This window comes from Aeromonas sp. QDB18 (assembly GCF_027705325.1).
Taxonomy (GTDB): domain Bacteria; phylum Pseudomonadota; class Gammaproteobacteria; order Enterobacterales; family Aeromonadaceae; genus Aeromonas; species Aeromonas caviae.
Map to the genome: position 1 here is coordinate 1 of NZ_JAPDBQ010000002.1, position 57,130 is coordinate 57,130.

The following is a 57,130-nucleotide window of genomic DNA, read 5'->3' on the forward strand; positions in this document are numbered from 1 at the left end:
GAGCGGCCAAAGGGATCAGACTGTAAATCTGACGGCTCTGCCTTCGAAGGTTCGAATCCTTCTCCCTCCACCATCTTTCAGAGAACCCGGCCTTGTGCCGGGTTTTCGCTTTTCTGGCTTCCACAAATCCCCTTCTTCTACAAAAAAACGGGAGGCCAAGCCTCCCGTCAATATATACACGCTCTCACCCCGAACCTGCTGGCGACAGCTGTCATCAGCAGGTCGGGCAGAGGGGGATAAACGTCTCCCCAGGCATCTGTCTTGTCATCCGCGCCCCTTACAGGGTGAAGCGATAGAAGATATCCACCGCCTGGGCCACCCCGCTCATGGCCTGCAGATAGAGCCTTGGCATCAGCTCGTAGCGCAGCTTGAATTCAGCGATGGGGCTGAACACCCCGACCCCGTACTGGAACTGCAAGCCGGGCAGCAGGTAGGCCGACAGGGTCACCTGGGTGTCATCGCCACTGCCTGCGGTATCGAGGGCCACGTCGCTCATGCCGAGGGATTCCCCGATGCTGGAGACCACGCCGCTCGCCTGGCTCACGGCCCCCGCCACCAGCAGGCCGTTGAAGCCGCCATCCTCGCCGCTGGTCTGCAATCCCTTGCCCCGCAACAGATAGGAGAGCTGTTCGGACTGCGCCATCTGCGGCTCGGAATAGACGGTGATCTTCGGCTTGGCGGCCGGCCCCGTCACCCGCACCCCGACGGTCACGTTGTCCTCGATGGTGTCCGGATCCCGATAGGTCTCGATGTTGAGATAGGGCTGATCGATGGGGCCGGAGAAGAGGATCCGCCCCTCCTTGATGATGAGGTTCTGGCCATAGGCCTTGAAGCGCCCGTCCCTGAGCTCCAGTTGCCCGTTGCCCGAGAGCGGCTTGGAGGGATCCTGGCGAATGTTGAGGGCCCCTCCCACCTTGGTCTTGAGTCCCATGGCTTCAAGGCGGACGTCGTCCCCGAGCCGGATGGCGAGCCTGATCTCCATGGGCAGCGGTGCCGCCTTGGGGACCGGCGGCAGATCGTCGTAGATGACGGTGACGTCATCGGAGACCGCTACCGCGCTGTCTGGCAGGCTCTTGACCAGGATGCGCGACCAGGGGATGTCCACCTGACCGGTCACCCTGGTCTCCTCCCCGAGAGAGATGGCGATGTCAGGTGTCACCCTGACCCGGCCCATGCCCGGGTACTGGGCTTCCAGCTCCTTGCCCTGAATGGTGAGGCTGCCGGTCACCGGCTGCTGTGCCCAGCTCAGCCAGCCCCCCAGCACCAGGGGGCCCTTGCCCACCATCATGGAGCCGTCGAGTTCGGCCCGGTTGCCTTCTATCTTGAGGCGGGTCACCAGCTTGGAGAGGGTCACCATGTCGGAGTGGGTCTGAACCTCCCCCTCCTTCAGGTTCAGCTCGCCATACAGCAGGGGGGCAGCCAGGGTACCGTCGAAGCGGGCATCCGCCGAGATGACCCCTTGCAGGGAGCGCACTTCGGGAATGAGGGGCGCAAAGGTCGCCAGCTTCAGATCGTCAAACCTGAGTTGACCGCCGAGGTTGCCGCGGCCAGCGGGATCCCGGATCAGCAGATCGGTGTCGATGTTGCCTATCTGCTCGGAGGCGAAATCGACCCGGATGGCGGCCTGCTGGCGCTCGAAATCGATCCCGAGCTCGAGGCGCTGGTAGTCGGTCTTGAGTTCGTCGGCGACGAAGGTCCCAGGCGTGGTACGCACGGTGGCGTGCAGGGTCGGCTGGTTGCCGCGCCAGCTGGCGCGCCCGTCGGCCGACAGCACCGCCTGCCAGCGGAAATTGTCCGGCAACCAGGGGCGCAGCCGCTTGAGATCAAATTCGTTCAGGGCAAATTCCAGATTGCCCTGGGACTGGGCTATCCGGCTCCCCTTGACGCAGAGACTGGCCTTCTGGGACGCGAGGCAGAGATCCCCCATGGTCAGCTGCTGTTTCGGCAGATCCAGGTCCAGAGACCAGGGGGCGGCCAGCGCCCAGCGCTTGAGGGGGGTCTTGAGCTTCATCTCGGCAAGGGTGCCACGCCAGCGGTCACCGCGCAGGCTGCCATTCAGGCTGAGGTCTGCCGCCAGCGGATCCCCCTTCATGGTCAAGGTGAGCCCGTGGCGCTCGAGATCGCCGCTCAGGTTCAGGGCGATTTGCGAGAGCTTGGTCTCCCCCTGCGCCAGGCTCGCCACCGTCACCGCCACCTCACCGGCGGGCTTCACCCCGACCAGGGCGTTGGCCTTGATGACGGTCTCCTTGAGGACGGTGCCCGCGTAGGCGAGTCGGCCCGACACCAGGTCGGCATTCACGCGCGGCGCCTGCTGGTTGCCGGTGACGCGCACCTGGCCCTTGATGTCCCCTCCCAGACCCGGGTAGATGCCCCCAAGCTTGGGCGCATCCAGATCCGCATCCAGCTTCCAGGCCTGGGTCGTGAGCGAGCCTTTGGCCTGCAGCCGGTTGGGGCCGCTTTGCAGCGCCAGGGCCGGGATGGTCCACTCCATCTTGTCGTTGCCGCTGAGCCTGCCCTGCAAGGCCAGGGGATACTGGTTGAGCTTGCCATCCACCTTGAGCTCGGGCAGGGCAAGCTGCCAGTGGCCCGCCTCATCCAGATCGAAGCGGCTGGTGATCTTGCCCGCCAGTGCCCCCTTGATCTCGGGCACCAGCTCCGCCGGGTTGATCCCCTTGAATTCGGTCGTCCCCTGCCACTGGACCCCCTTGCTCCAGGCCAGCTTGCCGTCGAGCTTGAGCTCCCCCTTGAGGGCCCCCAGCAGCAGCTCGATACGGCTCAGCTGGTTGAGATCCCCCTTGCCCGAGAGCGCCACCTTGAAGGGGGGCACATCGGTCCCCTTGCCGGCGGTGTTGAACGCAAACTGGTAACCGGAGAGCTTGCCCTTGGCGCTCAGGGTGCCCTTGTCCAGCCGATAGCTGGGCTCATCCTTGGCGGGCTTGTGCAGGGGCCAGGAGAGGCTCTTCCAGTCCAGCGCCAGATCGAAGGGCAGATCCGGGTCGAGGGCCGCAAGGGATCCTTTGAGATTGGCGCCCACCGGCCCCTTGGCCTTGAGTGCCAGCCCAAGCTTGCCCACAGAACCGTCCAGGACGAGATTGACCTGCTCCCCCTTGAGCTCCCCGTCCAGCAGCCCTTGACGCGCCTTGGCATCCAGAGTCAGGGCGAGGGGGTAATCCTCGTGCAGGCGCACCTGACCACTCAAGGCCAGATCCGCCATGGCATGGCGCAAGGAGAGCTCCCGGATGTCGATGCGCTCCTCCTCGGCGGTGGCCGACAGCAACAGGTTGTCTAGCCCCTCCACCAGCTCACCTTGCTGATAACGGAACGCCGTGGCTTTCAGCCCCTCCAGCTGGATGGGGAAAGGCAGTCGCACCGCCGGCAGCACCATGGGCTCGGGCTTGCTTGCGGCCTGCGTCTTGTCACCGGGGACAGCCTTGCGCTCGCCGGCCGCCAGGGTGGCGCTTTTCTCATCCGCCGGTTTGGCGCCCTTGTCACTGGCCGCCTCCACCGGGGACGGTGCTACCACCACGTTCAGGCCATCGAGCACGGGGCCGCGCACGATGAGCCCGGCGCGATCCAGGGCGGCGCCAATGTCCAGATCCTTGAGGGTGATCGTCACGCCGGGCACCGCCACATCGAGATCGGCAACCTTGAGGCTGTCAACCTGGATTTTGAGCGGCAACGGATGCCAGACGAAGGGCTCCGACGGCTCTTCCGGCACCGGCTCGGACTCCGCCACCCGGACCACGGGGCGAGTCACCGCCAGAGTCTTGATCCAGAGCTTGCCCTGCAGGAGATTACCCAGATCCCAGTCCAGCACGGCCCGCTCCACGGTGACATCCACCAGCTCGTCCTGCCAGCCAACCCCTTCGAAGGTCCAGCCATACCCGAGTTGCCCCGCCACCAGCTCCCCCTTGAGGGAGGGCAGCGCGGCTCTGGCCTGTTGCCACAACCACTTGTTGCCCTGATGGGTGAAGCCCAGCAGGCTGACGCCGATGAGCAGCAGGAAGAAGAGGCCCATGAGCCACAAGAAAATGCGTTTTACCCAGATCACGATGCAGACCCCTGCAAGGAAAGCAGCCGCAGCGGCCAGAAAAGAGAAAGAAGAGGATATGCGCCTGGTTGCCGGGTCATAGTTCCGGCCCCAGTGCGAAGTGCAGCCGCAGCGGCTTGTCCTCCTCGGAGATGCCCACCGCCAGATCGAGCCTGACCTGACCGATGGGGGTGACCCAGCGCACCCCGACCCCGGTGCCTATCTTCCAGGCCTCGCTGTAGTCGACGGTGGCGGTCCCGGCGTCCACGAACAGGGCACCGAGCCACTTCTCGCTGAAGCGGTAGTTGTACTCCAGGCTGCCGACGCTGGCGTAGCGTCCGCCGGTCAGCTTGCCATCGTCCCCCCGTGGCGAAATGGTCTCGTAACCGTAGCCCCGGACCGTCTGATCGCCGCCGGTGAAGAAGCGCAGGGAGGGGGGGACCAGGGAGAAATCATCCCCGACGATGGCCCCCTGTTCGGCCCGCATCAGGAAACGGTGATCTTCGCCCAGGGTGCGCAGCCACTTGCTGCGCCCCCACACCCGCATGAAGCTGATGTCGGACCCCCAGTAGGGGCTCGAGAACTCCATCGTCAGTTGCTGGCGATCCCCCCAATCCGGCACCAGACCGCCGCGCACCCGCAGCCGTGACCAGGAGACGCCGGGGATCAGCAGCAGGCTGTTCCCCTCGTCCTGACCCTGGACGTAGCGCTCGTTCTCCAGGCGCACAAAGACGTCTCTGTCCCAGCTCTCCGGTCGGCGTGTCCAGCGGTGCACCCCGAAGGTGGCCAGATCGGAGCGGGTGTCGTTGTTGTCGGTGTATTGATAGCCCGCCTGCAGGGAGTAGTAATCCCGCAGCGGGTTGCCCACCGGGATCTGGTAGTCGAAGCTGAGCTCCGCTTCTGGCGCCGAGACCTTGGCGGTGCTGGAGAGGCGGTGACCATAGCGGTTCACCCAGGGTTTCTCCCAAGTGGCACTCAGGCGCGGCCCCACGTCCGTGGCATAACCGATACCGGTCTCAATTTCGTGATCGACCCGGTTGGAGAGGGTCACCTGCACCGGCACCCGGTTGCCCTCGGCCTGGCTGATCAGGGGTTTGATGTCCACCTGCTTGAACAGCTTGGTGGAGGAGACATCCTGGGACATCTCCGCCAGACGGATCGCCAGATAGGGGTCGCCGCTCTTGATGTTGATGAGCGGGCGGATCAGGTGCAGTGCCTCCGGCGTCGCGTCATAGCGGATCTCGCCGAAATGGTAACGCGGGCCAGAGCGAAACAGGATGTAGATCTCCGCCTTGCCCTGTTCCGGGAAAACCTTGACCTGGCTCTTGCTGATCTTGGCGTCAAAATAGCCGCGGGCCAGCCCCAGACTGCCGAGATCCGCCTTGATGGATTCATATTTGCCGTGGTTGAGGGGATCTCCCTCCTTCAGGGGCAGCTTGTCCAGCAGCTCGCTGTACACCTCGTCGCTCCCCGCATCCCCTTCCAGCAGGATGTCGAGGCGCGAGATGATCACGGGTTCCCCCCGCTCAATCTCGATCACCACCTTGGCGGGCGTCTTCTTGTCGCGGTTCAGGGTGATCTTGGGCTGGTAGTAGCCATAGACCTGCAGCGCCTTCTGTACGCTCTCGGTGATCTTGGCGCGGGCGGGGCGGTACTGGCGTTCCTGATAGACGGGCAGGGCGTTGAGGTAGGCCTCGACGTTGTCTTTCTGCTCTCCCCTGACCCCCTTGATCTGGTAGGTCAACTTGGCCGCCATGGCGGGCATCGCCATCAGCCAGAGAGCGAGGGCGAGCAGCAAGAGACCGGGCCCGGGGCGACGGGATCGCCCGGATGAAGTGCTCCCGGTGAGAAAAGTAGGATAGCATCCTGTCAAACGTCATTTTCCCCGAATAACATGATTTAAAGATTGTGTTATTTAGTACGATACCGAGACTCATCCCGGGCGAGTGCCGCTCATCCTAGCATAATCGCGACGGCGAAATCCCACGCTCGGGGCCCCTTTGCGTGCCGCTCTGCCGCCCCCGGTGCGGGGATCGCTTCGGCCCAGCAAGGAGCCAGCCGGGTGTGAGGAGCCAAACTGCGCACAATCCGGGCAAGGGGCGAACAAAACGCCACCACCGACCCCGCCAAGCCGGATCTCCCCTGGCGGCCTTGGGCTGGCAGCAGGGTCCGGCTCGTCCGCGACAACCCTTGTCGGACACCCCGCATCCGGCGGGTTTCGTCAACCCGTCCCCCTCGACTTGCTCCGTGCCCTCTTCCCCGCCCTGCCTGCTATTGAACAGGAAAATAAGTTTAAATCAATCACTTGAATAGATGGCACTAAAGCTTCGTTCAATTCAATCGATTTATCCCGCTGCCCCTGCGCTCCTGCCTGTCCCACACTGATCCCAATCATCGCAGGAGAGACCCCATGCACCTACGTAGCGAACAACTGGCTGACTACATCGCCGACCGACTCGAGTTCATCACCTTCCTGGCCTGCTGCAGCGCCCTGCTGGCCTTGCTGACCGGCATGAACGGCCAGCAGGCCCTCGCCTTCACCGCGCTCAATCTGCCCTTTGGCCTGGCCCTGCTGCTGGGCATGGCCCTGCTCGCCCCCCTGCCTGCCCACTGGCGCCTGCCCGGCATAGTCCTGCTGCTGGTGAGCGCAGCCCTGGCCACCCTGCAGATGGGAGGCAACTGGCTCAACCCCCTGGCCATCTGGAGCCTCTATGCCCTGCTGGGGCTGGAGATCCTCTGGCAATCCCGGGCCAGGGTCCCCCTGGCCGCCGGCCCCCGGAGCCGGGTCTCGCGCCCGAGGGGCTGACGCGGAGGCGCAATTGCAGTAATCTTGCGCCCCCTTTCCCCTCGCCGAGGAGCATTCCGATGAAAAAAGCCTGTGCCCAGCACATCCTGGTCAAGACCGAGAAACAGTGTCTGGAAATCAAGGAGAAGCTCGCCAAGGGCGCCGATTTCAGCCAGATGGCCAAGCGTTTCTCCACCTGCCCTTCCGGCAAGCGTGGCGGCGATCTGGGAGAGTTCTCCAAGGGGGACATGGTCAAGTCCTTCGACGATGCCGTGTTCAAGGGGGAGTTGCTGACCGTGCTGGGGCCGGTGCGCACCAAGTTCGGCTTCCACCTCATCAAGGTGCTCTATCGCAGCTGATCCAGGGCGACGAGGCCATCGGTTCTCTGAGCCGCACGCCTGGGATTGATGATCATTTACTAACGTTATCAGGCAATTAAGTTTATCCTTCTGGGCATAGTTCCATCCTGACCCGTGGATCCCTCATATGCACAGCTCTTTGTGGTGGCCGCTGCTGACCTGGCTATTGCCCCTTTGCGGGGCCCTTGGCAGCCGCGCCCATCTCTGGCCCTGGTGGCTCGGCTTCATCCTCTGTCTCGCCAGCGCCCTCCTCAGCCTCGTGCTGCTGCTGCGCCTGCCCTGGCGCTATCGCCGCACCACCAACCTCTGGCCGGATATCTGGGGCATAACTCCCCTACTGTTGCCCCTGCTGTTTCTCGTCCAGGCGCTGCGCTCCCCCCTCACCAACGACGTCAGCACGGATCCCTACCATCCGCCACGGCTCCAGTGGGCCGAGCTGCTCAGAAGCCCGGAGGATCTCCCGGTCTCCCCCCCGCCCCTGCAACTATTTCCAGGCAACCCCGGTCCTCTCTATACCCGGGCATCCCCGGTCGAAGTGCTCGCGGAAGCCGAGGAACTGATGACGGAGCTGGGCTGGCAGGTTCGCCCGGGCAGCGAGGGTATCGATGCCGTCGTCACCACCGGCTGGTTCGGGTTTCAGGATGACGTGGCCCTGCGGGTCTTTGCCGGGCCCAAAGAGACCCGTATCGACATGCGCTCCGCCTCGCGCCAGGGGCGCAGCGATCTGGGGGTCAACCGGGCACGGATCATCGATTTCCTGAATCGGTTGAACGAGCGTCTGGGCGGGGCCTACAAGCCCAAGATGGAGAAGCTCAAAGAGGAACAAGATGCGCATTGAGGTCAAACCGGACCGGGCCTACGCCTGGTTCATCCGCCCCTTCTTCTGGCTGCAGAAACGCAACTACGGTCAGGTGCTGATCCCGGGCAAGTGCTGGGGGCGCTCCCCCAGGCTGTTCGCCGCGGTCGCCACCCTCTACGGCGTCATCAACCGCAAGCGCTCCCCCATCGACCCCGTGCTGCGCTCCCTGGTGACGGTGCGGGTCTCCCAGCTCAACTGGTGTCGTTTCTGTGTCGACATCAACGCCATGACCCTCGTCAAGCGGGCAGGCTCCAGCGACAAGGTGGAGGCGCTGGCCCGGTGGCGCGACAGCCCCTTGTTCGACGAGCGGGAGCGGGCCGTGCTGGACTATGCCGAGGCCATGACCGGGCTGGATGGCGTGAGCGACGAGCAGGCCGCCCGCCTCAAGCCCTGGTTCGATGACGACGCCCTGGTGGAGCTCACCGGCCTCATCGCCTTCCAGAACATGTCCGCCAAGTTCAATGCCGCTCTCGACATCGCTCCCCAGGGGTTCTGCCAGTTGCCGGTGCAACCCGAACGCCCCCTCGACAAGGGGCAGGGATGAACCGGGCACGCCTGCTGCTGTTGCTGGCGATGGGGGCCCTGGTCGGCACCTTCTTTGCCCTCGACCTTGACCACTATCTGAGCCTCACCCAGTTGCAGGTTCATCAGGAGCGCCTGGCCCTTTGAGTCGACCGCCATGTTGTCGCGGCCAGCCTGCTGTTTCTGGTGCTCTATGTGCTCACCACCGCCCTCTCCCTGCCGGGGGCGGCCCTGCTCACCCTGGCGGGCAGCGCCATCTTCGGCATCCTGTGGGGGCTCTTGCTGGTCTCCTTTGCCAGCTCCCTTGGCGCCACCCTGGCCTTTCTCAGCGCCCGCTTCCTGCTGCGGGACTGGGTCGAGACACGCTTTGGCGACAAGCTGGCGAGCGTTCAGGCCGGCATGCAAAAGGAGGGGGCCTTCTATTTGCTGAGCCTGCGCCTCATCCCCCTCTTCCCCTTCTTTCTGGTCAACCTGGTGATGGGGCTCACCCCCATCAGAGTCAGCACCTACTACTGGGTCAGCCAGCTCGGCATGCTGCCGGGCACCCTCGTCTACGTGCTGGCGGGGAGCGAGCTGGCTACCCTCACCAGCACAGGCAACCTCTTCTCCCCCGGCCTGCTGGCCGCCCTGACCCTGCTCGGCCTGATGCCCTGGCTGATGCGTGCCTTGCAGCGCCGTCTCGCCCTCTACCGGTTGCACGCCCCCTACCGCAAGCCTGCGCGCTTTGACTACAACCTGCTGGTGATAGGCGCCGGCGCCGGAGGTCTGGTCACCAGCTACATCGCCGCCGCGGTGAAAGCCAGAGTGGCCCTCATCGAGCAGCACAGGATGGGGGGGATTGCCTCCATACCGGCTGCGTCCCCTCCAAGGCGCTGATCCGAAGCGCCCGCTTCGCCTTTGAACAGCGCAAGGCCACAGAGCTTGGTTTTACCCCGAGCCAGAGCTGCGCCGACTTCGCCGCCGTGATGGCGCGGGTCGCCCGGGTCATCGAGGAGGTCGAACCCCACGACTCGGTGGCGCGCTATGAAGGACTCGGGGTGGAGTGCATCCAGGGGCGGGCGCGAGTCACCTCCCCCTGGGAGGTGGAGGTCAACGGCAAGCGCCTGACCAGCCGTCATATCGTGATCGCCACCGGCGCCCGCCCCCGGGTGCCCGCACTGCCGGGGCTGGACAGGGTTCCCTACCTCACCTCCGACACTATCTGGCTGCGACTGCGCGAGCCCCCCCGCCATCTGCTGGTGCTGGGAGGGGGCCCCATCGGCTGCGAGCTGGCCCAGAGCCTGGCCCTGCTCGGTATCCCCGTCACCCTGGTGGAGCAAGGCCCTCAGCTGCTGCCCCGGGAAGATAGGGACGTCGCCGGGGCCCTGGCCGCGCAGCTGGAGCACGACGGCGTCACCCTGCACCTCGGCTGGCAGGCTACCTCGGCCGGGTATATGGACGGTAAAGACACCAACCTGCCCATCCGGCTGCACCTGCGCCGGGGGGACGAGACTCTGGTGGTTGAGGGGGACCAGCTGCTGCTGGCCCTTGGCCGGGAGGCCAACGTGGGCGGTTTCGGGCTGGAGGCGCTGGGGGTTGAACTGGCCCCCAGCGGCACCCTGGCCATCGACGGCTTCCTCGCCACCAACTACCCCAGCATCCTGGCGGTGGGGGACGTTGCCGGCCCCTACCAGTTCACCCATTTTGCCGCCCATCAGGCCTGGTATGCCGCCATCAACGCCCTCTTTGGCCAGTTCAGGCGCTTTCGGGCAGACTACAGGGTCATGCCGGCGGCCACCTATACCAGTCCGGAGATAGCCAGAGTCGGCCTCAACCAGAAAGAGGCTCGGGCCCGAGGCATCCCCTTCGAGTCGACCCGCTTCGAGATGGCCGAGCTGGACAGAGCCATCGCCGACGGCGAGTCCGGGGGCTTTGTCGAGGTGCTGACGGTGCCGGGCCGTGACAGGATACTCGGGGCCACCATAGTGGGTGCTCACGCCGGCGAGCGGATCGCCGAGTTTGCCCTCGCCATGCGCCACCGCCTGGGACTTGGCAAGATCCTCGCCACCGTTCACCCCTATCCCACCCTGATGGAGGGGAACAAGTACGTGGCTGGCGCCTGGCGCCGTGCCCGCCAGCCCGGGCGCCTGCTGGCGCTGCTGGCCCGTTATCACCGCTGGCGCCGCGGCGCCTGACTCTGACGAGGCAACCATCATGTTCACAACCCGACTTCGCGCCCTGCTCCGTCCCCTGATGGCCGCTGTCCCCCTGCTGCTTGCCTCCCCGCTCCACGCCAATGACGCGCCGTGGCAGCAGACCCTGCTGGCCGCCAGGGGACAAACCGTCTACTTCAACGCCTGGGGGGGCAGCCCCGAGATCAACGCCTACCTGGTGTGGGCCAGGCAGGAGATCGCTCGCCAGTACCAGGTCGAGCTGGTGCAGGTGAAGGTGGATGACATCGCCCAGAGCGTGAGCCAGTTGCTGGCCGGCAGGCAGGCTGGCAAGACGTCGAACGGCCCCATCGACCTGCTCTGGGTCAACGGCGAGAACTTCAAGGCGCTCAAGGAGCAGGGGCTGCTGGGGGCCCCCTTTACCGACGAGCTGCCCAACATGGCCCTGGTGGACACCGCCCTGGCGGTGAGTGAAGACTTCACCGTGCTGGTCGAGGGGCTGGAGGCCCCCTGGGGCATAGGCCAGCTCAATCTGATGGTGGATGGCGACCAGGTAGACGTTCCTCCCACCTCGGCGGCCGCCCTGCTGGCTTGGGCCAAGGCTCACCCCGGCCGCTTCACCTACCCCAAGCCTCCCCAGTTTCACGGCTCGAGCTTTCTCAAGCAGATCCTGCTGGAGCTGACACCCGACCCCGCCCCCCTCTATCAAGAGGCGACCGATGCCGACTTCCTTCGCATCACCGCCCCTCTCTGGGCCTGGCTCGACCAGCTTCACCCCGCGCTCTGGCGAAAGGGCAGGCTCTTCCCCACCGGCGCCGCCGAGACCAGACAGTTGCTCGATGACGGCGAGCTGGCCATGGCCATCAGCTTCAACCCGGGGGAAGCCCAGAGTTCGGCGCAAAACGGCACCCTGCCCCCCACCGTCAAGGCCATCGTCATGGAAAAAGGGGCGCTCACCAACAGCCATTTCCTCGCCATTCCCTTCAATGCCTCCGCCCGGGCCGGGGCCAAGGTGGTGGTCAACTTCCTGCTGAGCCCCGCCGCCCAGGCGCGCAAGAGCGACCCCGCCTTCTGGGGGGATCCCAGCGTGCTGCGCCAGGAGGCGCTGCCTGGCCAGACCCGTCCGGCATTGCGCTTCAAGGGGGTGGCAGAGCCCCACCCCAGCTGGCAGACCCGGCTGGAAGCGGCCTGGGCCGAGCGCTACGGCCACTGATCCATCATGCAGGTGCGCGCCCCTCTTCTCCTCCTTTTGCCCTTTTTGATGCTGGGAGCCTTGCTGCTGGGGATCCCGCTCGCCGGGGGCCTGCTGTTGCTGGTCATCGAGGGGCTCACCCCCGCCAACCTCGCCCTCTTGCTCCCCCAGCCCGGACTCTGGCACTCCGCAGGGTTGAGCCTCTGGGTGGCGGGGACCTCCACTCTGGGGGCCCTGGCCGTCACCGCCCTGCTGCTCGCCCAGGGGGACGGGCGTCCCTGGATGCGCTGGCTGCGCCGCCTGCTCTCCCCCCTGCTGGCGCTTCCCCACGTCGCCTTTGCCATCGGCATCGCCTTTCTGCTCGCTCCCTCCGGCTGGCTGCTGCGCCTCGTCGCCCCCCTGCTTGACCTCACCCATCAGCCCCCGGACTGGCAAACCCTCAAGGATCCCTGGGGCCTTGGCCTCATCGTGGTGCTCATCCTCAAGGAGACCCCCTTCCTGCTGCTGATGGCGCTGGCGGCACTGGATCCCGCCAAGGTGGCGCGCCAGCAGTGGCTGGGGGCCAGCCTCGGCTTCAGTGCCCCCCGGATCTGGTGGCGCCTGCTGCTGCCCGCCCTCTGGCCCGCCCTGCGACTGCCCCTCTACGCGGTGGCCGCCTATGGTCTGGCGGTGGTGGATCTCGCCCTGCTGCTGGGGCCGGATGCCCCGCCGCCCCTGGCGGTGCGACTCTGGCTCTGGTATCAGGATGCCGACCCCGCCTGGCGCGGCGCCAGTGCCAGCGGCGCCCTCTTGCTGCTCGCCCTCAACCTGCTGCTGCTTGGCGCCCTCAGGCTGCTGGAGCGGACCCACCTCACCCTCGGCAAGGCACGCTGGCTGGATGGGCGACGCGCCCCCGCCTCGCCCTGGCCCGCACTCATTGCCCGCATCGGCGTGTGGGGGCTGCTCCTGACCAATCTGCTGGTGCTCGCCGCCCTGCTACTCTGGTCCCTGACCCGGCGCTGGTCCTTTCCCACCCTCTGGCCGAGCGAATGGAGCAGCCACCACTGGCTGGCTCTGCTGCCGAGCCTGGGCCCGCTGCTGTGGCAGAGTCTGTGGCTGGCCCTGCTCTGCGCCGCGCTCTCCCTGCTGCTGGCGGTGCTCTGCCTCGAGGCGTTGCCTGCGCGCCGCGCCACACGCACCCTCTGGCTTGTCTGCCTGCCCCTGCTGCTGCCCCAGGCCAGCCTGCTGTTTGGATTGCGCCTTCAGACCGACGAGCTGGGATTCACTGGCATAGGCCCTGGCTGGGTACTCTGGAGCCAGTTGATCTTCGTCTTTCCATACGTCTATCTCTGCCTGCACGGCCCCTATCGCCAGTTCGACGAGCGCCTCACCCGGGTGGCCCTCACGCTCGGGGCCAGCCCCTGGGGGGCCTGGTGGCGAGTCAAGGGTCCCCTGCTCGCCCGTCCCCTGCTGTTCGCCTTCGGTGTCGGGGCGGCGGTGAGCCTGGCCCAATACCTGCCGACCCTGCTGTTCGGCGGCGGGCGGGTCGTCACCATCACCACGGAGGCGGTGGCCATCGGCAGCGGCCTCAACCGGCGGCTGGCGGGGCTCTACGGCCTGCTGCAACTGCTGCTGCCCCTTTTCATCTATGCCCTGGCGCTCTGGCTGCCGCGGCGCATCAACCCCGCCCTGAGGCCCTGACCCGATGCTGCATACCTCCGCACTTACCCTCTTCCTCGACGGCGCCCCCCTGCTGACGCTCCCTCCCCTCAGGGTGGCCCCGGGCGAGGTGCTCACCCTGATGGGACCGAGCGGCTGTGGCAAGAGCTCCCTGCTGGCGGCCCTGGCAGGAGTGCTGCCACCCGGGGGGCCCATCCGGCTGACCGGGGACATCCTGCTCGGCGCACATCGCCTCACACCGCTGCCCCCCCAGGAGAGGGGGGTCGGCATCCTGTTTCAGGATGACCTGCTGTTTGCCCACCTGACGGTGGCCGACAATCTGATGTTCGGCATGCCGGCGCATCTCAAGGGGATGGCGGCAAGGCAGGCCCGGGCCCGCGAGGCGCTGGCCGAGGTCGGGCTGGAGGCTCAGGCGGACAAGCTGCCCGGGGCGCTCTCAGGTGGCCAAAAAGCCCGCGTCAGCCTGCTGCGTGCCCTGCTGGCCGAGCCCAGGGCATTGTTGTTGGACGAGCCCTTCTCCCGCCTCGACAAGCCGCTGCGGGCGGCATTCAGAACCCTGGTGTTCGAGCGCCTGCGCACGCAGGCCATCCCCGCGCTGCTGGTGACCCACGACGAAGAGGATGCGCCGGGCACCATCTTGCAGCTGATCCCCCCAGCCATCCCAGAAGAGGAGCACCACCTTGTTTGATCGCCACCTGATCCCGGTTATCCGCCGCCCCCTCGCCGCGCTCGCCCGCCCCCTGTGCCGGGCCGGGGTGAGCGCCAACCAGGTGAGCCTCGCCGGCTTTCTCATCGGCATGCTGGCGCTGCCGCTGCTGGCCTTTAGCTGCTATCAGTGGGCGTTGGCGGCGATTCTGCTCAACCGGCTGCTGGACGGGCTGGATGGCGCCGTGGCGCGGGAAACGGGCATCACCGACTGCGGCGGGTTTCTCGACATCACGCTGGATTTCATCTTCTACGCCGCCGTGGTGCTGGGCTTTGCCCTCGCCGACCCGGCCAACGCCCTGGCCGCCGCCACCCTGCTGTTCGCCTTCATGGGCACGGGATCGAGCTTTCTGGCCTTTGCCATCATGGCGGGCAAACGGGGCATCGAGAGCCCCGTCTACCACCACAAATCCCTCTACTATCTGGGCGGGCTCACCGAGGGGAGCGAAACCATCGCCCTCTTCGTGCTCATGTGCCTCTGGCCCGCCGCCTTCGTGCCACTGGCCTACGGTTTCGCCCTGCTCTGTGCCATCACGACCCTGACCCGGATCTGGAGCGGCTACCACACCCTGCACTGACGGGATCCCGGGGGGCGCGCCGGCACGGAGCACTTGCGCCTGCACGCCAATGTTTTACCATGACGGCACTCTTTTTCAGGCTCACGAGAACCCTATGCGTCGCCTTGTCTGTGTCCTCTCCCTGTTTCCCCTGATCTACGGCTGCAGCAGCACGCCGGCGCCCAAGCCCGTGGTCAAACCCCAACCCAACAGCGCCTTCATCAACCAGACGCCGCCGAGCAAACCCTTCTACGGACAGGTGAGCCAGCCCGGGGTCAGCAAGGGGGACTTCGCCAATCGTTCCAACGTGGACAACTTCGTGCAGCGGATGGTGCAAAAGCACGGCTTCGACGGCGCCGAGCTGCACCGGGTACTGGCCCAGGCCGAGCGTTATGACTGGATCATCAAGCTGATGGACGCCCAGGCCCCTACCACCAGACCGCCCACCGGTCCGACCGGCGCCTGGAACCGCTACCGCGCCAAGTTCATCACCCCGGACAACGTACAGAACGGCGTCAACTTCTGGCGTGAATACGAGAGTGAACTCAACCGGGCGCAGCAGATCTACGGGGTGCCACCCGAGATCATCGTCGGCATCATCGGGGTGGAGACCCGCTGGGGTCGGGTGATGGGCAAGACGCGCATTCTCGACGCCCTAGCGACCCTGGCATTTGACTACCCGCGCCGCGCCGACTTCTTCACCGGCGAGCTGGAAGCCTTCCTGGTGATGACCCGGGATGAGGGGATGGATCCCACCGAACCCAAGGGCTCCTATGCCGGGGCCATGGGCTACGGCCAGTTCATGCCGTCGAGTTTTCGCAACTACGCGGTGGACTTCAACGGCAACGGCCACACCAACCTGTGGGATCCGGTGGATGCCATCGGCAGCGTGGCCAACTACTTCAAGGCCCACGGCTGGGAGAAAGGGCAGCCGGTGGCAGTACGCGGCCAGGGACAGCTGCCGGGCTATGAGCACGGCTTCCAGACCCGCTACCCGGTAGCCACCCTGCGCGGTGCCGGGCTGGCTCCCACCGGCTCCCTTGGCAATCACAAGGAGGCGAGCCTGCTGCGTCTGGATGTCGGCACCGGTTACCAGTACTGGTACGGCTTGCCGAACTTCTACGCCATCACCCGCTACAACCACAGCACCCACTACGCCATGGCGGTATGGCAGCTTGGCCTTGCCGTCAGGGATGCCAGAGGCGGCTACTGAGTCAGCCTCAATGCCAACGAAAACGGGCCCGCAGGCCCGTTTTTTTTATTCGTTTTCCAGCAGCCAGCGTTTGAGCAGGGCGGCCAGCTGCTCCTGTTCGACCAGGCTCAATGGGGCCAGCAGGCGGCGCTCGTTCGCCACGTGCTGTTCCACCGCATGGTCAACCAGCTCCCGCCCCGGCTCCGTCAGGCAGACCAGCAGGCTGCGCCTGTCATCGGGGGAGGCTTCACGTCTTATCAGGCCACGCTGCTCCAGCTTGTCGAGCCGGGCCGTCATGGCCCCTGAACTCAGCATGGCGGACTGGTAGAGCGCGGTCGGGGTCAGCGGCTCACCGGCCCGACGCAGGGTCGCCAGGATATCGAAGTCAGACCCCAACAGACCGCACTCTTTGAGGGTCTCGCTCACTTCGCGCCCGGCGATCGCCGCCATGCGCGCCACCCGCCCCAGCACCCCCATGGGGGTGCAGTCGAGGTCCGGGCGCTGCCGGGCCCACTGGGCCAGCAGCTGATCTACATGATCACTCTCCATTCGGGCTCCATTATCTTTACATGAAGATACTTGATAATAAACTAACTCGCGGCTAATGTATCTTTACTTAAAGATACTTTGTTACGAGATAACCATGCTGCTGCTGATCGCCCTGCTCGCCCCCCTGCTCTGGGGCAGCACCTATGCCGTCGTCAGTCTCTACCTGACCGACTACTCCCCCTACTGGGTGGCCGTGTGGCGCGCCCTCCCCGCCGGGGTGCTGCTGCTGTTGCTCCATCCCCGCAGACCGCCTCTCGTCTGGAGCAGGCAGTTCCTGCTGGCATTTTGCAACATCACCGCCTTCTTCGCCCTGCTGTTCGTGGCGGCGTTTCGCCTGCCCGGCGCCGTGGCGGGTACGTTGGGAGCGACGCTGCCCCTCATCCTGATGGGGCTGGCCTGGCTGCAAGACGGTGTCAGACCGACGATCAAGTGGCTGTTGCTGGGGGTGATGGGGCTCGTCGGGGTGCTCTTGTTGCTCAATCCCTCTGCCAATCTAGATCCCGTCGGCGTGGCGTGCGCCCTGCTCGCCACCCTGCTCATCGGCCAGTCGAGCCGCTGGATGCAACGCTGGCCGGTGGACGATCTGCTGGCCCCTGCCCCGGGCTGACGCCACTCCCGGGCTTATCTGGCTGGTGATCCTCAATACGGCTCTGGCCTACTGGGCCTGGCTCTGGGGACTCAAACGCCATGGCCCGGAGGTGATGGGGATGCTGGCTCTCACCAATCCCATGGTGGCGGTCTCCTGCGGTGTGCTGATGGTGGGAGAAACCCTGGATGGCCGTCAGTGGCTCGGCATCGGCATCATCCTGCTCTCTCTCTTCCTGATGAAGCTGCCGGCCCGCTCTTTCCTCAAGCGCAGACAGAACCGCAAGGCCGCCACCGGCAGCGTCAACAACGGCTGATCCGCAGTCAACCCGACACAAAAAAAGAGGAGCCACCAGGGCTCCTCTTTCACATGGGTTGTTGCCGTGAGGGTCAGACCCCGGCTTTGGCCAGGGCGGCGGAGACGATCTGCTGGGCTTCCTGCTGGATGAGATCCAGGTGCGCCTCCCCCTTGAAGCTCTCCATGTAGATTTTGTAGATGGACTCGGTACCGGAGGGGCGCGCCGCGAACCAGCCATTCTCGGTCACCACTTTCAGGCCGCCGATGGCGGCATCGTTGCCCGGTGCCTTGGTCAGCTTGGCGAGGATGGACTCGCCAGCCAGGGTGGAGGCTTCCACCAGGGCCGGATCCAGCTTGGAGAGCACCGCCTTCTGGGCGCTGTTGGCCGGAGCATCGATGCGGCGGTAGCTGGAGCGGCCGAATCTGGCTTCGAGCGCATCGTAGTGGGCCTGGGGATCCTTGCCGGTCACCGCCAGGATCTCGGCCGCCAGCAGCGCCAGAATGAAGCCATCCTTGTCGGTGGTCCAGACGGTACCGTCCTTGCGCAGGAAGGAGGCACCCGCGCTCTCCTCGCCGCCAAAGCCGAACTCGCCGCTGTAGAGACCGTCCACGAACCACTTGAAGCCGACCGGCACCTCTTTGAGGGTGCGACCGATCTCGCCAGCCACCCGGTCGATCATGGAAGAGGAGACCAGCGTCTTGCCGACGGCCGCCCCCTTGGGCCAGCCGGTTCTGTGGGTGAACAGATACTGGATGGCCACCGCCAGATAGTGGTTCGGATTCATCAGGCCCGCCTTGGTGACGATGCCGTGACGATCGTAGTCAGGGTCATTGCCAAGGGCGATGTCGAACTTGTCTTTCAGGGCAATCAGGCTCGCCATGGCGAACGGGCTGGAACAGTCCATCCGGATCTTGCCGTCTTTGTCCAGGGTCATGAAGGAGAAGGTCGGGTCGACCTTGTAGTTCACCACCTCAATGTCCAGACCGTAGCGCCTGGCGATGACGTCCCAGTAGGCGACGCCGGAGCCACCCAGCGGATCCACGCCGATCTTGATGCCAGCCTGCTTGATGGCGGCCAGATCCAGCACGTTTTCGAGATCATCCACATAAGGGGTGACATAGTCGTGTTCCACCACGAACGGGCTCTTGAGGGCCTCGGCAAACGGCATCCGCTTCACGCCGGCCAGGCCCGCTTCCAGGATCGCGTTGGCGCGGTCTTCCACCCACTTGGTGATCTCGCCTTCGGCAGGACCGCCGTGGGGCGGGTTGTATTTGAAGCCACCGTCTTCCGGCGGGTTGTGGGACGGGGTGATCACCACGCCGTCCGCCTGCGCCACGGGTTTGCCTGCATTGTGACGCAGGATGGCATGGGAGATGACCGGGGTCGGCGTGAAGCCGAGGCCGGCCTGAATGCGGGTCTCGACACCGTTGGCCGCCAGCACTTCCACCGCGCTGGCAAAGGCGGATTCGGACAGGGCATGGGTATCCATGCCGACGAACAGCGGCCCCGTGATACCGGCCTGCTGGCGGTACTCCACCAGCGCCTGGGTCACCGCCAGAATGTGGGATTCGGTGAAGGCGCTGTGCAGGGCGCTGCCGCGGTGACCGGAGGTGCCGAAGGCGACCCGCTGCTCAGGGCGGCTCATGTCCGGCTTGTTGAGGTAGTAGGCGCTGACCAGACGGGGAATGTTGGTCAGATCGCAAAGACGAGCCGGCTGACCGGCGTGGGAATGCTGTGCCATGGCGTTTTCCTTGAGCTGAGCCTTGCCCGGCAAGGCCTGAAGTCATTGATGGGTTAAACGGCGCCGCACACCCGAGCCGTCAGATCCTCGTCATAACCCATGCTGTTCATGAGCTGGGCCACCATGTTCTGCTTGCGGCTGGTATTGGTATTGGTGATCACCCAGAACGGGGTCTCCGGTACCGGCTTGGGCTTGGTGGTGCTGCCACTGGCACGCAGCGCTTCCGGGTCACGGGAGAAGTAGACGCGCTTGCGCCCTTTTATCTCGGTCGCCTGGGTGAAGCCTTCCGGGTTGTCCCGATAGAGGGTGCTCAATACCAGCATGAAGCGGTTGATGGACTTTTCTTCTTTCTGAAGCTCGCCGGAATCCAGCAACGCCTCCAGCCCCAGGGCATCAGCCACGGGTTGCGGTTGCGTCGCAGGCGTGGCCGCCACGGTTGCCGTGCCGGCCTGGGCGGGTTGCTCCAGCAGGCGACGCAGGATATCGGACGCACTCTCGCCGATGTGCCGGGTCTGGCTCGCGATAAAGAAGTAGAGATCGTCATCAAGCTCGATGGTTTTCATAGGGATGCGCTGGACTCGTCGAAATTCGGATGCGGCGATTATACATAGGCAGACCCGGCAGCCCAAGCAAGGGGCGGACAGATGTGCATGAATCTCCTTGAGAATACGGCATAATGACGGGCCAAGTGTGTGATCCCCCGCACTGATAGCCGATCCCGGGGAGATATTTTTGAAAAAAAACCACAAAAAAAATCCCCCACCATTAATGAAACCCTTTTCTTTCAGTGTGTTAAAAATTATGGCGATAGAGCCCACGACCGATAAGGTGTCATTTTGCAACAATACCCACGATTAAACTTCAAGGAACAGGGCGAAGGCCCGACTGTCGTGCTGATCCATGGCCTCTTTGGCAGCCTGGACAACCTCGGCCTGCTGGCGCGCCCCCTCTGCGAACAATACCGGGTCATCAGCGTCGATCTGCGCAATCACGGTGCCTCCTTTCACTCGGACGAGATGAGCTACCCGGCTCAGGCGGCGGACATCCTGGCCCTGCTGGACCATCTTGGACTTGAACAGGTGGCCCTGGTGGGTCACTCCATGGGGGGCAAAGTCGCCATGCAGGTCGCCAAGCAGGCCCCTCACAAGGTCAGCAAGCTGGTAGTGGCGGACATCGCCCCGGTGGCCTATCCCCACGCCCGCCACAAGAACGTGTTTGCCGGGCTAAATGCCACGCTGGCCACGCCCCCCCAGAGCCGCAGCGAGGCGGAAGCCATGCTGGCCGAGCACATCGAGATCGCCGGGGTGCGCCAGTTCCTGCTCAAATCCTTCGCCAAAGGGGAGTCTGGATGGGGGTGGCGTTTCAACGTGCCGGCCCTTGAGCGCAACTACGCCAACATCATGGGCTGGCCCGACGATGAACGCCGCTTCGAAGGCGCGACACTCTTCATCAAGGGGGGCGACTCCGACTATATGCTGCCCGAATACACCGGGGCCGCGATGGCCCAGTTCCCGGCCGCCAAGGCACGCGTCATCGCTGGCACGGGTCACTGGCTGCACGCGGAAAAGCCGGTTTTGTTCAACAAACTGGTTGTGGATTTCCTGTCGACAGGCGGTTAACAGTTTCAAATCCTTTGTGATATAGTGCGCCCGTCTTAAGGAGTGCGCGCAATCCATGCTGAGTGAACACATCGATCTCATCGAGAGTCTGGGCCTGAAACTGTTCTTCGTGGCCATCTTCCTGCTGATTGGTCTGGCCATTCAGGACGTGCTCAAACGGGGCAATGTGCCCCGCTTCGGCCGCTTCATCGTCTGGCTGGTGCTGTTTCTGGGTTGCGCGGGTTTTGTCGCCAAGGGGCTGATCGAAATGGGCTGGGAAGGCTCAGGGATCGGCTAACTACTTTTCATCTGTGATGTATGGCCAAACAGCAAACTGATCGAACAACACTGGATCTGTTCGCAACTGAGAAGCGCCCCGGCAGGCCAAAGACCAATCCACTCCCCCGCGAGACCCAGCTCAAGATCAACAAGCGCAACCAGCTCAAGCGCGATCGTGAGAACGGGCTGAAACGGGTCGAGTTAAAGGTGGAAGCCGAGTTGCTGGAGCGCCTGAACCAACTTGCGCTGCAACAGAACGTCAGCCGAGCCGAGCTGATCCAATCTATCCTGAAGCAACAGATCGAGTCTGCTCATGCAGCAGGCATCGCAATCTGAACCGTCAAGCATCAACACCAGATACGGGTAACGAAACACTATGGCTAGTGTAGGTCTGTTTTTCGGCAGCGATACCGGTAATACCGAAGCTGTCGCCAAGATGATCCAGAAAGAACTGGGCAAACAACTGATTGAAGTCCGTGACATTGCCAAGAGCAGCAAGGCCGATATCGACAGCTTCGATCTGCTGATGTTCGGCATCCCGACTTGGTACTACGGCGAAGCCCAGGCCGATTGGGACGACTTCTTCCCCGAACTCGAAGAGATCGACTTCAACAACAAGCTGGTGGCCATCTTCGGATGCGGCGATCAGGAAGACTATGCCGAGTACTTCCTCGACGCCATGGGCACCCTGCGTGACATCGTCGAAGCCAAGGGCGCCATCATCATCGGCCACTGGCCGACCGCGAGCTACGAGTTCGAAGCCTCCAAGGCACTGGTGGATGACAAGCACTTCGTGGGCCTGGGCATCGACGAAGATCGCCAACCCGAGCTGACTGCAGAGCGCGTCAAGGGCTGGTGCAAACAGCTGCACGAAGAGATGTGCCTGGGCGAGCTGGAGTGATCTGATCTCCCTCCCTCTTCATGCAACAAGGGCCCCGACGGGGCCCTTGTTGCATCTGCAGCAGGCATTCAGCCCCCCCTGTGCTGGGGCTTGGATCTGACATAGAGGGTGCGCTTCACCTGGGCCACCAGCTCGCCCTGGCCATCCTGCACCTGCACCTCGAACTCGGGAAAGTGCTTCTCCCCCCCCTCGGTCGCCGCCACGATCGATGCCAGCTTGGCGTCGCTCAGGGTGAACTCCGCCACCAGTTTGCCCTTGCCCGGCTTGATGAAATTGATGCTGCCCGCCTTGTCCCACACGTAGTAGTGGTTCTTGAAATAGCCCATCAGCATCAACGGGTAGATGGGATCCGTCATGGCGAACATGCTGCCACCGAACTGGGTCCGGTTGGCATTCTTGTTCCACCAGCGGGACTTGAGAGTGACCCGGCAGAAGCGAAAATCGGGGCTCAGGGTTTCTATCTTGATGCCTGCACCCCAGAAGGGGGGCCAGGCGTTGAGGGCGCAGCGCACCCAGGCGGCATTGCCGAAAAGCCAATCCATGGATCTCATCCGACCAGACTATAAAGAAGTCACATAGTATCAACATTCTCTGGTCGAGCAAGCGGGCCTGAATATTCCCATAACGGGCTTGATGAGCTAAAGCCCTTGAATTGCTGGGTTTATTTTTAACTTGGCTACGACCTATAATGACAGGCCAAGCGAGTTCGTGGTTGCCATTACAGCGGCAGTCAATCAGAATAACCACACCTTCGAGAATGCGAATAAATAGAAATGGCAGACAACAACCAAGCGTTAAAAAAGGCCGGGCTCAAGATCACCTTGCCCCGTGTCAAGATCCTGGAAATCCTGCAACAGCCGGACTGCCAGCACACCAGTGCGGAAGATCTGTACAAACGGCTGATCGATCAGGGCGAGGAGATTGGTCTCGCTACCGTTTATCGCGTTCTCAACCAGTTTGATGATGCCGGTATCGTCACCCGTCACCATTTCGAAGGGGGCAAGTCGGTGTTCGAGCTCGCCACCCAGGAGCACCACGACCACCTGGTCTGCCTCGACTGCGGCAAGGTGATCGAGTTCTCCGACGAGGTGATCGAACAGCGCCAGCGCGACATCGCCAAGGCGCACAACATCCGCCTGACCAACCACAGCCTTTACCTGTATGGCCACTGCGCCAACGGTGACTGCAAGCACGACGATTGATTCGGCCTGGTCAGCACAATAAAAAAGCCAGCATGATGCTGGCTTTTTTGTGTCCGCAATCCGGACCAGAAGCGGCAGGGTCTCCCCTGCCCTCTTCATCAGGCCTCGACCTTGCCCCAGACGTCACGCAGGGCCACGGTGCGGTTGAACACCAGGCGCTCGGCGCTGGAGAGCTTGTTGTCGGCGCAGAAGTAACCTTCACGCTCGAACTGGTAGGCAAACTCCGGCTTGGCATCCTTCAGGGAAGCCTCCACCCGGGCCCCTTCAATGATCACCAGGGATTCCGGATTCAGGGCCGCTTCGAAGTCATCCTCGGCGCCCGGGTTCGGCACCTTGAACAGACGGTCGTAGAGACGCACTTCGGCCGGCAGGGAGTGAGTGGCGCTGACCCAGTGGATCACCCCTTTCACCTTGCGGCCGTCCGCCGGATCCTTGCCCAGGGTCTCGGGGTCGTAAGAGCAGTAGATGCAGGTGACCTTGCCGTCGGCATCCTTCTCGACCCGTTCGGCCTTGATGACGTAGGCGTTGCGCAGGCGCACTTCCTTGCCCAGCACCAGCCGCTTGAACTGCTTGTTGGCTTCCTCTTTGAAGTCCGCCTCGTCGATGAAGATTTCGCGGGAGAAATGCAGCTCACGGGTCCCCATCTCCGGCTTGTTCGGGTGCGCAGGCGCCGTCAGCACCTCGTCCGCCGCCAGGTTCTCGATCACCACCTTCACCGGGTGCAGCACGGCCATGGCGCGCGGGGCGTTCTCGTTGAGATCGTCGCGGATGCAGGCTTCCAGCATGCTCATCTCGACGATGTTGTCCTGCTTGGTCACACCGATGCGCTTGCAGAACTCGCGGATGGAGGCCGGGGTGTAACCACGGCGGCGCAGACCGGAGACGGTCAGCATGCGCGGATCATCCCAGCCGTTCACGTGCCCCTCGGTCACCAGCAGGTTCAGCTTGCGCTTGGACATGACGGTGTATTCGAGGTTCAGACGGGAGAACTCGTACTGACGGGGGTGACAGTCGATGCTGATGTTGTCCAGCACCCAGTCATACAGGCGACGGTTGTCCTGGAACTCCAGGGTACACAGGGAGTGGGTGATCCCCTCCAGGGCGTCCGAGATGCAGTGGGTGAAGTCATACATCGGGTAGATGCACCACTCGTCACCGGTCTGGTGGTGGTGGGCAAACTTGATGCGATAGATGACGGGATCGCGCATCACCATGAAGGGGGATGCCATGTCGATCTTGGCGCGCAGGCAGGCGGAGCCTTCGGCCATCTCACCGTTTTTCATCTTGGCGAACAGGGCAAGGTTCTCTTCCACGCTGCGATCGCGGAACGGGCTGTTCTTGCCAGGGGCGGTCAGGGTGCCGCGGTATTCGCGCATCTGCTCCGGGGAGAGCTCGTCCACATAGGCCAGTCCCTTCTCGATGAGCTCGATGGCATAGCCGTGCAGCTTGTGGAAATAGTCGGAGGAGTAGCAGATCTCGCCGCTCCACTGGAAGCCCAGCCACTGGACGTCCTGCTTGATGGACTCCACGAACTCGATGTCTTCCTTCGCCGGGTTGGTGTCATCGAAACGCAGGTTGCACTGACCCTGATAGTCGCGGGCGATGCCGAAGTTCAGGCAGATGGATTTGGCGTGGCCGATATGGAGATAACCGTTCGGCTCCGGCGGGAAACGGGTATGCACGCTGCTGTGCTTACCGCTGGCCAGATCTTCATCAATGATCTGACGAATAAAGTTAGTTGGGCTGTTCGCCTGACTCATGGCTCACCTCAAAAATGCGTCACTGGCGGACGTTGTGCCGGCTGGCACCCTCATACCCCCGCCGTCAAGCCGGGTATGATCCCTCATTACGCGCCCTGCCTCAACCTGAATTTGGCCAATTCGGGTCATTGGCGCACCAAAAACGGCGAAACGGGAGAAATTGCAGAGATCCTGGTCAAAAAAAGCCCCGCACGGGGCGCAATGCTGTTCAGATAAGCACATTTTTGACTAATTATTCATAAATGCGACTTGAGTTGGGGGAGCAAGGCTGTTTCCAGTCGATGTTCCTTCAGCCTTTATCCAGCGTGGCTTGCAATAGAAAGAGGGAGGCATCATGCCTCCCTCATTTTTTAGCCCTGATACTACGTGGACTGGAACTCAAATTCTCTTAAGTGAACAGCATTGCCGCACGGGGCGGGGTCTCAAGTGATGAAAAACAGACAAAACACACACAACAAAGGTTCACACGCAGAGTCAACCTTTCCCAAACCCGATGGCCATCGACCTTGGGAAAGGCGGGTCTTGCGACCCACCTTGCGTTATGGATTGAAGGCTAGCTATCAGTTCAGCTCGGTGACGCGGCTGGTGCGCTTGCCATCGAAGCTGGTGGTACGCAGGTAGACCTTGCCATCCACGGTCGGCTTGGCGGCAGCGTCGTAGGCGCTCCAGCTCTTGCCATCCAGGCTGTACTGGATGGGCAGACCCGGCAGATCCACATTCGCTTCCAGCACACCGTTCACCACCTTGGCGCCCGGTACGGAGAGGCGGTATTCCACCCCGGCCTGGTCCAGTTTGGGCAGCACACGCTGACCCAACACGTTGGCAAACTGGTTCCACTCCTTGTTCAGGGTGGCCTTGTTCACGTGCTTGGTGGTGCCGGAGAACTCGCGACCCTTCACGTAATCGAGCTCGAAGCCGCCCTTGTGCCAGGCGCGCTCGGCCACGGAGAAGATACGCGGATAGACCATGTACTCGTACTGGGCATCGGTGCGCACGGTTTCACTCCACTGCTGACCGGAGATCCCCTTGAACTTGACCGGATCCTGGTCACCCTTGGCCACGAAGGCGTTGCCGTCGCGGTCAACCGAGGTCTCGGCGTTCTGCGGCAGGTTTTCCGGGGCGAAGGCGAACACCTTGCGGGTGTCGTTGAAGCGGGTTGCCCAGTAGTAGCCGCGCTCAGCCGGGTGTACCTCGTTCGGGAAGTCGAAGTAGAGGTAATCCGGGTTGGAGAGCACCACGTCATAGCCCTTGTGCGCCCACTTCATCGCCTCGTTGAAACCACCCCAGTAGAGGGTTTCCCAGAAGTTGACCCGTGTCTTGTCGGTGGCGAAAACGCTGGCATCCGTGGCGTACTTCAGGCCATCTTCCCACGCCTGCAGGGTGGAGAAGCCGTGGCCCTTGACCATCTCGCTCACTTCCTTGGCAAAGTAGACCGGCAGCTCGGCCACATCCTTGATCTTGCCATCGTCGATCATCTTCTGGCACATGGGGGACTTGCCGAACGGCTTGTCCTGCTTGCTGGAGTCGACGTTGCCCTTCCAGGCCACCAGATCTTCTTTCTTGGTGACGGCCGGATCCTGGTAACCACCGCCCTGCATGATGTTCTTCGCCTCGTCACCACCGTAGTGCCAGGCGGTCAGCGGCTGGCCGGCGGCCTGGTGCATCTGGGCCACTTCGTCCATCACCTTGGCCACGAAGGTGGCGGCACCCGGCTGGCAGGGGTTGATGAAGGACATCTTGTCGTAGAACTGTACCGAGGTGACGTTGGAGGTATCGGCCGGGTCAGTCAGACGGAACTGATTGGCCTCGGCTTCTTTGCCCTCGCTCATCAGACGCTTGTAGCGTGCCTCCATGGAGACCACGGCGGCACGGGCGTGGGCCTGCATGTTGATCTCGGGGATCACTGTCACACCGCGGGCCTTGGCGTAACGCACCAGGTCGATGTAGTCCGCCTTGCTGTAGAAACCGGAGCCCTGGTTGTCGCTGGTGGGGCCGGAGCCGAGCTGCGGCATCAGGCACTTGGTTTCGGACTCGTCGTGGCAACGCTGGCTGCCGACGTCGGTCAGCTCCGGCAGGCCCGGGATCTCCAGACGCCAGCCTTCATCGTTGGTCAGCCCCAGGTGCAGCACGTTGAGCTTCATGGCGGACATCTGGTCAACCAGCTTCTTCATGGTCTCGGGGCTTCTGAAGTGACGGGCCACGTCGGTCTGCATGCCACGGTATTCAAAGCGCGGCGCATCCTCGACGCTCATCTGGCTCACCAGCTTGTCGTCAACCCCCAGCAGAGAGATCAGAGACTGGGCGCCCCAGAAGGCGCCGTCAACGTCGTGCCCCTGAATGACGGTGCCCTTCTTGCCGATGGTCATGTCGTAGCCTTCGGCCTGCTTGAGCTTGCTGCCGAGCTTGATGGTGACCGGGTAGCCGGTGTCGGAGAGGGTAACACCCAGCTTGGTCAGTTGCGCCTTCAGGGCCTCGGCGCGATCGCTTGGCAGGTCAAGGGCATTGAGCTTGATGGTGGAGAAGTCGACTTGCGGGCCGGCCTTGACCACCTGCTTCATCGGGCTCGGCAGGATGCGGTCGTCAATCTTGCCGGCAGGCAGCAGGGTGCTGGTCTGGTTCGCGGCGAAACGGGTCTCGCTGTTCATCAGGATGTTGTTGTCATCCTTGGTGCGCTTCCAGCCATCGGCAGGCATCGGCTTCTCGTAGGTGCTGGCATCGTCGATGTTGCTCATGCTGGCCAGCACTTTCGGCTCGGCCCCTTCACTGGCGACATACCAGTTCGGCATGATGTCAGATTCGAACAATACCCAGTATTCCACCACCAGGGGCACCTCGACCGTGGCGTCCTTGGCAAAGCCCTGGAACTTCTCGGTCGGCGTCAAACGATAGAGGTCGCCGGTCAGGTGGGTGATGGTGAACTGGTCGTTGTCCACCCGCTGGATGCGGCGGATGGAGGAGACATAGATGCTCCAGTCCTTGGAGGTGACGTCGGCACCGGTATTGGTCAGGTGCAGCTTGGCAACGCCGCAGCTTGCCCACTCGGAGCCCAGCGCCTGGCAGTCAAGACCGGCGCCGGCACCGTCATTGGTGACGACTTCGTACTTGACGACGAGGTTGCTGGCGAGGGCGTCGACCACCGCTTGCCTGGCAGCATCAGCTGCAAGTGCGGGACCGGCGAAAACGGTAGACATGGCAATGGCTAACAGAGAATGTTTCAAGTTCATAACTGCTGCTCTCATTTGAAGTAAAGGTTGGATTTTCTTGGCTTTTTTTATATGGGGCCCCGAGGCGGGGCCCTTAGTTATGTCAACAATGGACTTAGACTTGAGGTGAGCGAGTCGCTCGATTAACGCAGGGCTTTCATCTCACCGGCGATGATCTCGGCCAATGGGCCCAGAATCACCTGCAGGTTCTGCTCACCGAGCTTGACCACACCGGCCGCGCCCAGGGCTTTGAGCTTACGCTCGTCAACGATGCTGCGGTCTTTCAGGGTCAGACGCAGACGGGTGATGCAGGCGTCGATGGTCACCAGGTTGTCCTGACCACCCAGCACTTCCAGATACTGCTTGGCCAGCTCGGTGCGGTCGGTGGTTTGAGCCTGTACCGGCACGGCTTCGTCATCTTCACGACCCGGGGTTTTCAGGTTGAACTTGGCGATCACTGCGCGGAAGACCACGTAGTAGAGGCCGAAGAAGACCAGACCCTGTACCAGCAGCATGTACCACTGGGTCGCTAGCGGGTTGCGGCTGGAGAGCACCATATCCACCAGACCGGCGCTGAAGCCGAAACCGGCGATCCAGTGCATGGAGGCTGCGATGAACACGGAGATACCGGTCAGCAGGGCGTGGATGACGTACAGTACCGGCGCCACGAACATGAAAGAGAACTCGAGCGGCTCGGTCACCCCGGTGAAGAAGGCGGCAAAGGCGGCAGCGATCATGATGGACGCAACCTTCTCTTTGTTCTCTTTCTTCGCGCTGTGGTAGATGGCCAGTGCGGCACCCGGCAGACCGAACATCATGATGGGGAAGAAGCCGGCCTGGTACATGCCGGTCACGCCCACGACGGCCTTGCCGGCGTCGATGGAGGATTGGCCACCCAGGAAGTTCGGGATGTCGTTGATGCCGGCAACGTCGAACCAGAACACGGAGTTCAGGGCGTGGTGCAGACCGACCGGGATCAGCAGACGGTTGAAGAAGGCATAGATGCCGGCACCGGTGGAGCCCATGCTGACGATGGATTCACCGAAGCTCACCAGGCCACCGTAGATGACCGGCCAGACGGCCATCAGGATGAAGGAGACGACGATCATCACCACGGAGGTCACGATCGGCACCAGACGACGACCGGAGAAGAAAGCCAGCGCCTTGTGCAGCTCCACGCTGCTGAAGCGGTTGTACAGCTCGGCGGCGATGACACCACACAGGATGCCGACGAACTGGTTGCTGATCTTGGCAAAGGCTGCCGGCACCTGGTCGGCCGGGATACCCTTGATCTGGGCCACGGCGCCCGGGCTCAGCAGGGTGGTGACCACCAGGAAGCCGACCAGACCGGCCAGCGCGGCGGAACCGTCTTTATCCTTGGACATGCCGTAAGCGACGCCGACGGCGAACAGAATGGGCATACTGTCGATGATGGCGGCGCCCGCCTTGATCAGAAACGCAGCCAGAGGGCTTCCGCCACCCCAACCGTTCGGGTCAATCCAGTAGCCAATCCCCATCAGGATCGCGGCGGCAGGCAATACCGCTACCGGCACCATCAGGGCACGGCCGATCTTTTGCAAATAACCGAGAATGTTCACGGTTCCTCTCCTTAGTTGGTGTTTTTCTAGAAATTAAGTGCTTATCACGTTCGACGCATAAGCCATCAAGGCTTGATTGGCAGTCTATGTGTTTTATTTCGCTGCGCAAATTAATAAACCAGCTTTCGTGATCATTATCACTCAACAGAGATAAAGGTAGCCGATAGATGTGGCTTAGTTCGCAATCTTTATTTACGCTATAAAACAACTTGAATCCGTGTCTGGTCCCTTGCCGTCATTCCCTGTGCGGCAACCGTACTGAGGTATATAGAATGCGCCTGATCCCGTTGAAGTCTGCCAGCCAGGTGGGTCTCTGGTCTGCCCGTTACATCGTTGACCGCATCAATGCGTTCAAACCCACTGCCGAGCGCCCCTTCGTGCTGGGTCTGCCCACTGGCGGCACCCCGCTCAACACCTACAAGCGCCTGATTGAGCTGCATAAAGCCGGCGAGGTGAGCTTCCAGAACGTGGTCACCTTCAACATGGACGAGTACGTGGGGCTGCCCAAGGAACATCCGGAGAGCTACCACAGCTTCATGCACAACAACTTCTTCAATCACGTGGACATTCGCCCGGAAAACATCAACATCCTCAATGGCAACGCCGAGGATCTGGTGGCCGAGTGCCAGCGCTACGAAGACAAGATCAAGTCCTACGGCAAAATCCACCTGTTCATGGGCGGCGTCGGCAATGACGGCCACATCGCCTTCAACGAACCGGCCTCTTCCCTGGCTTCCCGTACCCGGGTCAAGACCCTGACCGAAGACACCCGCATCGCCAACTCCCGCTTCTTTGGCGGCGACATGGAGCAGGTGCCCAAGCTGGCCCTGACCGTGGGTGTCGGCACCCTGATGGACGCCGAAGAGATCCTGATCCTGGTGGTCGGTCACGCCAAGGCCCAGGCCCTGCAGGCCACCGTGGAGGGTAGCGTCAACCACATGTGGACCATCTCCACCCTGCAACTGCATCCGAAAGGGATTGTGGTGTGCGACGAACCTTCCACCATGGAGTTGAAGGTCAAGACGGTGCGCTACTTCCAGCAACTGGAAGCCGACAACATCAAACACCTCTGAGGAGCCCCCATGTACGCTCTGACTAATTGCACTCTCTACACCGGCAGCTGCGTGCTGACCGGTTATGGCGTGGTCATCGATGGCGACAAGATTGTCGCCATCTCCCGCCAGGCAGAACTGCCCGCCGGCATCGAGCAGATTGACCTCCAGGGCGCCAACCTCAGCGCCGGCTTCATCGACGTGCAGCTCAACGGCTGCGGTGGCGTCATGTTCAACGGTCACATCACCACGGACACCCTGGCCACCATGCAGGCGGCCAACCTGAAATCCGGGACCACCAGCTTCCTGCCGACCCTGATCACCAGCCCGGATGCGGACATGAAGCAGGCCGTCGCCGTCACCCGCGACTACATGGCCGCCCACCCCAACGAGGTGCTTGGCGTCCATCTGGAAGGGCCCTATACCAACCTCAAGCGCAAGGGGATCCACCCGGCCGAACAGATCCGCCAGCCCGCCGACGAGATGATCGACTTCTTCTGCGACAACGCGGACGCCATCGCCAAGATCACCCTGGCGCCGGAGCGCAACAAGCCCGAGCACATCCGCCGTCTGGTGGAAGCCGGCATCCTGGTCTCCGCCGGCCATACCGCCGCCAACTACGACCAGGCCATGGCGGGCTTTGACAACGGCATGCGCTTTGCCACCCACCTCTACAACGCCATGACTCCGACCCTGAACGGTCGCGAGCCCGGCGTGGTCGGTGCCATCTACGATCGCAAGGATGTCTATGCGGGCATCATCGTCGACGGCCACCACGTACACTGGGCCAACGTGCGCCTGGCGCACAGGATGCTGGGGGAGCGGCTGGTGCTGGTCACCGATGCCACCGCGGCGGCAGGTGCACCGGAAGGCTTTGAGAAATTTGATTTTTGCGGCGCAACCGTCTATTTCCGCGATGGTCAGTGCGTCGATGAGAATGGTACACTCGGCGGCTCCGCCCTCACCATGATCGAAGGGGTGGAAAATCTGGTCAAACAGGTCGGATTGCCGCTCGACGAAGCACTGAGAATGGCCACCCTTTACCCCGCTCGCGCCATTGGATGGGACTCGCGTCTCGGTAGTATCCAGGTCGGAAAAATTGCCAACCTCACCGTCTTTGATCAGGCCTTCGCGGTCTGCGGGACCGTGGTTAACGGACACTACACAACACAGTGACACTATGACTGGCGGACAAATAGCAAACGTAGATCTTATCAAGCAGGTAAACAGTGCGGTCGTCTATCGCCTCATTGACCTGCAGGGGCCCATCTCGCGGGTCAAAATTGCCGAGTTGAGTCAGCTGGCCCCGGCCAGCGTGACCAAGATAACCCGGCAACTGATCGAGCACGGTCTCATCAGGGAAACCTCGCCGCAAGCCTCCACTGGCGGGCGCCGCGCCATCTCCCTGACCACCATCAAGCATCGCTTCCAGTTTGTGTCCGCCAAGCTGGGTCGCGGCTACCTGCAGCTCTCCCTGTATGACCTCGACGGCAAGGAGCTCGATCAACACATCACCCAGGTGACCGAGATCGAGCAGCAACCCGTGGTGGACATGCTGCTGCGGGAGATTGGCGCCTTCATCGACGCCAATCAGGATCGCAGCCGCAACCTCATCAGCATCGCGCTGACCATGCCGGGTCTGGTCAACCCGGAATCCGGCATGGTCATCTACACCCCCACCTACCAGATCCGCAACCTGGGGCTCGCCAAGCTCCTGGAGCACCACTTCAACCTCCCCTGCTACGTGGGCAACGACACCCGTTCGCTGGCGCTGGCCGAACACTTCTTCGGCGAGTCCCGCGACTGCATGGACTCCATCTTGGTGAGTGTCCACCAAGGGACGGGATCTGGCATCATCACCAAGGGCAAGGTGTTTCTCGGCCAGAACCGCAACGTCGGTGAAATAGGCCACATCCAGGTCGAACCGCTCGGCAAGCGCTGCCACTGCGGCAACTTCGGCTGCCTCGAGACCATCGCCTCCAACGAGGCCATCGTCGACAAGGTGAAGGAGCTCATCAGCCGCGGTCACCTGAGTTCGCTGCAAGAGAAGCACATCACCATCCAGGAGGTGTGCAAGGCGGCGGTGGCCGGTGACGAGCTGGCCCGCAGCGTGATCGAGAACGTGGGGGAGCACCTGGGGCGCGCCATCGCCATCACGGTCAACCTGTTCAACCCCCAGAAGGTGCTCATCGCCGGTGAAATCACCGCCGCCGAAGAGATCCTGATCCCGGCCATCCGCCGCTGCGTCGAACACCAGTCTCTGCCAAGTTTCCATCGCGGCCTGCCCATCGTGAAGGCGCGCTTCCAGAACCAGCCCACCATCGGCGGCTTCGCCCTGGTCAAGCGCTCCCTGCTGGAAGGGGATCTGCTGCAGATCATCATGGAGCAGAAGTAGGCCCACCCCTTCGGATACGAAAACGGCAGCCAGTGGCTGCCGTTTTTTTATGGTCTGTTATCGCCGGTTCACCCCGCTCTACAAGGTTTGAACAGAGCGTAGGTTCGATTAGCCCCGTAGCGGCGTAATCGGACGCCGTGGTTCACCCTGCCCGGCACGGTTTGAACAGATCCAGCTTGCCGTCATAGACCTGGGTCTGCACGTCCATGATGCCGAGCATGGAGTGAAACAGGTTGTCGTGGGAGAAGCGCTTGCTGGCTGCCTCCTGTTGCAGGCAATCCAGATTGAGCTGACGGTCTGCCTGCAACTGGGGAGAGAACCAGGTCAGGAGCGGCACCCGGGTCTGATCGTCCGGTGCGAACTTGTAGGGGGTGCCGTGCAGATAGAGCCCCATGGCGCCGAGGGATTCGCCGTGATCCGACAGATAGACCAGCCCCACGTTGTACTGGCTCTCCAGGCTCTTGAGCTTGTCGATGAGCTGGGCCAGCACCTTGTCGGTGTAGCGGATGGTGTTGTCATAGGTGTTCACCAGCTCTTCGTTGCTGCAGTTCTCGATGTCGCTGCGCGGGCAGTCCGGCAGGAAGACGCGATCGGCGGCCGGGTAGCGGCGATAGTAGGTCGGACCGTGGCTGCCCATCAGGTGGAAGGCCACCAGCTTGCTGCCCTGCTTGCCCTGCATGTCGGCGATCTGCTGATCCAGCCCCTGCAACAGCACCTCGTCATGACAGGCATTGCCGGAGCAGTATGCGGGGAATGCCTTGGGCTCAATCTCGATGGTGGGGACGTTTTTGCACACCCCCTTGCAGCCGCCGTCGTTTTCCTTCCAGAGCACCGAGATCCCGGCATGTTGCAGCACGTCCAGCAAGCCGTCCTGGGACTGGGCCCTGGCCTCGTCATAGCCGCGCCGGGTCATGTTCGAGAACATGCAGGGCACGGAGAGCGCCGTGGCGGTGCCGCAGGAGCGCACGTTCCTGAACGAGACCACATTGGCCTCCTTCTCGGTGAAGCCGTTGGTCTCCTTCTCGTAGCCGTTGAGGGAGTAGTTCTGGCTGCGGGCCGTCTCCCCCACCACCAGGAACATCAGGGTCGGCTTCTCATGCTGGCCGATCACCCTGGCATCGGTGCCGATCTGCTGGTAGGGAATGGGAGTGGCGAAGACCACATCCCGGGCGTACTTGTAGAGCCCATGCACATAGTTGGCGGGCACTATCTCCTTGCCGAGGGACTTGTTGTTGCGCCCGACCGAGGCGTAATCCTGGTAATAGAGGGCGGCAGCCCCCATCAGAAACAGCAAGGAGAGGGCGATGGAACCGAGGCGCAGACCCAGTCCCTTGTACCAGGGACGGGGGTACTCAATCTTCACCCACAGCAGGACCAGCACCGGCAGCAGGCCGGTCAGCAGGAACCAGAGCACCACGGAGCCGTTGAGGTAGGAGCCCGCCTCCCCGCTGTTGGTCTCGATGATGTTCTGCATCATGCCCATGTCGAAGATCACCCCGTACTTGAGCATGGCGTAGCTGACCAGGGAGCCGGTCAGGATGAGCAAGGCGAAAAAGGGCTTGAGCAGATAACGGAAGGTAAAGGGCAGGAACACCGCGTTGAGGGCCGCCACCAGTACCAGGGGAATGGAAAGGACAAACCCCGCCTTGACGTGTTCAAGGGCGCTGAGAATGCGATAAAAGTGCAGGAAAATGGGCCAGTTGAAGACCAGTGCAAACAGCAGCACCAGCAACAGATTGACCTTCATCACTCCCAGAGTGAGACGCATAGAGAGACTCCGACAAACCAGTGGAACTAACAACCTGCCAGCAGGCTTCGTGGTGACCATCCCGACACTCGGCCCTGAAAAACAGGACAAGAGCCAGGGAGATCCAGATACGGGGTCATCCTAGGACGGCAAACTTAAGCGAACATTAAGAGAGGAAATCGAACCACAAGGGGAGGTGCGCGGTCTGGCACATAAAAAAACGGCAGCCCGGGCTGCCGTTTTTGCGAAGGTAAACAAGGTGTCGCACCTGTGTGTTCGCGAACCTGAACAGGGTCGCGAGAGGCCGGCGATCTCGCCGGAGCCAGGGAAGAGGACCGTTATGGCCTCCTCCCTCTTGCTCTGGGGGATCACAGGGTCGCGGCGATCTCGTCGGAGCCAGGGCAGAGGACCGTTGTGGTCGCCCTCCCCTTGCCCTGGGGGATCACAGGGTCGCGGCGATCTCGTCGGAGATGGAGCCGTTGTGGTACACCTCCTGCACATCGTCCAGATCTTCCAGCATGTCGATGAGGCGCATCAGCTTGGGCGCGGTCTCGGCATCCAGTTCCGCCTCGGTGGAGGGGATCATGGTCACTTCGGCGCTCTCGGGCTTGAAGCCGGCAGCTTCCAGACCGTCCAGCACGGTGCCGAAGTCGTTCGGGGTGGTGTAGACCTCTATGGTGCCATCTTCTTCGGTCACCACGTCGTCGGCACCGGCTTCCAGCGCGGCGTCCATCAGGGCGTCTTCATCGGCGCCCACGAAGGTCAGCACCCCCTTCTTGGTGAACAGATAGGCCACGGAGCCGTCGGTCCCCAGGTTGCCGCCGCACTTGCTGAAGGCGTGACGCACTTCGGCCACGGTACGGTTGCGGTTGTCGGTCAAGCACTCCACCATGACGGCGGAACCGGCCGGGCCGTACCCTTCGTACACGATGGTCTCGAGCTGCTCGCCGTCACCGCCGCCGGCCCCACGGGCGATCGCGCGGTTGATGGTGTCGCGGGTCATGTTGCTGGTCAGGGCTGCCGCTACCGCCGCACGCAGGCGGGGGTTGTTGGCAGGATCCGCATCACCCAGACGCGCGGAGGTGGTGATTTCGCGGATCAGCTTGGTGAAGATCTTGCCGCGCTTGGCGTCTTGCGCCGCCTTGCGGTGTTTGATGTTGGCCCATTTACTGTGACCTGCCATAGGGACTCTCCGTTATATTTCAATCAATTAGAGAATTATTGGGCTGACCGCATTAGCGGCCAGTCCCTTTCTTATTTGTTGCCTTTAAACACCGACTCGTCTTTGACGGTGGTCGCAATCGCCAGCTCGCCCAGCTGGGTCGGGTTGGCAAAGCTCGGGGCGTCCGTCATCAGACAGGCGGCCGCCGTGGTTTTCGGGAAGGCGATGACATCCCGGATGTTGTCGGTGCCAGTCAGCAGCATGCTGAGGCGGTCCAGACCAAACGCCAGGCCGGCGTGGGGCGGGGTGCCGTATTTCAGGGCATCCAGCAGGAAGCCGAACTTCAGGCGCTGCTCGTCCGGGGTGATCCCCAGGATGTCGAACACGGTGGCCTGCATCTCGCTGTTGTGGATACGCACAGAGCCGCCACCCACTTCGTAGCCGTTGATCACCATGTCGTAGGCGTTGGCGTAAGCGCCCACCGGGTTCGCTTTCAGCTCGCTCGGGCCCAGGTTGCTCGGGGCGGTGAAGGGGTGGTGCATGGCCGCCAGACCGCCTTCGCCGTCTTCCTCGAACATGGGGAAGTCGATGACCCAGAGCGGCTTCCAGACGTTCTCCACCAGACCCAGATCGCGGCCCACCTTGAGGCGCAGGGCGCCCATGGCGTCGCACACCACTTTCTTGGAGTCGGCGCCGAAGAAGATGATGTCGCCATCCATCGCGCCGGTGCGGGCCAGGATCTCGCGCACGATGGCGTCAGAGAGGAACTTGGCCACCGGGGACTGCACGCCCTCGAGGCCGCTGGCCGCGTCGTTGACCTTCATCCAGGCCAGGCCCTTGGCACCGTAGATGCCGACGAACTTGGTGTACTCGTCGATCTGCTTGCGGGACAGCTCCGCGCCACCCGGTACCTTCAGGGCCGCCACACGGCCTTTCGGATCCTTGGCAGGACCGGCGAACACGGCGAACTCCACCTCGGTCAAGAGATCTGCCACGTCCACCAGCTCCATCGGCAGGCGCAGGTCCGGCTTGTCGGAGCCGAAGCGGCGCATGGCCTCGTCGAAGGTCATGATGGGGAAGTCACCCAGGTCCACGTTCAGGATGTGCAGCCAGAGCTTGCGGATCATCTCTTCCATGATTTCACGCACCTGGGGCGCGGTCATGAAGGAGGTCTCCACGTCGATCTGGGTGAATTCCGGCTGGCGGTCGGCACGCAGGTCTTCGTCGCGGAAGCACTTGACGATCTGGTAGTAGCGGTCGAAGCCGGACATCATCAGCAACTGCTTGAACAGCTGGGGGGACTGCGGCAGGGCGTAGAACTTGCCCTTGTGCACGCGGCTCGGCACCAGGTAGTCACGGGCCCCTTCCGGGGTCGCCTTGGTCAGCATCGGGGTCTCGATGTCGAGGAAGCCGTGCTCGTCCATGAAGCGGCGCACGAAGGCACTGGCCTTGGCACGGGTCTTCAGGTACTTGGCCATCTCGGGGCGACGCAGATCCAGGTAGCGGTACTTGAGGCTCACCTCTTCGCTGTTGACCTGGTTGAAGTCAAGGGGCAGCGGCTCGGCACGGTTGATGATGGTCAGCTCGTGGGCGAACACCTCGATGGCACCGGTGGCCATGTCGCTGTTGCGCTGGGAGTCGGGGCGGGTACGCACCACGCCGGTCACCTGGATGCAGAACTCGCCGCGCAGCTCGGAGGCCAGGGCAAAGGCGTCCGGCTTGTCCGGATCGAAGAACACCTGCACGATGCCCTCGCGGTCGCGCATGTCGATAAAGATGAGGCCGCCGAGATCACGACGACGATGGACCCAACCGCACAATGTAATGGTCTGCCCGGCATGGGCCTCATTGACCTGTCCGCAATAGATAGAGCGCATGGACTTCTTCCTTCGAAATGGTAGAGAGACGGTTCATCCTGGGTCGCCGGGCACGACTGGCAAGCACCGTCTGTCTCACAGCTGGCCAGATCCTGCTTCTTGCCCGGTTTGAAATCTGTCTCGGGTCATCCGGCTCCCCGAGCCGGATTCTTGCCGCCGCCCCAGGCATGCCCCCGATCCCGACCGGGATGACGAGTGGGCGCCGGGGTATCGGCTGGCGTCGTTGTCTGGCCACTGCCGGGCCGCGATCATCGTCACCCGGGGGCTCGGTCGCGCGCATTACGACAATGTGGCAAACAAAAGGGTTGGCATTATAGAGGAAAACCTCCATTTGGGTAAAATGGCCCGCAGCCCCCTTTACCCTGTTTTTTGTTGTTCTGGCGCAAAAAGGAGGGCAAAAGTGCGCCAACCTGCCGACAGGAACCATCATGAGCCTCTATTTGGGCCTGCCCCAGTGGTCACACCCGGCCTGGCCCGGCCAGTTGCTGGGGATGAATGCCAGGCCCGCCGAGCACCTCGCCGACTATGCCCGGGTGTTCAACTCCGTGGAGGGCAACACCACCTTCTACGCCTCACCGACCCCGGAGACGGTGCAGCGCTGGGCTGATGCGGTCCCCGACCACTTTCGCTTCAGCTTCAAGTTTCCCAAGGAGATCAGCCACCAGAGCGATCTGGTGAGCGCGGACAAACAGGTGACGGCCTTCATCCGCCTGCTGGCCCCCCTGCATGACAAGCTGGGGCTGCTCAAGCTGCAACTGCCCGCCCGCTTCGGGCCAGAGGGGCTGGCCCGTCTGGATGCCTTCTTCGCGCGGCTGCCCCAGGATTTCACCTATGCCCTCGAGGTGCGCCACCCCGATTTCTTCGCCAAGGGGGAGGCGGAACGGGCCCTCAACCGGATGCTGATGGCGCGGGGCATCAATCGCATCATGCTCGACAGCCGACCGCTCTTCTCGGTGCCCGCCACCACGGCCGCCATGATCGATGCCCAGGGCAAGAAACCCAGGTTGCCGGTCCATCTGCTGGCCACGGGGGGTGCCCCGGTGGTGCGCCTGATTGGTTTGCCTCAAATCGAGGACAATCACCCATTTTTGCCACCATGGTTGCCACATTGGAAACGATGGCTCCAGGAGGGCAAGGATCTCTACCTCTTTGTCCACACCGCTGACAATGCCCAGGCCCCCGAACTCGCACGGCAGATCAGCCGCCTGCTCGGCCAGGAGATGGCCCCCTGGCCAGGAGAAAACGATCGCGCCCGCCAGGGGGTGCTGCCCTTTTGAGCGGCCCCCTCCCCGCCCCTTCTCCGTCCCCAAAAAAAGCCGCTTTTTTTGTGGTCCCACCGGGGTTGGCGTCAAGACAAACGCCCGCCTTTCCTCTACACTAGCGCCCCAAGTAAGGTCCCGGGCCTGGGTGCATGGCAATGCGTTGCCCACCCCAGCCCGGCACCCTGAGGGCCCGGACCATGGCCCGTTGCGAACAGGGGCAGCCCGAAGGATCCCGGAGCAAGCCACCCCGTTCGTCAACCGGTGACGACGCCATTTCGATGCCCGTCCACCCAAGATTCAATTGAATAAAACAGCCGCCCACCACACCGGCTGTCAGGTTGCGTCAGCATGCACGATCAGATTTTTGCCGCCCCTATCGCCCGTCTGGGAGACTTCTGCTTTGACGAGCAGGTCGTCGACGTCTTCCCCGACATGATCCAGCGCTCGGTGCCCGGTTACAGCAACATCATCTCCGCCATCGGCATGATGGCCGCCCGCTACGCCCAGCCCCAGAGCCGCCTCTACGATCTCGGCTGCTCCCTCGGCGCCGCGACCCAGGCCATGCGCCGCCACGTCACCCAGCCCGGCTGCCAGATCACGGCGGTGGATCTCTCCCACCCCATGATCGAGCGGGCCCGCGCTCACCTCTCGGGCTTCAAGTCCGAGGTGCCGGTGGAACTCATCGAGGCGGACATCTGCGACATCCCCATCGAGAACGCCTCCGTGGTGGTGCTCAACTTCACCCTGCAGTTCGTCGCCCCCGAGAAGCGGGCCGCCCTCATCGCGCGCATCTTTGACGGCCTGCGCCCCGGCGGCATCCTTATCCTGAGCGAGAAGTTCCGCTTCGATGACGAGCAGGTCAACGAGCTGCTCATCGACTTGCACCTCGACTTCAAGCGGGCCAACGGCTACAGCGAGCTGGAAATCAGCCAGAAGCGCACCGCCCTTGAGAACGTGATGCGTACCGACACCCTGGCGGTCCATCAGGCGCGCCTGCGGGACGCCGGCTTCACCCACCTGGACCTCTGGTTCCAGTGCTTCAACTTCGGCTCCATGATTGCCATCAAAGCCAGCGACACCAACTAAGCCATGATCGATTTCGCCCATTTTTATCAACTGATCGCCAAGAACCGGTTGAGCCACTGGCTGCACACCCTGCCCGCCCAGCTGCACGCCTGGCAGCACGACAACCTGCACGGGGATCTGCCGCGCTGGAACCGCGCCCTCGCCAAGCTGCCCGTCGTGGCCCCCGGCCGGATCGAGCTCAAAGAGCGGGTCGCCATCGGCGGCTCCGATAGCCTGGGAGAGGGTGAGCGCAAGAAGACCGAGAGCCTGTTGCGCCAGCTCATGCCCTGGCGCAAGGGCCCCTTCCATGTGCACGGCATCCACATCGACACCGAGTGGCGCTCCGACTGGAAGTGGGATCGGGTGCTGCCCCACATCAGCCCGCTCCAGGGCCGCTACGTGCTGGACGTGGGCTGCGGCAGCGGCTACCACCTCTGGCGCATGGTGGGGGAAGGGGCGAAACTGGCGGTCGGCATCGACCCGAGCCCGCTGTTCCTCTGCCAGTTCGAAGCCATTCGCCACTTCGCAGGCAACGACCAGCGCGCCCACCTGCTGCCCCTCGGTATCCAGGAGCTGCCGGATCTGCGGGCCTTTGACACCGTCTTCTCCATGGGGGTGCTCTATCATCGCAAGTCCCCCATCGAGCACATCGAGCAGTTGCGCAACCAGCTCAAAGACGATGGGGAGCTGGTGCTCGAGACCCTGGTGGTGGACGGCGACGAAAACCAGGTGCTGATGCCCTCCGATCGCTACGGCAAGATGCGCAACGTCTGGTTCCTCCCCTCGAGCGCGGCCCTCACACGCTGGGTCGAGCGCTGCGGGTTCACCGAGGTGCGCATCGTCGACGAGAATATGACCAGCACCGACGAACAGCGTCGTACCGACTGGATGATTAACGAGTCCCTGAGTGACTATCTGGATCCACACAATCCTGCACTCACGGTCGAAGGATACCCGGCACCCAAACGTGCCGTACTGATCGCCAGAAAGGCCAAAGACTAGCCGATGGCGGCTGTGGAAGTTACACTGACCCAATTCCAGGAAGCACAGTTAAATGAATGACATGAAAAGCAAATTAAAAGGAATGACCCTGCTCTCCCTGCTCAGTCTCGGCGGGTGTGTCAGTATGGAAAAAGCCCCCCCGGCCCCGACCCTGACGCTGGCCGAGCTGCGCAACGAGATCTCGTTGAGCGAGCAACGTCTGCAAACATCCATGGAACAGCAACAGAAGCAGTATGTGCAGCAACAGCACCTGCTGGTTCAGCTCAACACCGATGTCACCAACATGAAAGAGTCCGTGAAGAAAGTCGACAGCAAGCTGGCTACCCTGCCTCCCGAGCCGCCCAAGGCCATGCCCATTCCCGCCGAGAAGTGCCCGGCGCCGAGCCAGGGCCACACCGTCGATGGCAAGCTGCTGGTGGGTGAAGCGGAGTGGATCTGGGTTGACGCCGCCAACGACGCCTTCCAGGCCCGGGTCGACACCGGCGCAACTACCTCCTCCATCAGCGCCCAGGAGATCACCATCTTCGAGCGCAACGGCAAGAACTGGGTGCGCTTCTTCCTGAGCCACCAGGAGATGGACGACAAGATCCAGATTGAAGCGCCCCTGGTGCGTCACGTGCGGGTCCGTCAGGCTTCCGCCGACGATCTCGACCGTCGCCCCGTGGTCCGCCTCGCCGTGCGCATCGGCGACATGACCGAGAAGGCCGAATTTACCCTGAAGGACCGCAGCGACATGACCTTCCCCGTGCTGCTGGGCCGTGAATTCCTCAAAGACATCGCCGTGGTCGACGTGGCCCGCGAATATATCCAACCCAAACCCAAGCTCAAGGATGTGAAATAATCCATGGTTTCCCGTAAGCCGTTCTATCTGCTGGTCGCCCTGCTCTACATCGTCGGCCTGGGGATGACCTTCTATCATCACATCGCGCTGGACGTCCCGCTCACGCCGGGTGAAAAGCGCCAGATCTGGTCCATCGAAGCCAAGCTCGAGTTCGAGGCCACCGGCGAGCCGGTGATCGCCTCCCTGGCCATTCCGGGCACCCAGCCCGGCTTCACCCTGATGAACGAGAACGCCGCGAGCCCGGGCTATGGCCTGTCGTTCGTGGAAAAAGATGGGGATGCCCGCGCCGAGTGGTCCATCCGCACCGCCTCCGGCCGTCAGGAGCTTTACTACCGGGTCGACATGATGGCCGATGCCCATGCCAAGCCCGCCGCCAACCCGCAGCCGCCCGCCATCGAGAAGCAGATCGAGAGCGAGCCCTACGCCACGGCCATGAAGCAAATCCTGGAGCGCGCCCAGGAGCGCTCCGCCGACGGCTACACCCTGACCCGCGAGATCATCAAGGAGATCGAGAAGCAGGAACAGAACGCCGAGCTGCTCAAGTCCCACAAGAGCCGCGCCAATCTGATTGCCGAGCTGCTCAACAACGCGGACGTCCCGGCCCGGGTGGTTCACGCCCTCAGTCTGGAAGATGGCCGCCGCCGTCAGGAGCTGGTGGATTACCTGCAGGTCTTCAACAGCCCGACCGACTACAAGCTGTTCAACCCGCAAAGCGGTGAACAGGGTCAACCGGCCAACCTGCTGCTGTGGGAGTACAACTCCGGCGCCCTCCTGGACGTCACCGGCGGTCACAACTCCCGCGTCACCTTCTCGATGATCGAGCAGGAGCAACCGGTCAACGTGGCCCTGGCCCAGAAGTTCGAAAAATCCGAGATGATGAACTTCTCCATCCACAGCCTGCCCCTGGAAGAGCAAGCCCTGTTCAAGGGTCTGCTGCTCATCCCCATCGGCGTGCTGATGGTGGTGTTCCTGCGGGTCATCGTGGGGATCAAGACCTCCGGCACCTTCATGCCGGTGCTGATCGCGGTCGCCTTCATCCAGACCTCGCTGGTCACCGGCCTCATCGGCTTCCTGCTGATCGTCGGCACCGGCCTGGTGATCCGCTCCTACCTCTCGAGGCTGAACCTGCTGCTGGTCGCCCGGATATCGGCGATCATCATCATGGTGATCTCGATGATCGGCATCTTCTCGGCGTTCGCCTTCAAGCTGGGGCTGACCGACGGCATGAAGATCACCTTCTTCCCGATGATCATCCTCTCCTGGACCATCGAACGCATGTCCATCCTGTGGGAAGAAGAGGGTCCCAAAGAGGTGTTCCGCCAGGGCGGCGGCTCCCTGCTGGTGGCGGTCATCGCCTACCTGGCCATGGACAACGAGCTCATTCGTCACCTCACCTTCAACTTCCTCGGCCTGCAGCTGGTGCTGATGGCGACCGTGCTGTTGATGGGTAACTACACCGGCTACAAGCTGAGCGAGCTCAAGCGCTTCAAGCCGCTGGTGGACGAGATGAAGTCTGGTGCCACCCCGGGTAAGGACAAGTAACAGATGTGGTTCTGGCAGAAATACACCAGTCCGTGGAGCCTGTCCCAGGCAGGCATCCTCGGCATGAACAAGCGCAACCACTCCTATATCAGCCGCTACAACCCGCGCCGCCTCTATCCGCTGGTGGATGACAAGCTCAAGACCAAGCGCATCGCGCTGGATGCGGGGGTGACGGTGCCTGAACTCATCGGCACCATCCGCGAGCAGCACGACGTGACTCGCATCACCGAGCTGGTGAAGGACTGGCCGGGCTTCTGCATCAAGCCGGCCCGCGGCTCCGGCGGCAAGGGGATCCTGGTGATCCTCCGCCAGGAGGACGGCCTCTTCTACAAGCCCAACGGCAGCGCCGCCAACGGCCAGGATCTGGAGCGCCATGTCTCCAACATCCTGGCGGGGCTCTATTCCCTCGGCGGCAAGCCCGACGTGGCGCTGGTGGAAGGGCTCATCAACTTCGACGACGTGTTCGACGGCTACTCCTTCGAAGGGGTCCCCGATGCCCGGGTGATCATCTTCAAGGGGTTCCCGGTGATGGCTATGATGCGCCTCTCGACCTCGGCTTCCGATGGCAAGGCGAACCTGCACCAGGGCGCCGTGGGGGTGGGCCTGTGCCTGCGCACCGGCCGCGCCCTGCGGGCGGTGCAGTTTGGCAACCCGCTGCGCCACCACCCGGACACCGGCCTGGATCTCTATGATCTGAAGGTGCCCCACTGGGACACCCTGCTCAACCTGGCGGCCTCCTGCTACGAGATGTCCGGTCTTGGCTACATCGGGACCGACATGGTGCTGGACAAGTTCCGCGGCCCCATGCTGCTGGAGCTCAACGCCCGTCCGGGCCTTGCCATCCAGATCGCCAACGGTCGCGGCCTGGTGCCCAACCTCAAGACCATCGAGAAGCTGGGTCAGGTCAAGATGAACGTGGAGCAGCGGGTCAACTTCGCCAAGGATCACTTCGGTATCTTCGACGAATAGTCCGTCCCCCTTCTGCAAAAACGCGCCCACCGGCGCGTTTTTTTATGGCCGCTCCTGCGCGCAGGGCGCCCCGCCGGAAGGCCGATCCCCGTCACATCCCATGGCGGCGCCCCTTCAATGGCGCGGCACAAGGGGATAAGCTCCTGACGCATCAGGGGTCGCCAGCTCATCGGCGCAGGCCCCCATGTGCGTGAAGCAGTGCGCCTGCCAGGGGGCACCGATTTGTCGGCGACAACGGTGCCTCTCGATGGTAGATTAATCAAATCAAATAGATAGCATCGATCGGGTTTCTCCTATGCAACGTTGGCCCAGCCTGAAGCAGCTCCAGTATCTGGTCGCTCTGGACGAGCACAAGAATTTCAACCGCGCCGCCAAGGCCTGCCATGTCAGCCAGTCGACCCTGAGTACCGGGATCCAGACCCTGGAGGACATGATGAACCTGCAACTGGTAGAGCGGGATCACAAGAGCTTCATCATGACGCCGGTCGGCATGGAAATCGTGGCGCGGGCGCGCAACCTGCTCTCCGACGCCCGGGATCTGATGGAACTGGGGCAGCAGCAGGGGGGCGTCATGCACGGCACGGTGCGCCTGGGCTGCATCCCCACCATCGCCCCCTTCCTGCTGAGCAAGCTGCTGCAGGTGTGCGGCAAGGCCTATCCGGATCTGGAGCTGCTGCTGCGGGAAGACACCACCACCAATCTGCTCAAGCAGCTGGAGCAGGGGCAGCTCGATCTGCTGATCCTGGCGCTGCCGGTGGAGATCGGCGGCTTCCACAGCAAGACCGTCGGCCAGGATCCCTTCCACATGGTGATGCCCTCCCACATGGCGGCGGGCCTGCACATGCCGTTCGACTACAAGGAGCTGCCCAACCAGAGCATCTTCCTGCTGGAGCGGGAGCACTGCCTGACGGAGCACGCGGTGAGCGCCTGTCGGCTGCGGGACAAGAGCAAGATCAACCCGTTCGCCGCCACCAGTCTGCACACCCTGGTGCAGATGGTAGGGGCCGGTCTTGGCACCACCTTCCTGCCCCAGATGGCCATAGATGCGGGCATCCTCGACAACACGGACCTGGTGGCCATTCCCCTGCCCGGTGAGAAACCCTATCGGGAGATAGGCCTGGTGTGGCGCCCCAGCACCACCCGGGTACAGACCTTCTACAAGATTGCCGAGCTGCTGACGCCGCTCATTACCCCCAAACCGGCGGGGTGATCCAGTGGCTGCCCCCACAGGCGGCCACTCCTCAATGCCGTTGTCATTCAGGTTCCAGGCAGGATCATCGTCTATGATGAACCCCGTGCCCTATCAAGGAGTTGAGATGTTTCGCACCTTGCTGCTGCCCCTGCTGGCCCTGCTTCTCGCCGCCTGCTCCAGCACGCCGGAGCCTCCCCCTCCCGTGCGCCAGAGCGGCGCATTCGACAACTTCTATCAGCAGTGGCGCGGCGTGCCCTATCGCATGGGCGGTACCAGCCGCGCCGGTCTCGACTGCTCCGCCTTCACCCAGCTCGCCTACAGCCAGGTGCTGGGCTTCACCCTGCCCCGCACCACGGAATCCCAGGCGAGCCTCGGCCGCCCGGTGGACAGATACCGTCTCCAGCACGGGGACCTGGTCTTCTTCAAGACCGGCTGGCAGCAGTACCACGTCGGGGTCTACACCGGGGCAGGTGAGTTCATCCACGCCTCCACCAGCAAGGGCGTGATCCGCTCGCGCCTCGACAACGTCTACTGGAACAGCCGCTACTGGCAGGCCCGCAGGCTGGTCCAGTAGGTGCGACCCCAAACATGAAAAGACCCCTCGGGGCCTTTTCATGTTGTTGCCGGGTCAGTGCTTGCGGTGCCAGCGGGGCGAGGTTGCGCGCTCTCCCCAGGGGGTCATGCAGGGCAGCAGGGCCCCCTCGATGACGTCCTCATGGCTCGCCAGCGCCAGGGCAATCTTCTCGTGGAGCAGGCGCAGCAGGTTCTTCTCCTGGCCCGCCAGGGAGTGGCCCGCGGCGAAATACTCCTGCTGATGTTGCAGCGCCAGCTTCTGGGCAAACTCATAGGTGTTGAAACTGTCCGGCATGCGCGCGATCACGTCATCCAGCCGGGCCAGCAGGCTATGCAATTCCCTGGTCATGTGCGGTTCTCCCTCCGAGTTGGTGCCCCACAATTACCCCTTATTAGATAGAAGACCAATCCGGATGCCTCAAAAATGGGAGCCCGGACACAGTTCCGGGCAACGCTGCCCACTGGCAGCCACCCTCTGCCCTCACCCGGTTTACAAGTCGGCAACGAATCGCTAGATTTGGACCGACTAATCAGTCGGTCACTTTTCGTGCGGAGCATGCCATGGACACCACCGTCACCCCCGCCTCACCGGACAAGTTCTCCCTCCCCGAGCAGCTGCATCGGCTCAGGCAGGCCAGCCAGGCCACCCCCATGCCGGATCTGGCGTCCCGCCTCGCCAGACTTGACGCCCTCAAGCAGGGGCTGCTGCACCACAAGCAGGCACTGTGTCAGGCCCTGGCCCGGGACTATGGCCTGCGTAGCGACTACGACAGCCTGATCGCCGATGTGCTCCCCTGCGTCATGCAGATCAACTACACCCTGAAACGGCTCAAGGGGTGGATGAAACCGGAGCGCCGTCATTCCGGCCTGCTGCTGGCCCCCGCCAGGGTCGAGGTGCACTATCAGCCCCTCGGCGTGGTCGGCATCATGGTGCCCTGGAATTTCCCGGTGATGCTGAGCCTCGGGCCCCTCATCGGCGCCCTCGCCGCCGGCAACCGCGCCATGATCAAGCTCTCCGAGTTCACCCCTCACACCAACGCCGTGCTGCGCTCCCTGCTCGATGAGGCCCTCTGCGGTGACGAGGTGGTGGTCATCGAGGGGGATGCGGAGATCGCGGCCGCCTTCAGCGCCCTCCCCTTCGACCATCTCATCTTCACCGGCTCCACGGCGGTGGGTCGGCTGGTGATGGCCGCGGCCGCCCCCCAGCTCACCCCCCTCACCCTGGAGCTCGGCGGCAAGAGCCCCTGTCTCATCGCCCCCGACATGCCCCTGGCCCTGGCGGTGGAGCGGATGATCTTCGGCAAGAGCCTCAACGCCGGCCAGATCTGCGTGGCCCCCGACTACGTGCTGCTGCCGAGGGGGCAGGAGCAGGCCTTCATCGAGGCCTATCAGGCCCATTTTCGCCGCCTCTACCCCAAAGGGCTCGAGAGCCCGGATTATGGCGCCATCATCAACGCTCCCCAGTACGAGCGGCTCACCGCCTGGCTGGAAGAGGCGAGGCAGGCCGGCGCCCAGACCCACCCCTGCGTCACGCCCGCCCGGGATGACGCCACCCGCAAACTGGTGCCCCACCTGCTGACCGAGGTACCCGGCCACTGCCAAGTGATGCAGCAGGAGATCTTCGGCCCCCTGCTGCCCCTGGTGCCCTATGACGACATCGAGGAGGCCCTGGCCTATGTGGTGGCCCGGCCCCGCCCCCTGGCGCTCTATCTCATGAGCCTGGACGAGACGCTGCAGCGCCGCCTCATTCGGGAGACCCACGCCGGGGGCATGGCCATCAACGAGAGCCTGTTCCAGGTGGCGGCGGACGATGCCCCCTTCGGCGGCATCGGTCCCTCCGGCATGGGCCACTATCACGGCCGCGAGGGGTTTCTCACCTTCTCCAAGGCCAAGACCGTGCTGCGCCGCGGGCGCTTCAGCACAGGCTCCCTCATTCACCCCCCCTATCGGCGCTGGTACCAGCGGCTGATGATGGCCCTGTTCCTGCGCTAGGAGGCGAGATGCGAGAAACCATGACCGACAAACGCCGCCAGATCCTGGATGCCGCCCTGGCCCTGTGCGCGGAGGATGGCCTGCAGGGCGCCGCCACCGCCCGCATCGCCAAGGCGGCCGGGGTGGCCAATGGCACCCTGTTTCATCACTTTCCCAGCAAGGAGGTGCTGATCCAGTGCCTCTACCAGGACATCAAGCTGCGCCTTGGCGCCGCCATCACCGAGGCCGATGCCGCCCTGCCGCTCCAGGCGCAGGCCCGCCACTACTGGCACCAGGCCATGGGCTGGATGCAGGCCCACCCCCGTGAGCTCAGGTTCGTGCTGGGCTTTTTCCACTCCCCCCTGCTGGCCCGCCCCCTGCGCAGCCAGATCCTGGCGGAGACCCTGCATTTTCTGCCGAGCCTGCTCGCCCGGGGCCAGGCCAGCGGCGAGCTGATGTCGGCCCCGCCTGCCCTGATGCTGGAGGTGTGCCAGGGCCAGTTTCTGGCCTGCGCCTCCCTCTTTGTCGATCAGCGTGAACTGGGAGAAGACCCCCACTGGCAGGAGAGCGCCTTCACCCTCTTCTGGTCCGCCATCAGCGGAGGTTCCCATGCGCCCTGACGCCCTGCTTGCCACCGGCAGACGCCTCTGGATTGGCAGCCTGCTCTGGATCATCGGCCGCACCCTGTGCCGCGCCGCCCGGGTCGACGAGGCGGTGCGCCGCGAGCTTGCCCCCCTGCCGGACGGCCTCACCATCAGGCTCGAGGTAAACGGCATGACCCGGGGGCTGAGTCTCTACAAGTTCGCGGGGCGCTGGCACTGCGGTGAGGAGGCTGGCAGGGCGCACTCGACCTGTGCCCATGACGGCCACCACCTCCTGCGGGTGCGCTTCAAGCACCCCGCCGTCGCCTTTCGCGCCCTCAGCTTTCGCCTCGGCATCAACCAGGCCTTTTGCGAAAACCGGCTGCTGGTGGAGGGGGATCTCGACGCGGCCATGCACCTGGTGCGGGCGCTTGAGCAGTTGCAGAGCCTGATCCTGCCCGCCTTCATCGCGCGGCCCCTGCTTCGCCACTACCCGGACCCGCATCGCAAGCTCGCGCGGGCCTGCCACATCTATCTGGGTCTGCTGACCGGTTGAACACGAGGAGAACGGGATGAGCCGTTATTACGATTTTTTCTGCCCGGTCAAGCTGATGGCAGGGGAGCAGGCACTGGAGCAGTTGCCGGATGCCTTGAGGGGATTGGGGGCTGGCCGCCCGCTGCTGCTCACCGACAAGGGGGTCAGCGGCAGCGGGCTCGCCACCCTGCTGGCCGGTGTGATGGCCGAAGGGGCCTTGCCGGTCGCCGCCATCTGGGACGAGATCCCGGCAGACTCCTCCACCGCCGTGGTGGAGCGGATCGCCCGCCACTACCGGGAGCTGGGCTGTGACAGCCTGCTAGCCCTTGGCGGCGGCTCCGTCATCGACACCGCCAAGGCGGTGAACATACTGGCGACCCTGGGGGGCGAACGGCTGCTCGACTATGCCGGTGCGGATTGCCTGACCCATCCCCTCAACCCCTTGGCGGTGGTCCCCACCACGGCGGGGACCGGCTCCGAAGTGACCCTGGTGGCGGTGATCAAGGATGAAGGGAGCGGGCGCAAGGTGCCCTTCACCTCCCCCTTCCTGCTGCCCCGGCTGGCGGTGCTGGATCCCCGCTTCACCCTGGGGCTGCCGCTGCCCATCACCGCTGCCACCGCCATGGATGCCATGACCCACGCCATCGAGGCCTTCATCGGCAACGGCAAGAACCCGGTCAGTGACGCCCTGGCCCTGATGGCGGTGGAGAAGATTGCCACCGCCCTGCCCAGGGTGCTGGCCCACCCGACGGACAAGGGCCTGCGGCTGCAACTGGCAGAGGGCTCCACCCTGGCGGGCATGGCGTTTTCCAACTCCATGGTGGGGCTGGTGCACGCCCTCGGCCACAGTCTGGGGGCGCGCTGCCACCTGCCCCATGGCCTCTGTATGAACCTCTTCCTGCCCACCGTGCTCGACTACAACCGGCCCGGCATCGACCCCGAGCTCGCCCGCCTGCTGCTGCCCCTGGTGGGGCCGGAGCGCTTTGCCGCGACCCCGGCCGAGGGGAGACCCCAGGCCACCATCGAGGCGTTGCAGGCACTGCGCGATACCCTGTGGCAGACGGTCAAGCTGCCCCGCACCCTGCGGGAGGCGGGCCTCACCGACAAGGCGCTGCTGCCCGGGATCCGGGATCTCGCCATCAACGATGGCGCCCTGCTCTACAACCGCAAGGATGCGGACAGGGACCAGTTGCTGGTCCTGCTGGAGCGAGCCTGGGAGTAACGGGCCCTTGCCCGTCAGGCATCGGGGGTGAAGACCCCGGTGGAGAGGTAGCGATCCCCCCGATCGCAGATGATCGCCACCACCACCCCCTGCCCGATCTCTGCCGCCACCCGCAAGGCCCCGGCCACGGCGCCACCCGAGCTGACACCGCAGCAGATCCCCTCCTCCCGCGCCAGGCGGCGCATCATGACGAGGGACTCTTCCAGTGTCACATCCAGCACCCCATCGACCCGCGCAGGCTCGAAGATGGCGGGCCGGTAGGCCTCGGGCCAGCGGCGAATGCCGGGGATCTGGCTCCCCTCGGCCGGTTGCAGGCCGATCACCGCCACCGCCGGGTTCTGCTCCTTGAGGTAGCGGGAGACCCCCATGATGGTGCCCGTGGTGCCCATGGCCGAGACGAAGTGAGTGACCGCCCCGCCGCTCTGGCGCCAGATCTCGGGGCCGGTGGAGCGGTAGTGGGCATCCGGGTTGGCGGGGTTGTTGAACTGATCGAGCACCAGCCCCTCCCCCCGCGCCTGCATGGCCAGGGCGAGGTCTCGCGCCGCTTCCATGCCCTCTTCCACCAGCACCAGCTCGGCGCCGTAGGCCTGCATGGCGTCGCGCCGCTCCTGACTCATGTTGCTCGGCATGATGAGTCGCATCCGGTAACCCCGGGACGCCGCCACCATGGCCAGCGCGATGCCGGTATTGCCGGAGGTGGCCTCGATGAGCCGGGCTCCTGGCGCTAAGTGACCACTCGCCTCTGCCTGCCTGATGAGGTTCAGCGCCGCCCTGTCCTTGACGGAGCCGGCGGGGTTGTTGCCCTCCAGCTTCACCAGCAGGGTGACGCCGGGGTGCGGATTGATGCGGCGCAGCGCCAGCAGCGGGGTGTTGCCTATCAGATCGTCCAGGGTGGCGAAGGCCATGACGGATCCATCCTCTCTCAATGTTCTATACCTTGCCTTGCGACCATTCGCAGGCCGGCCAGTGTAAGCGAGCCCGCCATGGGCGCAAAGAATGGCGTTGGCAAACCCTGTCCGCCATGTTCTGATCTTCCCATTCACCCAAAGAGGACCCCCGATGAGCGACATCCTTCACCAGGCCGATCAGCAGCAATTTGTCTGCACCGTGGACGGCAAGATCTCCCGCCTTGCCTATCGCCGGCTGGACGCCACCACGGTGGACGCCTACAGCACCCAGGTTCCCCCCGAGCTGCGCGGACAGGGGATTGCCGACAAGCTGGCCCGCCGCTTCTACGACTGGGCCCTCTCTGAGGGGCTCACCATAGTGCCGAGCTGCAGCTACATCGACGTCTGGTTGCGCCGCAATGCAGGTTGACGCAGGGCCGCTGCGGGAGGCACACCTGCGGGCCTGCACCGAGGCCCTGCTGCGGGCTGATCACCCGCGCATGGATTGCCTCCGGGCTGCGCGGGAGCTGGCTCTGCCCGACTGGGCCCTGGGGGCGGGGTTTGTGCGCAACCTCATCTGGGATCACCTCCATGACAAGGCCGAGCCCACCCCGCTCAACGACATCGACCTTATCTATCTGGACAGCGCTGATCCGACTGGATTGAAGGAGGCCGATCACGAAGCCTGGCTCGCCGCCAGGATGCCGGGCCAGCAGTGGGAGGTGCGCAACCAGGCCCGCATGCATCTGCGCCAGCAGGTGCCTCCTTTTGCCAGCTCGCTCTCGGCCCTCAGCCACTGGGTGGAGATACCCACCTGCATCGGAGTCCGCCTGTTGGCAGATGATGCGTTCGAGTGGCTGGCCCCCTACGGCTTTGCCCCCAACTGGTCCCTGGTGGTGAGCCCCAATCCGCGCTGTCGCCAGGAGAGCCGTATCTTTAGCGAACGGGTCAGGGCCAAGGAGTGGCAACGCATCTGGCCTGACCTTGTGGTGAACTGGCCATGAGCGGATTGCAAAGGGCCGACAACCTTGGGCACACTAAGAAAAAGATGTTTGTAACTCAATGGGTTAAATAATGCGCGATTTCTTCTCTCTCGAGCGCTGGCTGCCGGGGCTCGCCGCCTTGCTGCAATACCAGCGGGCCTGGCTGATGCCGGATCTTCGCGCTGGCCTCTCGGTCGCGGCCGTGGCCCTGCCCGTGGCCATCGCCTATTCGGAGCTCGCCGGGGTGGGCGCCATCGTCGGCCTCTACTCCTGCATCCTGCCCATGGTGGTGTACGCCCTCTTTGGCACCTCCCGTCAGCTCATCGTCGGTCCGGATGCCGCCACCTGCGCGGTGATCGCCGCCGTGGTCACGCCGCTCGCCGCCGGGGATCCCACCCGTCACTGGCAACTGGTGATGACCATGACCGCCATGACCGGCTTCTGGTGCCTCATCGCCAGCCGCTTCAAACTGGGGGTGCTGGCAGACTTTCTCTCCCGCCCCATCCTGATGGGGCTGCTCAACGGGGTGGCCATCACCATCATGGTGGGCCAACTCTCCAAGATCTTCGGCTTCACCTTCAGCGAGCGCTACCTGATAGAGCGGATCCTGAACGGCACCAGCTACATTACCCAGACCCATCTGCCCACCCTGGCCATGAGTCTGACCGCCCTGCTCACCCTGCTGCTGGCCAAGCGCTACAGACCGGCCTGGCCCTCCTCCATGGTGGCCATGGTGGTGACGGCGGCCCTGGTGTGGCTGTTCAATCTCGGCCGTGTCGACATCGCCACCCTGGGGACCATCGGCTCGGGGCTGCCCGCCTTCCAGATGCCGGACTTTCCCCCCGGGCTTATCCGTGAGTTGGTGCTGCCCGCCCTCAACCTCGCCATGGTGAGCTTCGTCTCCATGATGCTCACCGCCCGCAGCTTCGCCGCCAAGAATGGCTACGAGATTGATGCGGACAAGGAGTTTAGGGCGCTGGGCATGGCGAACCTGGCGGCGGCCGCCTCCCAGGGGTTTGCCATCAGCGGGGCGGATTCGCGCACCGCGGTGAACGACGCCAACGGCGGCAAAAGCCAGCTGGTCTCCATCATCGCCGCCGCCGTCATCGCCCTGGTCACCTTCTACCTGACGGCACCGCTGCAATACATTCCCACCGCCGCCCTCGGCGTGGTGCTGGTGATGGCCTCCCTGTCGCTCACGGATTTTCGCGGCCTCTTGGCCCTGCGCGACTCGGACCGCGCCGCCTTCTGGCTCGCCCTGGTGACCTTTGTCAGCGTGCTCACCATGGGGGTCATTCCGGGCATCACCCTCGCAGTCCTGCTGGGGCTGTTCCAGTTCCTGCGCAACGTGATGCGCCCCACCGACCAGCTGCTCGGCATGGACGACGAGGGCGTGGTGCGCACCCTGGGGGACAACGAGCAGGCCAAGGCGATTCCCGGCATCCTGGTCTATCGCTTCAACTCCCCGCTCACCTACTTCAACGCCCCCTACTTCAAGCGGCGGGTGCTGGCACTGCTGGTGCAGGATCCCCACAATCCCAGGTGCCTGGTGGTGGATGCGGTGGCCTGCTTCACCCATCAGGACATCAGCGTGATGAGCATGGTGGGAGAGCTGCACAAGGAGCTCAAGCGGCGCGGCATCCACATGGTGATGGCCGGTCGGCACGGCCAGATGAGCCAGTGGTTCAAACAGGCGGGGATCCGGGTCGGCGAGGATGGCATCATCCTCTGCCCCGACATGTACCAGGCCTTGCGCATGACCCGCTGCTACCGGGAGCCGGTGTTCCGGGACGACGAGGGGGTGGAGAGCACCACGGATGCCCTGCTCACCCGCTGGCCGCACGATGACGACCTGCCCGACTCGGCGCGCCTCACCCGCCCCAGCGAGCAGGAGGCCGGCGCCACGCCGGTCTGAGAGACATCCCCCGGTCACAGGCCCCTCCTCCTGCGACCAGGATTGCACCCCGCCCCCGCTTGGTGTTAAATGCCCCTCCAGTTGGCCCTGACGAGGGCCATCGCCAGCACCTGGATATCCCATGCAGACTCAATCCCACGCAGGCCCGGGCTCCCTCTTCGCCCTGACCTGGCCACTGTTCATCGATCTGGCCCTTCACTTTCTGACCGGGGCCCTCAACACCTTCATGGTGGGCCACGTCTCCTATCAGGGGGTGGCGGCCCTCGCGGTGGGCAACCAGGTGTTCGATCTCGCCATCACCCTGTTCAGCTTCGTCAGCATCGGCACCAGCGTGGTGATCACCCAGTATCTGGGGGCGGGAGACAAGGAAAAAGCCCGCGTCGTCATCCACACCGCCATCGGTTTCAACCTGCTGGTGGGACTGGTGGCCGCGGTCGGCGTCATGGCGGGGGCCGGCACCATGCTGGCGCTGATGAACCTGCCTGCCCACCTGATGAGCGACGGCAGCCTCTACCTGCAGATCATCGGGCTTTGCCTGCTGCCGGAGGCGGCGGCCCTCTGTCTGGCCGCCACCCTGCGTGCCCACGGCCACACCCGCCAGGCCATGTACGTGACCCTCATCGTCAACCTCATCACCTTCGTCGGCAACCTGCTGCTGCTCTATGGCTGGTTCGGCCTGCCCCAGCTCGGGGTCGCCGGGGTCGCCATCAGCACGGTGGCGGGGCGCATCGTCGGGGTGGCGCTGCTGGTATGGCTGGTGGCGCGCAAGACCGGCATCCGGCTGCGTCTGCCCGAGATCGTCCGCCCAAGCCGCGCCATGCTGGACAAGGTGCTGCACATCGGTCTGCCGGCGGCGGGGGAGAACCTCTCCTGGATGCTGCAGTTCATGGTGGTGACCGCCTTCGTCGGCCTGCTCGGCGACAAGGCGCTGGCGACCCAGTCCTACTTCTTCCAGATCTGCCTGTTCATCCTGTTGTTCGGCCTCTCCATCGGCCTTGGCAACGAGATCATCATCGGCCACCTGGCGGGGGCCCGACGCTTCGATCAGGCCTATCGCCAACTGATGAAGAGCCTGAAACTCGGCCTCATCGTCACCGCCGCCATCGCCATCGCCGCCGCCCTCAACGGCCGCGCCATCATCAGCCTGTTCACCGACGACGCCGACATCATCACCCAGGTGGCGCAGCTCTTCCTCATCAGCCTCATCCTCGAACCCGGTCGCACCTTCAATCTGGTGGTGATCAACGCCCTGCGCGCCACCGGGGATGCCCGTTTCCCGCTCTACATGGCGCTCGTCTCCATGTGGGGCATTGCCGTTCCCCTGGCCTATTTCCTTGGTATCATGCAGGGCTATGGCTTGGTAGGCATCTGGCTGGCCCTCGCCTGCGACGAGTGGGTGCGCGGTCTGGCCATGTTCTGGCGCTGGCGCAGTCGTCGCTGGCAAAACAAAATTCTTGTAGAAACATAAGCGGAATCACCATGAAGAAAATCGGACTCTTGTTGACGGCCATCCTGCTCAGCCCGCTCGCCATGGCGCAAACCGCCCCGACGACCCCCAAGGCGCAGGCTCCCCAGACCTGGTATGTGGCCCCCATCGTCATCGACGAGACCAGCGAAGCCCAGAAGGCCCTGACCAAGGAGTTCACGGCCCAGATGATCAAGACCATCAAGATCAACGAATATCAGACCGGCAAGGCGGTGGGCAAGACCAAATCGCCCAAGTGGCTGATCCGCACCAAGCTGATGCCCGCAAGCCAAGAGCCCCTGGTCGGCAAGAAGCACCCGCAGGGCCTCACCTATGGCAAGGGCATCCCCACCCAGGAGATCGTCGGCGAGCTCATCATGAACGGCACCCTGGTGGCCCACATCGGTCAGGGCTGGCGCGAACCCATCGTGCCGGGCACACCGGTGGCGGAGAAGATCTCCATCGCCAACTACCAGTACGCCATCGGCAACGAGGCCAAGGCGCCGGATCTGGAAGAGCTGGCGGCGCAGATCGGTTTCGAGGCGGGCAAGGTGATTGCCAGAGACGGCAAGCCCCTGCCCGAGAAGAAAAAGAAAAAAGAGTAAACGGCTCACCCGTTTCCAGTCAGGGGCCTCGCGCCCCTTTTTGTTGCCCGCCCCGTTGCAGCCCCCCTCTCCCGAATGTGAAGCGGATCCCGCTTCTTTCCTCTGCTGCCCCAGGGTCAGCAGGCAATCATCATGTAATTCAAACAGTTAAAAATCACCCTTCCCATGCAGCAATTCCGTGGCCCCGAATTGGATCGGGATCACGTTTCTCCCCGGCAGTAAGGGGTACTTTGGTCTTGCAGGCACAATCAAATGACAACAAGGAGGCTTCATTACATGTTTCCGGAGTACAGAGATCTCATCTCGAAACTGAAGAGCAGTGATGTCCATTTCCAGAAGAAGTTTGACTTGCACAACGACCTGGATGCGGAGATCAGAAAGCTGGAGAAACACCACGCCAGCGACTACAGCTCCGAGGTGAAGGATCTGAAAAAACAGAAACTTAAACTGAAAGAGGAGATATACGACATCCTCAAACAACATCCACACTAGACGCCTCGACGAATACCTGGATAAGCAACTTATCCTGCCAGCCCGGCCCGACGCCGGGCTTTTTGTTGGC

General features: G+C 63.4%; 50 protein-coding genes and 2 pseudogenes. 38 read left to right on the forward strand and 14 right to left on the reverse strand.

Annotated features, from left to right (window positions below; translation table 11 throughout):
- Window positions 1-277: 277 nt before the first annotated feature.
- Complete coding sequence (gene tamB / locus OKC30_RS00570) at window positions 278-4,051, reverse strand: autotransporter assembly complex protein TamB (protein WP_270697978.1); 3,774 nt, start codon at window positions 4,049-4,051, stop codon at window positions 278-280.
- A gap of 76 nt (window positions 4,052-4,127) precedes the next feature.
- Window positions 4,128-5,903: an autotransporter assembly complex protein TamA gene (gene tamA, locus OKC30_RS00575; protein ID WP_151027829.1), complete on the reverse strand. Its 1,776-nt coding sequence runs from the start codon at window positions 5,901-5,903 to the stop codon at window positions 4,128-4,130.
- Between the two features lie 537 nt (window positions 5,904-6,440).
- Between tamA and OKC30_RS00580 the strand changes: the two genes are divergently transcribed.
- The 10 genes and pseudogenes from OKC30_RS00580 to mltB all read left to right on the forward strand — a co-directional run bounded on the left by OKC30_RS00580 (window position 6,441) and on the right by mltB (window position 16,031).
- A complete protein-coding gene (locus OKC30_RS00580) occupies window positions 6,441-6,836 on the forward strand; it encodes a hypothetical protein (protein ID WP_119196804.1) in 396 nt (131 codons plus the stop codon).
- A gap of 59 nt (window positions 6,837-6,895) precedes the next feature.
- Window positions 6,896-7,174: a peptidylprolyl isomerase gene (locus OKC30_RS00585; RefSeq protein WP_010674120.1), complete on the forward strand. Its 279-nt coding sequence runs from the start codon at window positions 6,896-6,898 to the stop codon at window positions 7,172-7,174.
- A gap of 127 nt (window positions 7,175-7,301) precedes the next feature.
- Complete coding sequence (locus OKC30_RS00590) at window positions 7,302-8,012, forward strand: DUF1499 domain-containing protein (RefSeq protein WP_119196805.1); 711 nt, start codon at window positions 7,302-7,304, stop codon at window positions 8,010-8,012.
- Window positions 8,002-8,577: a carboxymuconolactone decarboxylase family protein gene (locus tag OKC30_RS00595; protein WP_039039829.1), complete on the forward strand. Its 576-nt coding sequence runs from the start codon at window positions 8,002-8,004 to the stop codon at window positions 8,575-8,577. Before OKC30_RS00590 ends, OKC30_RS00595 begins: the two co-directional genes overlap by 11 nt.
- A pseudogene (locus OKC30_RS00600) lies at window positions 8,574-10,729 on the forward strand (FAD-dependent oxidoreductase). Before OKC30_RS00595 ends, OKC30_RS00600 begins: the two are co-directional and overlap by 4 nt.
- A 19-nt stretch (window positions 10,730-10,748) precedes the next feature.
- Complete coding sequence (locus tag OKC30_RS00605) at window positions 10,749-11,918, forward strand: ABC transporter substrate-binding protein (protein WP_270669920.1); 1,170 nt, start codon at window positions 10,749-10,751, stop codon at window positions 11,916-11,918.
- Window positions 11,919-11,924: 6 nt separating this feature from the next.
- Window positions 11,925-13,577: an ABC transporter permease gene (locus tag OKC30_RS00610; RefSeq protein ID WP_442865575.1), complete on the forward strand. Its 1,653-nt coding sequence runs from the start codon at window positions 11,925-11,927 to the stop codon at window positions 13,575-13,577.
- Window positions 13,578-13,581: 4 nt separating this feature from the next.
- Entirely contained in the window at window positions 13,582-14,244 is a 663-nt protein-coding gene (locus OKC30_RS00615; RefSeq protein ID WP_160837978.1) for an ATP-binding cassette domain-containing protein, read from the forward strand.
- Window positions 14,237-14,839 (forward strand): CDP-alcohol phosphatidyltransferase family protein, encoded by a 603-nt coding sequence (locus OKC30_RS00620; protein ID WP_270663660.1) that lies wholly within the window; start codon window positions 14,237-14,239, stop codon window positions 14,837-14,839. Before OKC30_RS00615 ends, OKC30_RS00620 begins: the two co-directional genes overlap by 8 nt.
- 94 nt (window positions 14,840-14,933) lie before the next feature.
- Entirely contained in the window at window positions 14,934-16,031 is a 1,098-nt protein-coding gene (gene mltB / locus OKC30_RS00625) for a lytic murein transglycosylase B (protein WP_045525304.1), read from the forward strand.
- A gap of 45 nt (window positions 16,032-16,076) precedes the next feature.
- Here the strand turns inward: mltB and OKC30_RS00630 are convergent, their stop codons facing one another.
- Window positions 16,077-16,559, reverse strand: a complete 483-nt coding sequence (locus OKC30_RS00630; RefSeq protein WP_119196808.1) for a MarR family winged helix-turn-helix transcriptional regulator — start codon at window positions 16,557-16,559, stop codon at window positions 16,077-16,079.
- A 94-nt stretch (window positions 16,560-16,653) separates the two neighbouring features.
- Here OKC30_RS00630 and OKC30_RS00635 point away from each other — a divergent pair.
- Window positions 16,654-17,461 (forward strand): annotated as a pseudogene (locus tag OKC30_RS00635) (DMT family transporter).
- A 73-nt stretch (window positions 17,462-17,534) separates the two neighbouring features.
- Here OKC30_RS00635 and pgm read toward each other — a convergent pair.
- Window positions 17,535-19,184, reverse strand: a complete 1,650-nt coding sequence (gene pgm, locus OKC30_RS00640) for a phosphoglucomutase (alpha-D-glucose-1,6-bisphosphate-dependent) (protein ID WP_160837974.1) — start codon at window positions 19,182-19,184, stop codon at window positions 17,535-17,537.
- Between the two features lie 53 nt (window positions 19,185-19,237).
- On the reverse strand, window positions 19,238-19,747 hold the full coding sequence (seqA, locus tag OKC30_RS00645) for a replication initiation negative regulator SeqA (RefSeq protein WP_039039836.1): 510 nt from the start codon (window positions 19,745-19,747) through the stop codon (window positions 19,238-19,240).
- Between the two features lie 273 nt (window positions 19,748-20,020).
- Here seqA and OKC30_RS00650 point away from each other — a divergent pair, with 273 nt between their 5' ends.
- The 4 genes from OKC30_RS00650 to fldA are packed head-to-tail and all read left to right on the forward strand — an operon-like array spanning window position 20,021 to window position 21,962.
- Window positions 20,021-20,803, forward strand: a complete 783-nt coding sequence (locus OKC30_RS00650; protein ID WP_124812813.1) for an alpha/beta fold hydrolase — start codon at window positions 20,021-20,023, stop codon at window positions 20,801-20,803.
- Between the two features lie 55 nt (window positions 20,804-20,858).
- A complete protein-coding gene (locus tag OKC30_RS00655) occupies window positions 20,859-21,080 on the forward strand; it encodes a DUF2788 domain-containing protein (RefSeq protein ID WP_010674106.1) in 222 nt (73 codons plus the stop codon).
- A 20-nt stretch (window positions 21,081-21,100) separates the two neighbouring features.
- Window positions 21,101-21,397, forward strand: a complete 297-nt coding sequence (gene ybfE, locus OKC30_RS00660; RefSeq protein ID WP_005325670.1) for a LexA regulated protein — start codon at window positions 21,101-21,103, stop codon at window positions 21,395-21,397.
- A gap of 40 nt (window positions 21,398-21,437) precedes the next feature.
- A complete protein-coding gene (gene fldA / locus OKC30_RS00665) occupies window positions 21,438-21,962 on the forward strand; it encodes a flavodoxin FldA (protein WP_010674104.1) in 525 nt (174 codons plus the stop codon).
- 68 nt (window positions 21,963-22,030) lie between these two features.
- Here the strand turns inward: fldA and OKC30_RS00670 are convergent, their stop codons facing one another.
- Window positions 22,031-22,504, reverse strand: a complete 474-nt coding sequence (locus OKC30_RS00670; protein WP_160837972.1) for a DUF4442 domain-containing protein — start codon at window positions 22,502-22,504, stop codon at window positions 22,031-22,033.
- Between the two features lie 231 nt (window positions 22,505-22,735).
- On the opposite strand from OKC30_RS00670, the gene fur reads away from it, so the two are divergent.
- Window positions 22,736-23,164: a ferric iron uptake transcriptional regulator gene (gene fur / locus OKC30_RS00675; RefSeq protein WP_010674102.1), complete on the forward strand. Its 429-nt coding sequence runs from the start codon at window positions 22,736-22,738 to the stop codon at window positions 23,162-23,164.
- A gap of 98 nt (window positions 23,165-23,262) precedes the next feature.
- Here fur and glnS read toward each other — a convergent pair whose 3' ends face one another.
- Window positions 23,263-24,924, reverse strand: a complete 1,662-nt coding sequence (gene glnS, locus OKC30_RS00680; RefSeq protein WP_160836844.1) for a glutamine--tRNA ligase — start codon at window positions 24,922-24,924, stop codon at window positions 23,263-23,265.
- Here glnS and OKC30_RS00685 point away from each other — a divergent pair.
- Complete coding sequence (locus OKC30_RS00685) at window positions 24,841-25,140, forward strand: hypothetical protein (protein ID WP_202395042.1); 300 nt, start codon at window positions 24,841-24,843, stop codon at window positions 25,138-25,140. The two genes, glnS and OKC30_RS00685, sit on opposite strands and share 84 nt — an antisense overlap.
- Window positions 25,141-25,484: 344 nt before the next feature.
- On the opposite strand, the gene OKC30_RS00690 is transcribed toward OKC30_RS00685, so the two are convergent.
- Both OKC30_RS00690 and nagE read right to left on the reverse strand, forming a co-directional pair.
- Window positions 25,485-28,148 carry a beta-N-acetylhexosaminidase gene (locus OKC30_RS00690; RefSeq protein ID WP_270666051.1) on the reverse strand — a complete coding sequence of 888 codons (2,664 nt, stop codon included), beginning with the start codon at window positions 28,146-28,148 and terminating at the stop codon, window positions 25,485-25,487.
- Window positions 28,149-28,270: 122 nt separating this feature from the next.
- Window positions 28,271-29,725, reverse strand: coding sequence for an N-acetylglucosamine-specific PTS transporter subunit IIBC (nagE, locus tag OKC30_RS00695; protein ID WP_010674099.1), 1,455 nt, complete (start codon window positions 29,723-29,725; stop codon window positions 28,271-28,273).
- A 272-nt stretch (window positions 29,726-29,997) separates the two neighbouring features.
- Here nagE and nagB point away from each other — a divergent pair, with 272 nt between their 5' ends.
- From nagB to nagC, 3 genes are read left to right on the forward strand one after another with little or no spacing between them, the layout of a single operon-like run.
- Window positions 29,998-30,798: a glucosamine-6-phosphate deaminase gene (nagB, locus tag OKC30_RS00700; protein WP_010674098.1), complete on the forward strand. Its 801-nt coding sequence runs from the start codon at window positions 29,998-30,000 to the stop codon at window positions 30,796-30,798.
- Window positions 30,799-30,807: 9 nt separating this feature from the next.
- Entirely contained in the window at window positions 30,808-31,953 is a 1,146-nt protein-coding gene (gene nagA / locus OKC30_RS00705; RefSeq protein ID WP_039039842.1) for an N-acetylglucosamine-6-phosphate deacetylase, read from the forward strand.
- A 4-nt stretch (window positions 31,954-31,957) separates the two neighbouring features.
- A complete protein-coding gene (gene nagC / locus OKC30_RS00710) occupies window positions 31,958-33,172 on the forward strand; it encodes a DNA-binding transcriptional regulator NagC (RefSeq protein ID WP_010674096.1) in 1,215 nt (404 codons plus the stop codon).
- A 142-nt stretch (window positions 33,173-33,314) separates the two neighbouring features.
- On the opposite strand, the gene OKC30_RS00715 is transcribed toward nagC, so the two are convergent.
- The 3 genes from OKC30_RS00715 to aspS all read right to left on the reverse strand — a co-directional run bounded on the left by OKC30_RS00715 (window position 33,315) and on the right by aspS (window position 37,958).
- On the reverse strand, window positions 33,315-34,940 hold the full coding sequence (locus tag OKC30_RS00715; RefSeq protein WP_160836848.1) for a phosphoethanolamine transferase: 1,626 nt from the start codon (window positions 34,938-34,940) through the stop codon (window positions 33,315-33,317).
- Between the two features lie 421 nt (window positions 34,941-35,361).
- The gene (locus OKC30_RS00720; RefSeq protein ID WP_010674094.1) at window positions 35,362-36,102 is read right to left on the reverse strand and encodes a YebC/PmpR family DNA-binding transcriptional regulator; all 741 of its coding nucleotides are present in this window, start codon (window positions 36,100-36,102) and stop codon (window positions 35,362-35,364) included.
- 71 nt (window positions 36,103-36,173) lie between these two features.
- A complete protein-coding gene (gene aspS, locus OKC30_RS00725) occupies window positions 36,174-37,958 on the reverse strand; it encodes an aspartate--tRNA ligase (protein WP_160836850.1) in 1,785 nt (594 codons plus the stop codon).
- 428 nt (window positions 37,959-38,386) lie between these two features.
- Here aspS and OKC30_RS00730 point away from each other — a divergent pair, with 428 nt between their 5' ends.
- The 8 genes from OKC30_RS00730 to OKC30_RS00765 all read left to right on the forward strand — a co-directional run bounded on the left by OKC30_RS00730 (window position 38,387) and on the right by OKC30_RS00765 (window position 46,405).
- Window positions 38,387-39,235, forward strand: coding sequence for a DUF72 domain-containing protein (locus tag OKC30_RS00730; protein WP_160836852.1), 849 nt, complete (start codon window positions 38,387-38,389; stop codon window positions 39,233-39,235).
- Window positions 39,236-39,568: 333 nt separating this feature from the next.
- A complete protein-coding gene (gene cmoA / locus OKC30_RS00735; RefSeq protein WP_042017352.1) occupies window positions 39,569-40,306 on the forward strand; it encodes a carboxy-S-adenosyl-L-methionine synthase CmoA in 738 nt (245 codons plus the stop codon).
- Window positions 40,307-40,309: 3 nt separating this feature from the next.
- On the forward strand, window positions 40,310-41,287 hold the full coding sequence (cmoB, locus tag OKC30_RS00740) for a tRNA 5-methoxyuridine(34)/uridine 5-oxyacetic acid(34) synthase CmoB (protein ID WP_160836854.1): 978 nt from the start codon (window positions 40,310-40,312) through the stop codon (window positions 41,285-41,287).
- A gap of 52 nt (window positions 41,288-41,339) precedes the next feature.
- Complete coding sequence (locus OKC30_RS00745) at window positions 41,340-42,128, forward strand: ATP-dependent zinc protease family protein (protein WP_042882005.1); 789 nt, start codon at window positions 41,340-41,342, stop codon at window positions 42,126-42,128.
- A 3-nt stretch (window positions 42,129-42,131) separates the two neighbouring features.
- On the forward strand, window positions 42,132-43,670 hold the full coding sequence (locus OKC30_RS00750) for an inactive transglutaminase family protein (protein ID WP_010674088.1): 1,539 nt from the start codon (window positions 42,132-42,134) through the stop codon (window positions 43,668-43,670).
- 3 nt (window positions 43,671-43,673) lie between these two features.
- Entirely contained in the window at window positions 43,674-44,639 is a 966-nt protein-coding gene (locus OKC30_RS00755; RefSeq protein ID WP_039039849.1) for an alpha-L-glutamate ligase-like protein, read from the forward strand.
- Between the two features lie 295 nt (window positions 44,640-44,934).
- Entirely contained in the window at window positions 44,935-45,849 is a 915-nt protein-coding gene (locus tag OKC30_RS00760; protein ID WP_010674086.1) for a hydrogen peroxide-inducible genes activator, read from the forward strand.
- A 106-nt stretch (window positions 45,850-45,955) separates the two neighbouring features.
- Window positions 45,956-46,405 (forward strand): C40 family peptidase, encoded by a 450-nt coding sequence (locus tag OKC30_RS00765; protein ID WP_029314241.1) that lies wholly within the window; start codon window positions 45,956-45,958, stop codon window positions 46,403-46,405.
- A 54-nt stretch (window positions 46,406-46,459) separates the two neighbouring features.
- Here OKC30_RS00765 and OKC30_RS00770 read toward each other — a convergent pair whose 3' ends face one another.
- Window positions 46,460-46,753 carry a hypothetical protein gene (locus OKC30_RS00770; protein ID WP_041212706.1) on the reverse strand — a complete coding sequence of 98 codons (294 nt, stop codon included), beginning with the start codon at window positions 46,751-46,753 and terminating at the stop codon, window positions 46,460-46,462.
- 212 nt (window positions 46,754-46,965) lie between these two features.
- On the opposite strand from OKC30_RS00770, the gene OKC30_RS00775 reads away from it, so the two are divergent.
- The 4 genes from OKC30_RS00775 to OKC30_RS00790 are packed head-to-tail and all read left to right on the forward strand — an operon-like array spanning window position 46,966 to window position 50,713.
- A complete protein-coding gene (locus tag OKC30_RS00775) occupies window positions 46,966-48,396 on the forward strand; it encodes a coniferyl aldehyde dehydrogenase (protein WP_160836856.1) in 1,431 nt (476 codons plus the stop codon).
- Between the two features lie 8 nt (window positions 48,397-48,404).
- Window positions 48,405-48,995: a TetR/AcrR family transcriptional regulator gene (locus OKC30_RS00780; RefSeq protein WP_270666054.1), complete on the forward strand. Its 591-nt coding sequence runs from the start codon at window positions 48,405-48,407 to the stop codon at window positions 48,993-48,995.
- On the forward strand, window positions 48,985-49,512 hold the full coding sequence (locus tag OKC30_RS00785) for a hypothetical protein (RefSeq protein ID WP_041215547.1): 528 nt from the start codon (window positions 48,985-48,987) through the stop codon (window positions 49,510-49,512). The genes OKC30_RS00780 and OKC30_RS00785 overlap by 11 nt, the downstream gene beginning before the upstream one ends.
- A gap of 16 nt (window positions 49,513-49,528) precedes the next feature.
- Complete coding sequence (locus OKC30_RS00790) at window positions 49,529-50,713, forward strand: iron-containing alcohol dehydrogenase (RefSeq protein WP_268425951.1); 1,185 nt, start codon at window positions 49,529-49,531, stop codon at window positions 50,711-50,713.
- Window positions 50,714-50,727: 14 nt separating this feature from the next.
- On the opposite strand, the gene cysM is transcribed toward OKC30_RS00790, so the two are convergent.
- Window positions 50,728-51,618, reverse strand: coding sequence for a cysteine synthase CysM (gene cysM / locus OKC30_RS00795; RefSeq protein ID WP_128273275.1), 891 nt, complete (start codon window positions 51,616-51,618; stop codon window positions 50,728-50,730).
- A 154-nt stretch (window positions 51,619-51,772) separates the two neighbouring features.
- On the opposite strand from cysM, the gene OKC30_RS00800 reads away from it, so the two are divergent.
- The 6 genes from OKC30_RS00800 to OKC30_RS00825 all read left to right on the forward strand — a co-directional run bounded on the left by OKC30_RS00800 (window position 51,773) and on the right by OKC30_RS00825 (window position 57,060).
- Window positions 51,773-52,030 carry a GNAT family N-acetyltransferase gene (locus OKC30_RS00800; protein WP_053288626.1) on the forward strand — a complete coding sequence of 86 codons (258 nt, stop codon included), beginning with the start codon at window positions 51,773-51,775 and terminating at the stop codon, window positions 52,028-52,030.
- Window positions 52,020-52,604, forward strand: a complete 585-nt coding sequence (locus OKC30_RS00805; protein WP_160836862.1) for a nucleotidyltransferase family protein — start codon at window positions 52,020-52,022, stop codon at window positions 52,602-52,604. The genes OKC30_RS00800 and OKC30_RS00805 overlap by 11 nt, the downstream gene beginning before the upstream one ends.
- A 70-nt stretch (window positions 52,605-52,674) precedes the next feature.
- The gene (locus tag OKC30_RS00810) at window positions 52,675-54,498 is read left to right on the forward strand and encodes a SulP family inorganic anion transporter (protein WP_041212698.1); all 1,824 of its coding nucleotides are present in this window, start codon (window positions 52,675-52,677) and stop codon (window positions 54,496-54,498) included.
- 121 nt (window positions 54,499-54,619) lie between these two features.
- On the forward strand, window positions 54,620-55,966 hold the full coding sequence (locus OKC30_RS00815; RefSeq protein WP_160836864.1) for an MATE family efflux transporter: 1,347 nt from the start codon (window positions 54,620-54,622) through the stop codon (window positions 55,964-55,966).
- A gap of 11 nt (window positions 55,967-55,977) precedes the next feature.
- Complete coding sequence (locus tag OKC30_RS00820) at window positions 55,978-56,568, forward strand: hypothetical protein (protein ID WP_160836866.1); 591 nt, start codon at window positions 55,978-55,980, stop codon at window positions 56,566-56,568.
- A gap of 276 nt (window positions 56,569-56,844) precedes the next feature.
- A complete protein-coding gene (locus OKC30_RS00825) occupies window positions 56,845-57,060 on the forward strand; it encodes a YdcH family protein (RefSeq protein ID WP_005313020.1) in 216 nt (71 codons plus the stop codon).
- Window positions 57,061-57,130 lie beyond the last annotated feature (70 nt).

Coding starts and splice junctions, on each gene's coding strand:
- OKC30_RS00580 (WP_119196804.1), top strand. CDS start 6,441: ATGCACCTACGTAGCGAACAACTGGCTGACTACATCGCCGACCGACTC.
- OKC30_RS00585 (WP_010674120.1), top strand. CDS start 6,896: ATGAAAAAAGCCTGTGCCCAGCACATCCTGGTCAAGACCGAGAAACAG.
- OKC30_RS00590 (WP_119196805.1), top strand. CDS start 7,302: ATGCACAGCTCTTTGTGGTGGCCGCTGCTGACCTGGCTATTGCCCCTT.
- OKC30_RS00595 (WP_039039829.1), top strand. CDS start 8,002: ATGCGCATTGAGGTCAAACCGGACCGGGCCTACGCCTGGTTCATCCGC.
- OKC30_RS00605 (WP_270669920.1), top strand. CDS start 10,749: ATGTTCACAACCCGACTTCGCGCCCTGCTCCGTCCCCTGATGGCCGCT.
- OKC30_RS00610 (WP_442865575.1), top strand. CDS start 11,925: ATGCAGGTGCGCGCCCCTCTTCTCCTCCTTTTGCCCTTTTTGATGCTG.
- OKC30_RS00615 (WP_160837978.1), top strand. CDS start 13,582: ATGCTGCATACCTCCGCACTTACCCTCTTCCTCGACGGCGCCCCCCTG.
- mltB (WP_045525304.1), top strand. CDS start 14,934: ATGCGTCGCCTTGTCTGTGTCCTCTCCCTGTTTCCCCTGATCTACGGC.
- OKC30_RS00630 (WP_119196808.1), bottom strand. CDS start 16,559: ATGGAGAGTGATCATGTAGATCAGCTGCTGGCCCAGTGGGCCCGGCAG.
- pgm (WP_160837974.1), bottom strand. CDS start 19,184: ATGGCACAGCATTCCCACGCCGGTCAGCCGGCTCGTCTTTGCGATCTG.
- seqA (WP_039039836.1), bottom strand. CDS start 19,747: ATGAAAACCATCGAGCTTGATGACGATCTCTACTTCTTTATCGCGAGC.
- OKC30_RS00655 (WP_010674106.1), top strand. CDS start 20,859: ATGCTGAGTGAACACATCGATCTCATCGAGAGTCTGGGCCTGAAACTG.
- ybfE (WP_005325670.1), top strand. CDS start 21,101: ATGGCCAAACAGCAAACTGATCGAACAACACTGGATCTGTTCGCAACT.
- fldA (WP_010674104.1), top strand. CDS start 21,438: ATGGCTAGTGTAGGTCTGTTTTTCGGCAGCGATACCGGTAATACCGAA.
- OKC30_RS00670 (WP_160837972.1), bottom strand. CDS start 22,504: ATGGATTGGCTTTTCGGCAATGCCGCCTGGGTGCGCTGCGCCCTCAAC.
- fur (WP_010674102.1), top strand. CDS start 22,736: ATGGCAGACAACAACCAAGCGTTAAAAAAGGCCGGGCTCAAGATCACC.
- OKC30_RS00685 (WP_202395042.1), top strand. CDS start 24,841: ATGCACGCTGCTGTGCTTACCGCTGGCCAGATCTTCATCAATGATCTG.
- glnS (WP_160836844.1), bottom strand. CDS start 24,924: ATGAGTCAGGCGAACAGCCCAACTAACTTTATTCGTCAGATCATTGAT.
- OKC30_RS00690 (WP_270666051.1), bottom strand. CDS start 28,148: ATGAACTTGAAACATTCTCTGTTAGCCATTGCCATGTCTACCGTTTTC.
- nagB (WP_010674098.1), top strand. CDS start 29,998: ATGCGCCTGATCCCGTTGAAGTCTGCCAGCCAGGTGGGTCTCTGGTCT.
- nagA (WP_039039842.1), top strand. CDS start 30,808: ATGTACGCTCTGACTAATTGCACTCTCTACACCGGCAGCTGCGTGCTG.
- nagC (WP_010674096.1), top strand. CDS start 31,958: ATGACTGGCGGACAAATAGCAAACGTAGATCTTATCAAGCAGGTAAAC.
- OKC30_RS00715 (WP_160836848.1), bottom strand. CDS start 34,940: ATGCGTCTCACTCTGGGAGTGATGAAGGTCAATCTGTTGCTGGTGCTG.
- OKC30_RS00720 (WP_010674094.1), bottom strand. CDS start 36,102: ATGGCAGGTCACAGTAAATGGGCCAACATCAAACACCGCAAGGCGGCG.
- aspS (WP_160836850.1), bottom strand. CDS start 37,958: ATGCGCTCTATCTATTGCGGACAGGTCAATGAGGCCCATGCCGGGCAG.
- OKC30_RS00730 (WP_160836852.1), top strand. CDS start 38,387: ATGAGCCTCTATTTGGGCCTGCCCCAGTGGTCACACCCGGCCTGGCCC.
- cmoA (WP_042017352.1), top strand. CDS start 39,569: ATGCACGATCAGATTTTTGCCGCCCCTATCGCCCGTCTGGGAGACTTC.
- cmoB (WP_160836854.1), top strand. CDS start 40,310: ATGATCGATTTCGCCCATTTTTATCAACTGATCGCCAAGAACCGGTTG.
- OKC30_RS00745 (WP_042882005.1), top strand. CDS start 41,340: ATGAATGACATGAAAAGCAAATTAAAAGGAATGACCCTGCTCTCCCTG.
- OKC30_RS00750 (WP_010674088.1), top strand. CDS start 42,132: ATGGTTTCCCGTAAGCCGTTCTATCTGCTGGTCGCCCTGCTCTACATC.
- OKC30_RS00755 (WP_039039849.1), top strand. CDS start 43,674: ATGTGGTTCTGGCAGAAATACACCAGTCCGTGGAGCCTGTCCCAGGCA.
- OKC30_RS00760 (WP_010674086.1), top strand. CDS start 44,935: ATGCAACGTTGGCCCAGCCTGAAGCAGCTCCAGTATCTGGTCGCTCTG.
- OKC30_RS00765 (WP_029314241.1), top strand. CDS start 45,956: ATGTTTCGCACCTTGCTGCTGCCCCTGCTGGCCCTGCTTCTCGCCGCC.
- OKC30_RS00770 (WP_041212706.1), bottom strand. CDS start 46,753: ATGACCAGGGAATTGCATAGCCTGCTGGCCCGGCTGGATGACGTGATC.
- OKC30_RS00775 (WP_160836856.1), top strand. CDS start 46,966: ATGGACACCACCGTCACCCCCGCCTCACCGGACAAGTTCTCCCTCCCC.
- OKC30_RS00780 (WP_270666054.1), top strand. CDS start 48,405: ATGCGAGAAACCATGACCGACAAACGCCGCCAGATCCTGGATGCCGCC.
- OKC30_RS00785 (WP_041215547.1), top strand. CDS start 48,985: ATGCGCCCTGACGCCCTGCTTGCCACCGGCAGACGCCTCTGGATTGGC.
- OKC30_RS00790 (WP_268425951.1), top strand. CDS start 49,529: ATGAGCCGTTATTACGATTTTTTCTGCCCGGTCAAGCTGATGGCAGGG.
- cysM (WP_128273275.1), bottom strand. CDS start 51,618: ATGGCCTTCGCCACCCTGGACGATCTGATAGGCAACACCCCGCTGCTG.
- OKC30_RS00800 (WP_053288626.1), top strand. CDS start 51,773: ATGAGCGACATCCTTCACCAGGCCGATCAGCAGCAATTTGTCTGCACC.
- OKC30_RS00805 (WP_160836862.1), top strand. CDS start 52,020: ATGCAGGTTGACGCAGGGCCGCTGCGGGAGGCACACCTGCGGGCCTGC.
- OKC30_RS00810 (WP_041212698.1), top strand. CDS start 52,675: ATGCGCGATTTCTTCTCTCTCGAGCGCTGGCTGCCGGGGCTCGCCGCC.
- OKC30_RS00815 (WP_160836864.1), top strand. CDS start 54,620: ATGCAGACTCAATCCCACGCAGGCCCGGGCTCCCTCTTCGCCCTGACC.
- OKC30_RS00820 (WP_160836866.1), top strand. CDS start 55,978: ATGAAGAAAATCGGACTCTTGTTGACGGCCATCCTGCTCAGCCCGCTC.
- OKC30_RS00825 (WP_005313020.1), top strand. CDS start 56,845: ATGTTTCCGGAGTACAGAGATCTCATCTCGAAACTGAAGAGCAGTGAT.